The following is a 56,123-nucleotide window of genomic DNA, read 5'->3' as shown; positions in this document are numbered from 1 at the left end:
ACGGTCGCCGTAGACCCACACCCGCGAGTCCTCGTCGTACTCGATGTTGCTCTTGGTCCGCGTCGGGATGCTCATCGAGGGGACCTCGCCGTCGGCGAACTGGTCGTAGAACTCGGCGGCGAGCTCGATCAGCTGCTCGCGTGCGTCGGAGTCAGTAGCGTCTGTGTCGGTGCTCATTGTTCCTGGTCGATGGTGAGTTTCGCGGTCTCGACCCCGCTCACGTCGAGGTCGAACGATGCCTCCTCGTCGACGGCGTACTCGAGGATGGCCGTCTCGCCGCCGGGGATCGTCGGCGACCACTTCACGAACCACTCCCCGTCCATCTCGACGACGGTGGTCTCCTCGGAGAGGTCGGTCGGCTCGGTCGAGACGATCTCGGTGACGTCGAGCTCCTCCGAGCGGCTTGAGTGGTTCTCGACGCTCAGACGGACCGAACCGTTCTCGGCGACGCGGGAGACCTGCACGTTGTTCATGATGCGAGCGAGCGCCGCGTCGATGTTCGGCGGCTCTCGACCCGTGACCTCCGCGACCTTCTCGGCCATCTCGGGCAGGATCGTCGCCAGCACGTCCTGTTTCTTCCGACGTTGCGCGATCGAGCGCTGTTCGTTCAGATGGGACTTCAGCTGGCGGGCCGCCTCGCGGATCGCGAGCTCGATCTCGTCCTCGATCGCGGGGACGTTCGCGATGGCGTCTTTCGACTCGCTGGTGAACGGAACGTTCGTCGAGGCGACGTGGATCATGACGACGGCGGGACCGTTGGGAAGGCCGCTGTCGCCGGGCTGATCCAGCCCGTAGTTTCGCCAGCCGATCGACTTCACGACGTCGGTGGTCGCACACGCTCCGCGCTGGTAGACGAGGGGAACGCGGTTCGCGAAGCGCATCACCTCGATCGATCCTTCCGAGGGGATCTCCCCGCCGTAGGCGATGCCCGCCTCGACGATGAACGGGTCGCCGCCGTGTACCTCGGCATCGCGCGTCGCGGCGGCGTAGAAGTCGGCGTCGAACTCCTTGCGGAGCCCGGCCTCGACGAGTTCGGCGGTGATGGGTGCGAGACAGTTCGTCGGCGGCGCGATGATGTCGGTCGTGCGCATCGCCTCGACCAGCTCGCTCGCGGCGTCGCGGTCGTCCGCTACCTCCCGTACCGCCGGAAGGTCGTCGGGGACCGTCAGCATGACCGACCAGAGCTCCGAGGCGATGTTCTCGCGGGCGGTCTCGCCCACCGAGACGTCGTCGCGTTCCTGGGTCATCTCCGCCGCGCGGTCGACGTACTCGCGGAGGCCCTTTCGCGTGATCCGATCGCGGGGATCCTCGCCGAACTTCGCGGCGATTCGCTGTGCGAGCGCCTCGATCGTCGCCTCGTTCTTCCGGCTGCTCGTCGCGCCGTCGACGAGTTCGTAGCAGTCGGCCTCGCGTTCGGCCGTGATCGCTTCCCACGCCGCCCCGACGGCGTTCTCCCGGACGGTCGTCCCGAAGGTGCCGTGCTCCTCCGCGATCTCCGTCGCGACCTCATCGCCGATCGCCTCGAGCTGGTGGTGGGCGAGCCGGTCGCGGGCCGAGACGGCCGCTGCGATCCCCGTCGCGAAGGCGTCGGTCGCCTCGGGTCCCTTGTTGGCGGTCGACTCCCGGACGGCCGCCTCGATCTCGTCCTCGTCGGGGGGCCGCCACGCCATCTCGCGGCCGAAGTGCTCGTCGCGGAAGGCATCGAGCACCTTCTCCGCGGTCTTCTTCCCGACGCGGGTGAACTCCTCCTGGAGGAAGCCCGACAGCGAGTGTGAGTCGGTCGCGCCGAGCATCTTGATCACCGTCCCCAGTTCGACGCCGTGTGGATGGGGGCGGATCTCCTCGGTCTCGGCTGGGAGCTGGTCGGTGGCGCGTTCGGCCTTGAACGAGTCAGCGGGCTCGTGGAGCTCGACCCGAGCGTGAGGGTTCACCACGGCCGTGTGTTTGATGTAGTCGTGGAGCTGGCCGCGTGCACGCATGTTCGCCTCCATCTCCAGCTCGATGCGAGTGCCGTGGGGGCGGTCCCAGGAGGTGGTCTCCTCGCGGCGGATCTCCGGTTCGTTCGTGTCGGTGTCGATGATCAGCTCGAAGTACTGTGCCTCGTCGTTGCCCTGGGTTCGCGACGTGATCTTCGCGGGTTTGCCCGAGGTGAGCTGGCTGTAGAGCACCGCCGCCGAGATGCCGATCCCCTGCTGGCCCCGGGACTGTTCGCGAGCGTGAAACCGCGAGCCGTAGAGCAGCTTCCCGAACACCTTCGGGATCTGCTCCTTCGTGATGCCGGGCCCGTTGTCCTCGACGATCAGTCGGTAGTAGCCGCCGGCCTCCTCGACCTCGACGTAGATGTCCGGGAGGATGCCCGCCTCCTCGGTTGCGTCGAGGGCGTTGTCGACGGCCTCCTTGACTGCCGTCACGAGCCCCCGGGCTCCGCTGTCGAAGCCGAGCATATGCTTGTTCTTCTCGAAGAACTCGGCGATGGAGATCTCCCGTTGGTTCGCGGCGAGCTCGTCGGCGACACCCCCTTCATCCGCGAGTGTCGACTGGAACGACGTCATTCGTACGGTCTCTATCGCCGGCGTACGTAAAACCCGCTCGGTAGTTCGGTGGAAGTGAAACTGTACTCCTCAGACGGCCAGAACGGTGTCGACGACCGGCATGATCGCGAACGGGGCGAGAGACGACGCCGCTGCGCTGATGACCGGTCCCGGGAGCGAGGGTGATCCCCGTGACACAAGAGCTATGCCCCGTACCTGTCCCAGGGGCGATATGAACCGACCATGCGTCGGGGCCACGGAGCGACGTAACCGGCGTGGCAGTTTCTCACGCGCGGGCGCGCGTACGGGAAGCTTAATAACCGCGAAGGACGAAACTGCATACAGATTTTATGTCCGAGGAGAGTGAATACGGAGCCGGGCAGATCCAGGTGCTCGAGGGGCTCGAGGCCGTTCGCACCCGCCCGGCGATGTACATCGGTTCTACGGAGTCCCGCGGGTTACACCACCTCGTCTACGAGGTGGTCGACAACGCGATCGACGAGGCACTGGCCGGCTATTGTGACACCATCTCGGCCACGATCCACGAGGACGGATCGGTGAGCGTCACCGACGACGGGCGGGGGATCCCGGTCGACACCCACGCGGAGTACGACCGCCCCGCCGTCGAGGTGATCATGACCGTACTCCACGCCGGCGGGAAGTTCGACTCGAAGTCTTACCAGGTCTCCGGCGGGCTCCACGGCGTTGGGGTTTCGGTAGTGAACGCCCTCTCGAAGCGCCTCGAGGTCGAGGTCTGGCGCGACGACGCGGTCTGGCACCACCGGTTCGAGCACGGGAAACCGGTCGGCGACATCGAACGGGTTCGCGACCTCGAACCGGGCGAGGGGACCGGAACCGCGGTGCGGTTCTGGCCCGACGACGCGATCTTCGAGACCGTCGAGTTCGACGCCTCGACGCTCGAGAACCGCCTTCGAGAACTCGCCTTCCTCAACCCGGGAGTCGAGATCACCCTCACCGACGAGCGCGACGGCACCGAAGCGGAGTTCTACTACGAGGGCGGCATCCGCGAGTTCGTCGAGTACCTCAACGAGACGCGTACGCCGCTCCACGACGACGTGATCTACATGTCGGAGGAGGAGCGCGGCATCCAGATCGAGGTGGCGATGCAGGCCACCGACGAGCTCCAGGGGTCGGTCCACGCGTTCGCGAACAACATCAACACCCGCGAGGGCGGCACGCACCTGACGGGGTTCAAGACCGCGCTCACCCGTGTCGTGAACGACTACGCCAACGAGCAGGGGCTGCTCGACGAAATCGACGAGAACCTCCGCGGCGAGGACGTCCGCGAGGGGATGACGGCGGTGATCTCGGTCAAACACCCCGACCCGCAGTTCGAGGGCCAGACCAAGACCAAGCTCGGAAACAGCGACGTCCGCGGGATCGTCGAGAGCGCGATGCACCGCGGGCTCGGGACGTACTTCGAGGAACACCCCGACACCGCGCGGGCGATCATCCGGAAGGCCGTCGAGGCCGCGAAGGCCCGCAAGGCAGCCAAACAGGCCGAGGAGCTCACCCGCCGAAAGAGCGCGCTCGAGTCGACCGCGCTGCCGGGCAAGCTCGCGGACTGTCAGACCCGCGATCCGACCGAGGCTGAGCTGTTCGTCGTCGAGGGAGACTCCGCCGGCGGAAGCGCGAAACAGGGTCGCAACCGCGAGTTCCAGGCGATCCTTCCCCTCTCCGGAAAGATCCTCAACGTCGAGAAACACCGTCTCGATCGAGTGCTCGAGAACGACGAGATCCGCGACCTGATCACGGCGGTGGGCGCGGGCGTCGGCGAGGAGTTCGACGTCGAGGACGCGCGCTACGAGAAGATCATCATCATGACCGACGCCGACGTCGACGGCGCGCACATCCGGACGCTCCTACTTACGCTGTTCTACCGGCACATGCGCCCGCTGCTCGAGGCTGGCTACGTCTACGCGGCCCAGCCGCCGCTGTATCGGCTTCGCTACGGCGGCGAGACCTACGAGGCGATGACCGACGCCGAACGAGACGAGATCGTCGCCGAGAAGGGCAAGCCCACCCAGATCCAGCGTTTCAAGGGACTCGGCGAGATGAACCCCGACCAGCTCTGGGGAACGACGATGGACCCCGACAACCGGGTGCTCAAGCGCATCGCCGTCGAGGACGCCGCCGCCGCGGACCGGATGTTCTCGGTGCTGATGGGCGACGCCGTCGGGCCGCGAAAGCAGTTCATCCAGGAACACGCCGGGGAGGCCGAATGGGTCGACATCTAGAGAGTCCTCGAAACGGACTGGCGTCCGTTTCTCGCCCTTTGCATGTCCAAGAAAAGACCGCTCTGTGGTCTTTTCGGGCTGAGCGGCGACTTCGTCGCCGCGAGGTACGCAAGACCTCCGGTCTTGCGAGATCCCGAAAACCGGAGGTTTTCGGAGAGCGCCAGGCACCGCCGAGTCGCGCCGTGCGATCGCACGGCGCTTCCGAGACCAGCCCTTCCCCGCTCCGTTCGCGGAGCCGCCGAGAGTGGCGGCTCCGCTCACGCCGCTTACGGGACGTGAACCGTCCCGTTCGCCAGCGAGATCGCAAAGCGATCTCGCGCTGGTCACCGCGCCGCCAGCCGCGGCAGCCGTATCGCCAGCAGTATCGAAGACGACCACACCCTGAACCCCCCACGAAATGAGCTCGGACATTCCCGACCCCGACATCGACGCCGCACGAATCGACACCGTCCGCATCGAGGACGAGATGGAGCAGTCCTACATCGACTACGCGATGAGCGTCATCGCGGGTCGTGCACTTCCCGACGTCCGGGACGGGCTGAAACCCGTCCACCGGCGCATCCTCTACGCGATGCACGCCGAGGGCGTCACCTCCCGGGCGGGCCACCGCAAGTCCTCCTCGGTCGTCGGGGACACGATGGGAGACTACCACCCACACGGCGACAGTGCGATCTACGACGCGCTCGTTCGCATGGCCCAGGGCTTCTCGATGCGTTACCCGCTCGTCGACGGCCAGGGCAACTTCGGGAGCGTCGACGGCGACCCGCCGGCGGCGATGCGCTACACCGAGGCACGCATGAGCCCGATCTCCGAGGAGCTGCTCTCGGACATCGGGAAGGACACCGTCGACTTCAGCTCGAACTACGACGACCGCCTCGAGGAGCCCGACGTGCTGCCGTCAGCGATCCCCAATCTCCTCGTGAACGGCTCGTCGGGAATCGCCGTCGGGATGAGCACGAACGTCCCGCCGCATAATTTGAGAGAGGTGATCGACGCGACGATCCACCTGATCGACGATCCCGGCTGCTCGATCGCCGACCTGATGGAGCACGTAAAGGGACCGGACTTCCCGACGGGTGCGAACATCGTCGGCCGAGAGGCGATCCACTCCGCGTACACGACGGGCCGCGGCCGGATCCGCGTGCGCGCGGAGTTCGAACGCGAGGAGGCCGGCCGACGCGAGCGCATCGTCATCACCGAACTGCCCTACCAGCAGAACAAGGCCCGCCTGGTCGAGCGCATCGCCGACGACGTCAACGAGGGGAAGATCGAGGGGATCAGCGACCTCCGCGACGAGTCCGACCGTGACGGCATCCGAATCGCGATCGATCTCAAACGCGGAGCGAACGCCGACGTCGTCGAGAACCAGCTGCTCGAGCGCCACCTCGAGACCACCTTCGGCGTGATCAACCTCGCGCTGGTCGACGGCCAGCCCGAGGTGCTCGACCTGAAGGAGACGCTCGAACACTACGTCGCGCATCGAAAGGAGGTCGTCCGCCGGCGCAGCGAGTACGACCTCGCGGAGGCCGAGGACCGCGCCCACATCCTCGAGGGACGGCTTCGGGCGCTCGAGAACGCCGAGAGCGTGGTCGAACTGATCCGCAACGCGGAGAACCGCGATGCGGCCAAGGAGGCCCTCGGGGCGGAGTTCGAGTTCTCCGAGGCGCAGGCCGAACACATCGTTCGGATGCAGCTGGGCAGCCTCACCTCGCTCGAGCGCGAGGAGATTGAGGAGGAGTACGACGGACTCCTCGAGGAGATCGATCGACTGGAGACGATCCTCGCCGAGGAGTCCGAACTGTTGGGCGTCATCAAGGAGGAGCTCCGCGAGATGCGCGAGGAGTACGGCGACGAGCGACGAACCCGAATCATCGAGGGGACGAGCACCGTCGCCCACGAGGACCTCATTCCCGAGGAGGACGTGCTCGTGGTGATCACCGAGGACGACTACGTGAAGCGAATGCCGGTCTCGACGTTCGACCCCCAGGGTCGCGGCGGCAAGGGGATCATCGGCGCGAACCTGAAGGAGGGCGATCGCGTCTCGAAGGTGTTCCGCGCGAACACCCACGACTACCTGCTCTGCTTTACGAATCACGGGAAGGCCTACCAACTTCGGGGTTTCGAGATCCCCGAGATGGGCCGAACCGCCAGGGGGAAGTCCGCGGTGAACGTCCTCGACCTCGACGAGGGCGAGGAGCTCACCGCGGTCGTCGGTACCGACGAGTTCGAGGACGACGAGTACCTCACGATGGTGACCGAACGGGGCTACGTCAAGCGAACGGCGGCGAGCGCGTTCGAGCGGGTCCGCTCGTCGGGGCTGATCGCCGCCTCGCTCGAGGAGGGCGATCGGCTCGTCGACGTCACGGTGACGGACGGCTCGGCGGACCTCCTGCTCGCCACCCGAAACGGAATGGCGATCCGGTTTCCCGAGAGCGAGGCCCGCGCGATGGGCCGAACCGCCCGTGGAGTCAACGGAATCAGGCTCCAGGGTGACGACCGCGTGGTCGGACTCGTCGTCGCACAGGAGGGCCGCGACCTCCTGACGATAACGGAGAACGGCTACGGCAAACGGACGCCGTTCTCGGAGTACCGGGTCCAGTCGCGCTACGGTAAGGGACTGATCGACATCAAGACCGGCGAGCGAAACGGCCCCGTCGCCGCGGTCGAGTCCGTCGCCGAGAGCGACGACCTCGCGCTGATGAGCGACGACGCCCAGATCATGCGCATCCACGCCGCCGACATCTCCAGAGTCGGGCGCAACACGATGGGCGTCATCGTGATGCGTCTCGCGGCGGACGACACCGTCGCCAGCGTCGACGTCGTTCCGGACGTCACGTAGCCGTCTCGTCTCGACTCGTTCTCGCCGCGATCGGTTCGCAGAACGGACCGCGTCGCTCAGCGAACCCGCTCGCGGGTACGTTCGAGCGCGTCGAGACAGGCCGCGACCACGCGGAGCTGCGGTCCGGGCTCGACGATGCTCTCCTCGCGGTCGAAGGTGACGACGCCGTCGTCGACCAGCTTCGGGAGGTGGGTGTGATGGAGGGCGATCCGTACGGCCTCACGGTCGGCCTCGCCGGTTTCGGCAGCCTGCGTGGTCGCCAGGTCGTCGACGAGCCGTTCGAACGGGACGGGGGCGTCACGTTCGAACAACCGCCGAACGACACGGCGGCGGTGGGCGTTCGCGAGCGTATCGAGCAGCCGATCCGTCGTCAGCGACGCGGGAGGGCGTTCGGTCGGTGATCGGTTCTCGACCTCGTTCACGTTCAACACGGCACTGCGGTCCATTACGTCTACGAGGACGCGCCAGAGACGATTAAATTCATAGCCTAATACCTTTGGTGTTATATCACTCTCTTTCCAAACGCGCTTGCAGCCAGCTCCGTCGCGAGCGACGCGGTCTCGTTTCGTTCGTCAAGCACCGGGTTGACCTCGACGAGTTCGAGCGACCGCAGTGCGCCCTGATCGGCGACGATCTCCATGGCGGCGTGGGCCTCACGGTAGGTCACTCCGCCCCGAACCGGCGTCCCGACGCCGGGAGCCTCGTTGGGATCGAGCCAGTCGAGATCGAGGCTGACGTGAACGCCGGTCGTCCCGTCGGCCGCGACCTCGAGGGCCTCCTCGGTCACCGGACCGACGCCGCGTTCGTCGATGTCGGACATCGTGAACGCCGTCACGTCGCTCTCTCGAACGGCGACTCTCTCGGGTTCGTCCAGATCGCGCAGCCCGACGAGCGCGACGTTCGACGGATCGATCCCCGCCGAGGGGTTCCATCCCTCGCCGAACTCGCCGTAACCGAGCGCCGCGGCCAGCGGCATCCCGTGGACGTTGCCGCTCGGGGAGGTCTCTGGCGTGTTGAAGTCGGCGTGGGCGTCGAACCAGACCACGCCGGCGTCGGCGTCACGGTTCGCGCCGTTCATCGTCCCGATGGCGATCGAGTGGTCCCCGCCGAGCACCAGGGGAAACGCGCCGTCGGCGATGGTGGCCGCGACCTCCTCGGACAACCGCTCACAGACCTCGCGCACCTCTCGGAGGAACTTCGCGGAGCCGATGGTCGAGGCAGCGTCCGGATTACGCTCCTCGGCACGGGCGACCGTCAGATCGCCGTCGTCGGTACAGGTTCGCCCGAGCGAGTCGAGTTCGGCGGCGAGGCCGGCGTATCGAATCGCGGAGGGTCCCATGTCGACGCCGCGACGGTTCGCGCCGTAGTCGGTCGGTGCGCCGATGATCCGAACCTCTCGTCTCATGCACCCCTCTCCCCTTTCCTCAGGAATAACCCCCACGGTTTCGTCTCATTATTCGTAAGGATTACCGACCGATACTACCCCTGTCTACGGATACGAGAGTGTCTGCGCGGTTATTCGTCGGATTTAAGCGAGCTTGTCACGAATGACAGGCCATGTCATCGATCGAACTGACGCCGAGCCAGAAGACCATACTCACCGCGTTGATCAATCTCCATCGGGAAGCCGAGGACGCAGTCAAGGGCGAGGACATCGCCACGGAGGTCGATCGCAATCCCGGAACGATCCGCAACCAGATGCAGAGCCTGAAGGCGCTTCAGCTGGTCGAAGGGGTACCGGGTCCGAAGGGCGGCTACAAACCGACGGCGACCGCCTACGAGGCGCTCGACGTCCAGCAGATGGACGAGCCCGCCTCGGTTCCGCTCCAGCACAACGGCGAGTCCGTCGAGGACGTAAACGTCGTGGAGATCGACCTCTCGAGCGTCCACCATCCCGAACTCTGCCGTGCGGAGATCCACATCCAGGGGTCGGTCCGCGAGTACCACGAGGGCGACTCGGTGACCGTCGGCCCGACGCCGCTCTCGAAGCTCGTCATCGAGGGCACCGTCGACGGGAAGGACGACACGGGCAACATCCTCATCCTCCAGATCGACGACATGGAGGCGCCGGTCGGTGACGCCGAGCACTAGGCTGTCAACCGCTCACAGCCGCGCGGGGGTTTCAACACCTTTGTATCGGTGGCTACCTCAGAGCGAGGTATGACTACAGAGGTCGCCGTGCTCGGTGCCGGCTACGCGGGTGCCGGCGCAGTCCAGACCCTCGAGGACGAGCTAGAGGACGCCCGGATCACCTGGATCTCGGAGACGGACTACCACCTCGTGCTCCACGAGACCCACCGGGTCATCCGCAACCCGAGCGTCCAGGAGCACGTCAAGATCCCCGTCTCCGAGGTCAAGTCCCCCAGCACCCGCTTCCTCGAGGGTGAGGTGACGAACGTCGACACCGACGAGCGCGTCGTCTCGCTCGACGACGGCACCGACGTCGAGTACGACTACGTGGTCGTGGCGCTCGGCTCCTCAACGGCCTACTACGGTATCCCCGGCCTCGACGAGCACTCGCTAACGCTGAAGAGCCTCGACGACGCCCTCGAGATCCACCGCTCGGTCAAGGAGGCCGCCCGGGAGGCCACGCGCGAGGAGCCCGCACAGGTCGCCATCGGCGGCGCGGGGCTGTCGGGCATCCAGAGCGCCGGCGAGGTCGCGGAGTTCCGCGACAAGCACAACGCGCCGATCGAGGTGACGCTGATCGAAGCGCTGCCCGAGATCATGCCCGGTCAGGACCCCGAACTCCAGGGTGCGGTGAAGAAGCGCCTGAACGAGAAGGAGATCGAGATCCTCACCGACGATCCCATCACGGAGGCCGACGAGGAGGCCATCCACTTCGACGAGGGCGAACCTCTCGACTACGACGTCTTCGTCTGGACCGGCGGCATCACCGGCCGCGAGGCGCTCGAGGGTGCGAACGTCGAGAAGGAACACAACCGCGTCGTCACGGAGTCGACGTTCCAGACCAGCGACGAGCGCGTCTTCGCGCTTGGCGACTCGGCCGTGATCAACCAGGGCGAGGCGCCCGCCCCGCCGACCGCGCAGGCCGCCTGGCAGGCCGCCGAACTCGTCGGCGAGAACGTCGCGCGCGCGATCGAGGGTCGACCGCTGAAGACCTGGACGTACAAGGACAAGGGGACGCTCATCTCGATCGGCGACGAGGCGGTCGCGAACGACATCCAGGGGCTGCCGATCAACACGTTCGGCTGGATCGGCGCCGAGACGCTGAAGAAGGCCGTCGCCGCCCGCTGGATCGCCGACGTCTCCTCGCCGAAGCGTGCGAAGCGTGCCTGGAAGTACCTCTAAAACGCACCTTTTTCCGGCTCGGGATTCGGTCACTCTGTGACCGAACCACTCGCCGCAAAAATCTGCACCAAAAAGCGCGGCTCGCTCCTCCCGCAGAACGTTGCTCTCCCGTGCTCCCACTCGCTCGCCGCGTCCGCACACGGTATCAGATCAGTCGAGCGATAGCCCCGCGTGCCACTTCTCGACTCCCTCGCGCTCCTTCACCTCGTCCATCCGCGCGAGCAGCGCCACCGCGAGCGAGGCGGTTTCGGCGGCACGTGACTCGCCCTCGGTCCTGAATTCGCCGGTGATGCGGTTCGCGTAGACCGAGCAGACCGCACCCGCGCGCAGTCCGTAGACGTTCGCGATCGTGAGGATCGCGCTCGCCTCCATCTCGATGTTCTTCACGTTAGCCTCCCGGAGCGCCTCCACGAGGTCGTCGCTACCCGACGCCTCGAACCCCTCGAACCCGGGGCGTCCCTGGCCGGCGTAGAAGGAATCGGCGCTCATCGTGATCCCGGTGTGGTAGTCGTAGCCCAGCCGTTCGGCGGCGGCCACGAGCGCACACACGACCTCGTGATCGGCGCTCGCGGGGTAATCCTCGCGGACGTACTCCCCGCTCGTTCCCTCCTGGCGGACCGCGCCCGTGGTGATCACCAGGTCGCCAACCGCCATCCCCTCCTGGATCGCGCCGCAGGAGCCGACCCGGATGAACGTGTCGGCGCCGACCCTCGCTAGCTCCTCGACGGCGATCGCAGCCGAGGGACTGCCGATCCCCGTCGACGTGACCGAGATCGGTACCTCCTCGTAGCTACCCGTGACGGTGCGGTACTCTCGGTGACTGCCCTGCTCCTCGGCGTCCTTCCAGTGGGCGGTGATCTTCTCGACGCGCTCGGGGTTGCCCGGGAGCAGCACGGAGGAGGCGACGTCCTCGGGGCCGACGTCGATGTGGTACTGCGTCTCCTCGCTGGGATCCTCGCTGTCCTCGACCATGCCCCGCGGGTTCACGACGGACGGCCAAATAGCCTGCCGTTCGCCTCAGATCCCGAGTATCTCGCGGGCCTCGGCGGGCGTCGCGACCGGTCGACCGAGCAGTTCGGCGATCTCGCGGGTGCGCTCGACCAGCTGGGCGTTGCTCTCGGCGCGTTCGCCCCGGCGGTAGTGGAGGTTGTCCTCGAAGCCGACGCGGACGTGCCCGCCCAGCAGGATCCCCATCGTCGTCAACGGCAGCTGGTGGCGGCCCGTCGCGAGCGTGTTGAAGACTGCTCCGTCAGGGAGGTTCTCGACGAGGTTGAACAGGTTTCGCGGACGGGGAACGGTGAGCGTCCCGCCGCCGAGGAGGACGTTCACGTACGGTGGGTCGGCCACGTCGGCCCGCTCGAGGAAGGCGTGTACCTCGTTGAGGTGGCCGGGGTTGAACGCCTCCATCTCGGGTTTGATTCCTCGTACCTGCATCTCGTCGTGGAGCGCGTCGACCATTCCCCGCGGGTTCTCGCTCGTGAGGTGCTGGTACCGGTTGACCGGCCCCATGTCGAGACTCGCCATCTCCGGCGCCGGATCCGTCCGGAGGGGTTCGAGCCGCTTCTCCAGGGGGACGCCGGTCCCGCCCGTCGAGTGCTGGACGATGACGTCGTCGGTCGCCGCCCGTACCGCCTCGGTGAGCGCCTGGAACCGCTCGCGCGAGAACGCGCGCTCGCCGTTCCCGCGGCGGGCGTGGAGATGGACGATCGACGCGCCGGCCTCCTCGCAGGCGGCCGCGGCCTCGGCGACCTCTTCGGGCGTCTCCGGGAGGTTCGGATGGGCCTCCTTGCCGTGGACGCCGCCGGTCGGCGCGACGGTGACGATCAGCGGCTCACCGGCGAGGTAGTCGTGATAGTTCATCGCTCGTCCCCGTTTCGGTCGCTCTCCTCGCTTTCGTGGTTCAAATAGATCTCGCACTCGGCGTGTGAGAGGTCGTAGCGATCGTTACAGAGATCGGCGCGCATCGGCTGGACGAACCGACCCGCGGCGCTGCAGTAGGCGCGCGCCGTCTCGAACGAGCGGCCGTCACCCTCGGAACGGTACTCGAGGTACGGACAGGTCATACCGCCACGGGAACGGCCGTCGACTAAAAGCTATCCGGGCTACTCGAGGTGTTCCTGCGTGATCGTCTCCGGTAGCAGTTCCCCCAGCGTGTACTCTTTCCAGTCGTCGCCGCTGTCCGTGATCACGACGAACGACTCCTCACAGAACTCCGCGAGGGTCTGTCGGCACATCCCGCAGGGAGTGACCCCGTCGCGCCGGTCCGAACTCACCGCGATACGCGAGAAGTCGCGGTGGCCGGTGGCGACCGCCTGCGAGAGGGCCACCTCCTCGGCGTGGAGGCTGTTCGAGTAGTTCGCGTTCTCGATGTTGCAGCCGACGAAGACGGTGCCGTCGACGGTCTGGAGGGCTGCGCCGACGCGGTACTCGGAGTAGGGGACGTGTGCCTCCGACTGGATCTCGCGGGCGGCCTGGATGAGGTCCTCGACGTCCATGGTCGTCATACGTGGTTCGATCGTATAAACCGCCTACTCGCTCGCGACGGCCCGGCGGATCGCCTCGCTCGCCGCCTCGATCAGCGGGTCGATCTCCTCGCTCTCCGCGTACAGCCGGACGTAGGACTCGGTGCCGCTGGGCCGGACGAGGATCCACGAGCCGTCGGGCCACTCGAGACGCACGCCGTAGGAGGTGTCGACCGCAGCCTGGGGGAACCGCTCGGGGAGCGTTCGCTCGAGTCGCTGCATCGTCGCGTCCTTACGTTCGTCGGGGCAGTCGATCGCCACCTTCCGGTAGGGACGTTCCGAGACGGGCTCCCGGAGGGGGACGATCCCGCCGGCCTCCGCGACCAGTCGGGCGAGGACTGCGGCGCTCGCGACGCCGTCGATCCACCCGCCCAACGCGGGGTGGACGTGCTTCCAGGGTTCGGCGGCGAAGACGACGGCCGTCGCGTCATCGCCCTCGCGGCGAACCCGGGCGATCCCCTCGTGAAGCGCTCCCAGACGGACGCGTTCGGTCCGCCCGCCGGCGGCCTCGACGCGCTCGTCGATCCGTCCGGAGGCGTTCGGCGTCGTCACGACCACCGGATCGGCGGCGGCGCTCGCGGCGACGTAGCGCTCGGCGAGGATCGCGAGGATCGTGTCCTCGTGGACCACCTCGCCGCTCCCGTCGACGATCACGATCCGGTCGGCGTCGCCGTCGTGACCGATCCCGAAGTCGAACTCGCCGTCGGCGAGGAAGCCGCGCAGATCCGCGAGCGTCTCCGGCGTCGGCTTGCTGCCGCGGCCGGGAAAGTGGCCGTCGACGTTCGCGTTGAGTGCCGTTACGGAGGCGCCGAGATCCGAGAGCACCTGGGGCGTCGCCAGGCTCGCCATTCCGTTTCCACAGTCGACGGCGATCCGGAGTCCCTCGGTGGAGGTGCCGAAACGCTCGGCGTACTCTCGGACGGATCGGCGATACTCGTCCAGGACGTCCCGCTCGATCGAGTCCTCCCATCGGCCCCACTCGGCCGGTTCGGTACCGGTTTCGAGGCGCTCCTCGATCCGGCGTTCGGCCTCGCGGTCGTACTCGACGCCGTCGTCGAACAGTTTGATTCCGTTGTCGGCGGGCGGGTTGTGGCTGGCGGTGAGCATCACGCCCCGGCGACCCTGTGAGGCGAACGCGACCGCGGGGGTCGGAACGACCCCGATCCGGATCACCCGTGTGCCGGCGCTCTCGAGGCCGGCGGCTACGGCGTCGGCGAGCGCCGGACCGGTCTCGCGGCCGTCACGTCCGAGAACGAACTCCTCGCCATCCGCGGCGGCGGCCTGACCGACCGCGAGACAGCGCGCGGGCGTCACCTTCTCGCGGGCGGGTCCGCGGATCCCCGCGGTACCGAAACGAAGCATGGAAACGAGTTGCGACGGCAGCCATATAGACCTCGCCGTTTCGACCGGGGCGGACTAGAGTTCGATTCCGCTGGGGATCAGACTGTGCTGCCGAAGCAGGTTCCCATCCCGATCGTAGACGAGGAACGTCGATTTGTCGTAGGTAACCAGTTCCTCTCCGTCGACCTCGATGCGAACCCGGTAGCGACCCTCGTCGGCGTTCGCCTCCTTGCCGTAGGCGCGCGCCGCGCGGATGAACTGCAGGACGTTCTCCGCGTCCTCGTTCAGTTCGAGCACGAAGTCCCCGGTCTCACGGTTGGTGACGCTCACGACCCCCCTCGCCTCCTCGTCATCGAGGTCGGACTGGAGGCGCAGGGCGACGTCGGTCTCTGTGGCCCCGAGCAGATCGCCGTCAAAGCTGGTGAGACGCCGTTCGAACTCCTCCGGCGGTCCCTCGAAGTCGATAACGACGGTGGGCGTCGCCGGCTCGCCACCCCCTTCGACCCAGTCCACCCCCCCGACGTCGAGCGTGAAGTAATCGCGCCTCATTCAATCGTTGAAGCGTATGAACTGCGGGGGTAAGAACGTAACGGCAGCACCATCAGCCGACGTGACGTCCCGGTCGATCCCGATCGATCGTAGGCGTTTACCCGTCCGACGGCGACTCGCCGGTCATGGACGATCCGCGCGACCTTCGGCGGACGTACGATCGGATCGCGGGCCACTTCGCCGCCACCCGCGAGTACGCCTGGCCCGAGGTCGAGGCGTTCGTTCGCGACCGTCCGTCCGGAGGCGTCGGACTCGACATCGGCTGTGGCAACGGACGCCACGCCGAACTCCTCGCCGAGCGCGTCGATCACGTCGTGGGGGCGGATCTCAGCAGGGGGCTGCTGGAGGAGGCCCGCCGTCGGGCACGCGAACGCGCCGTTGCGGTCGAACTCCTGCAGGCCGACGCCGCCTCGCTGCCGATCCGCTCGTCGCGTATCGACGTCGGAGTCTACGTCGCGACGCTCCATCACCTCCCCGAACGGGAGACGCGGGTGGCGAGCCTCGACGAACTCGCGCGGGTGCTCGCACCCGGCGGGCGAGCGCTGGTGAGCGCGTGGAGCACCGCCCACGGCCGGTTCGCGGATCGAGGGTCGAACGGCGAAGGGTTCGACACCACCGTCGACTGGACGCTCCCCGACGGCGAGACGGTCCCTCGGTTCTACCACATCTACGCACCGGCGGAGTTCGAGGCCGACCTCGCGACCAGCGCGTTGGAGACGGTCTCGTTCGAGCTCTCGAGCGGGAACTGCTACGCGACGGTGCGGGCGGCGGACTGAGAGCGAGGGGACTGGGTTCAGGCCCAATCACGTCGATCGGGCCGGTACTCCTCGTAGGGGTGGTCATCCCTGAATGTCTCCGCGGCCTCGGCGAACCGCTCCTCGCCGGAGAGGTTCGCGAGCAGCTCGAACTGGTTGATGTGGGTGCTGTGGTAGTGGGCGTTGCCGCGAAAACCACGGCTCAGGGCGTACCAGCTGATCTCGCCGGGCTCGCGGTACGCCTCGATGTGGTCCTCGACGGTGGTGAGCGCCGCACACAGCGGGTCGTATCCGGCCTCGCGGTCGACGTGGAGCCAGTAATCGTAGAGCCCGAACAGCCCGACGCCGAACCCGTTCAACACGTGGTTCGGCGGCTCGGTCGGATACTCCTCGATCCAGAAGTGGCCGGGCCCGTCGTCCCCGGGATCGGTGAACTCCGTCGGCGTCCTGGTGACGACCGTCGTCCATATGTCGCCGGTCGTGCGCCGGACGTTCGTGAAGCTGCGGAACACCTGATCCGCGAGCCGGCGGTAGTGGTCGTCGCCGGTTGCCTCGTACAGGTGAGCATAGGCGGTGAGCACGGCCCCCTGCGACATCCCGCTGAACCACGGTGCCTGAAGCGGCTGGTCGCCGCCGGGGCTTCTCCAGTCGAACGTATAGGGAAAGTAGAGCGCGCCGTCCTGCTCGGTGGCGATCTCGACCATCGCCTCGGAGATCGATTCGGTCTTCTCGAGGTAGCGTTCGTCGTCGCTCTCGCGGTAGCAGTGGACCAGGCGCATCATCGTCCGGCCGGTCCGAAGCGGGTGATGGCCCTCGTCGTCCTCGACGTCGAACAGCGTCACCGTATTCGTCCGAAGGTCGGGAATCTCCTCGTCGACGACCGCGGCGTCGGGGTACTCGCAGTACGGCGGCAGGATCCGATCCTCGCCGTACTGGGGCCACTCCTCGATCGGGAGCTCCGCCAGCTCATACCTCCTTCTGTAAACTGGTATGCCATTTATCTCCTCTCGGTCGGGATACTCTGGCTCCTCGTGTTCCGTTTCGTTTCCTTCGTTTTCCGCTCTGACTTCGTCGGTCGTCTCGCTCTCCCTGGTGGGCCCCGTCTCGCCGGAACAGCCCGCCGTCAGCGGGACCCCAACGACGCCGAGCGATCGGAGGAGCCGTCGTCGTGTCGAATAGCCGTCTCTCATGCGACTCATGACAACGGACACGAATTAATAACTGGTTCATATATTCGTTCTTTTGACAACTAAATAAATGGTAGAGTGGACGAGACGGCCGGAGAGGATCCCCGGGTGGAACAGTAAGGCCCTTAACCGGGGCACGAGAAATGTGAGTGCGAACGAGAACGTCGTCCGCTGACGTTCCGTGTGATGCCGTGTGCCGGTGGTGAGCAAACCCTTCGGGTTTGCGAGTCTCGGCGCGAGCGAACGAAGTGAGCGAAGCGCCGGTGGTCTAGTGGCAGGACCTGAGCCTTCCAAGCTCATGGCCCGGGTTCAAATCCCGGCCGGCGCATTCTGCGAGGAACGGACGTGACGAGCGAATGCGTCACGCCGGCGGTTCTGAACCCGACGAGTCGCAACGTTCGAACGAAGGGAGGACGATCGTCTCGGCTCGGTTCAAATCCCGGCCGGCGCATTCTACGTTCGTCCGATGGCCAGCCGAGCGCCCAAACCATCCCGGTTTAATTCGGGAAATACAGTCGGTTAGGGATCCATCCCCGTTCTGAGATGGCGTGTACAGCTCTCACGAGTGAAATTCCAGTAAAAGGCGGTCGACGAAGGATCGCTGGCGTTCGATTCGTTGCGGGGCTACACTTGACCTGGTGTTCGTCGGCTATCTATCCGTCGAGAAAGGGGCGGTTTTGCGCGCCTTGTTCCCGGTTTTCACCGGTCTCGTCGGCATCGCCCGTCACGACCTCGAACGGACGCATCATATCGTGATCCTCATGTTCGAGAACGTGACAGTGCCAGGGAAACTGGCCGGAAAAGTCTCCGAACTGAACGGCGATTCGAACCGTCTCGTCAGGATTGACCCGCACGGTATCCTTTCCTACCCGCTCGTTCGGGTCCGGGTCGTGACTGCCGTCCGGGCCACGACCGAGTACGTCGAACGTCACCAGGTGGAGATGGATCGGGTGAGTGTGATGGGTGTCGTTTTCGAGCTCCCAGACCTCAGTTGTCCCGAGTTGCGGTTTGATAACCGTCTCCTCGTAGGAACGCCGGCCGTTCAGCAGATGCAGGCCTTCGTCCATCTGCATGTCCATTGTCAACCGCCGGGTCTCCTTCGCGGCGTGTTCGTCGATCTCAGAAGACGATGGTAGCCGCAGTTCCGTTGGATTCGTGCCAGTATCCTCTGACGCCTCGCTGGAGTCTGTGACCTGAATCTGCAGGAGTTCATCGAGAGATGGACCGGACTCCGAGTGCCCATCGGGATCGTCGTGCTCGTCATGGTCGTCACGATCATCGAGGCCCTTGAACGGGAATGGAGCATCGTTGGTTACGGTGAACGTCTCGCCTGCATGATCGGAAAAGTCGACGATGACGTCCCCTCGCTCAAACGCACCGAGCAACAGCGAGTCGAGATCGCCCTCCGGACCGATCGGTACCACCCGTTCCAAGAACCCATGACCGGCAGCGAACTGATACAGGACCGGGACGCTCGTCCCGGATTCCTTCTCCAACTGGAGATCGTACGTCCGGCCGTTCGATGCGTTTATGAACCGGAGACGGTACCGACGAGGTTCCACCTCTAGAGACGGCCAAACAGCGCCGTTGATAACGGCCGTGTCACCGGCGACGTTCGGTTCGAAGGACTCCGGATAGTGTAACGACCCGTCCTCGTTGAACGTCCGGTCCTGGAGCAGCAGGGGGATATCGTACTCGCCGTTCGGTAAGTCGAGCTGCTCCTCTACCTGACTCCGGATGAAGTAGAAACCGACCAGGCCGGCATAGACGTTGAGGCGACTGAGACCGAGCGTGTGATCGTGGTACGTCGATGTTAGCCGGGATTGACGGTTCGGGATGTCATGGACGTGCTTGACGAATCGGGGACCAGTAACTCCCTGAGGAGAGGTCCACATCTCGGCTTGACCGTCACTTTCGGGTTCGACGTTGAGTCCGTGGAAGTGCGTCACTGTTCGAACTTCTGGAAGCGATCCATCGTAATCGGGATTCGCTCCGCTGATCCGCTCGTCAACGGGCAGCAGGTGATCCGTAGGCAGATGACTGTTGTCGAAGCGCACCTTGATCCGCTCGTTTCGGCGAGCATGGATGATCGGTCCAGGGAACTGCCCATCGAACCCCCAGAGCGTAGTATCCGGAAGGTCTGGGTGGAGACTTTGCGTGAATTGGGTCACCGAGACGTCGTAATAGTCGGCACCGTCGCGTTTGCCGTCGGGTTCTCTCACGTCTGGAATCGGTAACGGCTGAACGAACTTCTCGAGATCCGGAGACGATCGTGCGAGTGCTGTTCCGGTATTGAACGGGAGAACGCCGGTGATTCCCAGAGCGGTGCCGACTTTGAGCACGCGTCGCCTGGATGGGTTGTTCATCGTTGACCTTCTGCGTTCGACGCCAGTGTGCCACTCATACTCTCGGGAGGGTTGCGTTCGACGTTAACATAAAACTTCGTGGAATCATGATATATATTATATAAGACGATACAAATATAGATCCAAGCAGTCTTCGGCGAGAAAACGAATGAGGGTAGTGGTATGTCCGTACTACGTTGCAGGTAATGCGGCATTCGATTCGGCGGCTACGAGGAGGGAGTCCCCTCCTTTGATCGGTTCTCATCGGAGACGGAACGGAATTGGATTTTCTGGCGGTTTCCGAGTAGTAGCCGAATATGAGTCGAGTCAGCGATTAGTACATCAGACTAGCTAAGATCTCATGGGAGGGATAGAGGCCGTTCCTACGACTGGTTCACGAAGCCTAGATCGGTTTTCGCTTCATCTCTTATATTTTCCAATATTAGTCAGGAGAAACGTATTTGATGGGGATCACATCGGTGAGCGAGATGACGGAATCCAACCCACAGTAGGAGCGACGGCGTCGAGCAGTTCTCGATGAACCGGACATGCCATCTCTGCGAGCACTCATGCGAGCAGAAACACGCTGCGTTGGATTCGAGCACGCGAGTCGTAGCGGCCGAGCGAAGCGGACCGACCGTCCCACGGAGTTCGAATCCCGGCCGACGCACCGTTCCGGGATCGTGGTATTCGCGCGGAAAACGCACTTAGAGACGCGAATTCCAGAACCATACCGGATCGAGGAACGGTCGGTTACGCCGTACTATTTCAACACCCTGCCTCTGAAAACAGAAGCCGATTGCCGCTACTGGCCCGATGAGCGTATAGCATGACCTCGTCCGCGGAGAAGCAGCTGAAGGCGCTCGAGAACCGGATCGAGCGTTATCGACAACGAATGCCCGGCCGGCCGTGCGCTCACTGTGAGGGGGGGTGGGTCCGAAAGGAGCGGGACGTCCTTCGCTGTGACGGCTGTGGATATCTCGGGTATCTCTGAGGAGTCTCGAACACCGGTGATCGCGTCGGTCAGTCGTCCTCGTCTCGCTCGAACCGCCACGCCGTCTCCAGCTCCGGGGACTCGACGAGCGTCCGGTAGACCACGCAGTAGCGTTCGGTGTACTCCTGGAGCGCCGCGGCCGTCTCCTCGTCGATCTCCCCGTCGACGGTCACGTCAAGCCTGATCTCCTCGAACCCGACCGGCACGTCCCGGTCGATCCCCATCGTCCCACGGAGGTCGAGGTCGCCGCTCACCTCCGTCCCGATCGAGACGTCGGCGTCGAACGCGTCCGCGACCGCCTGCGCCGTCAGCTGTGCACACGCGGCCAACGCCCCCAACAGCAGATCGCCCGAACAGGCACCCGTTCCCGGCCCCGCCGCGCCCTCGTGGAGTTCGGCCTCGTAGACCGCTCGTCCGATGTCGACGTTACAGGAGCGTACGTCGGCCTGTTCCTCGCCGGTCGCCGAGAGCGTGATCCGGGCCTCCTCGGGGTTCTCCTCGTATCGTTCCTTCAGCGGCGCCTGCTCCTCCTGTAAGTTACTCTCTGACATGCTCCTTATCCTATCACCTGCTGCTACTTACCGCTTAGCGTCGGGACGCCGATCCGCACCTCCGCGACCACCCGCCCAGGTCGTCGTCTCGTCCTCGGTCACGACCGTCCCGAGAATCGACGTCCGAACGCGGCCACGGCCTCGACGCGGATCGTACGCCTACGGGTCGAGATCGACCAGCCGCTCGACGACGTCGATGTCGCGCCGGCGGTACGTCACGGTCAGCCGGCGAACGCCGACGTAGCCGATCGCCGCGAGGACGGCGGCGAGCAGGACGTTGCCCACCAGCAGCCGGAGCGTGGCGTCAGTCGCCGTGCCGAGGCCGCCGTCGAAGAACCCGATCGACCCCGTTCCGAGGAGCCGATCGCCGATCCGGTAGCTCCCGAGATAGACGAAGGGCTTGAGCGCCGGATTCAACACCGCCACCGAGGCGAAGATGGCGACCTTGCTGATTCGGTCGAAGACGGCGACGAGAACGACGAACGCGACCAGCCCTAGTCCGAACGTCGGGAGCGCCGTGAGGAAGACGCCGATGCCGAAACTGGCGCCAACCTCGTGCGGGGTGTGGTCCTCCGCGAACGCCGCCTCGAACTCCGCTCGGATCCGCTCGCGGTAGGATCGCACCGCCTCGGCCACGCTGTCGGCCATGGTCCCGTTCTACGCTCCGATCCCCGAAGTACGTACCGGCTTCCGCTGCCGTCCCGTGTCCCGATCTCGCGGCCGCTGGCAGCGGACCGTAAACGACGCCGGACGAGGAGCAAGCCCCACCGTTTTCACGCTGGCGCGAGTCGGTACAGCCATGTCCGAATCGAACGGCGACCTCGACATGCCGGATCCGGAGCTCGGAAAGGCGACGATCGTCTTTGAGCGGCCCGACGGCGAGACCGAACACGCCACCGTCGACAACGAGTACATCATCTACTTTCAGGACCACTGGCAGGTGAAGTACGGCGAGGACGACGAGGGCAACGACGTCGTGCGACGCATCCCCAAGGAGCGCGTCCACTACGTCGAGCGTTCGGTCGAGGAGTTCCAGGACCGGATCGACGCGCTGCTCGATCGTGCGAAAGACCGGTTCGACTTCGAGAGCCTCGGCCTCGACTGATCCTCCGGAGACCGCCGAACTACGCAACCCGAGACCATAGGCCCCTCCCGCCCGACCACTACTCATGCAGCGTCGCGACGCTCTTCGATCGGCGATGGCCCTCCTCGGCGGAGCGTCGCTGGCCGGCTGTCTCGACGCGCTCGGGTCCGACTCGGCCTGGCGGGACCTCGTCGTCGACCGTCCCGACGAGATCTACGTCCCGCCGAAGACCGACGGGATGGCCGTCTGGGGGAGCGTGAGCACGGACGCGTACTCGGTCGTGCTGTCGGCGACCCGCCCGCATCGGTTCTGGACGGTCACGGGCACTGAGACGAACCAGATCGCGATGCGCGACGCCCACTCCGCCCACCTCATGGTCTCGGTCCGGGAGTCGGACACCCGCCGCCTCCTCCCCGCCGAGGTGTCGATCTCGATCGATCGTAGCGACGAGCGGTCGGTCGACCGGACGCTCTGGCCGATGCTCTCACAGCGCATGGGCGTCCACTACGGTGATAACGTCTCGCTTCCCGCGGCCGGGAGCTACCGCGCGACGATTCGAGTAGTGCCGCGGGACGTCGAGTACCGCGGCGGGTTCGAGGGAGGGTTCGAGCCGGCGTCGCTCGAAGTCGGGTTCGAGTACGATCCCGAAGAGATCGAGGCGCTCGATCGGACGATCCTCGAGGAGTCGCGCCGGGGCCGCCCCGGGGCCGTCGAGCCGATGGATCGCGACGATGACGATCACGGCGATTCGGACGACCATCCGCCGGTTCCGACGGCACCGTCGCCAGACGCCCTCCCGACGGTGATCGACGCCACGGTGGCGAACGACTACGCGATCGTCGTGGCGACGGCAAGCCACGAGTCGGGTCGGTACCTGGTCGTCTCGCCGCGGACGCGCTACAACGGGTATCCGCTCCCGTTCTGCTCGCTCTCGGCCGCGATCGATCGCGAGGGGACGGGGATCGAGTCGGTGACGCTCGACGAGGCGACCCACCCCGCGTTCGGCCACCACTACGGGGCGGTCGTCGATCCGTTCTCCCGCTCCGAACTGACGGTCGCCGTCGAGACGCCGCCACAGCTCACGCGCCACGAGGGGTACGAGACGGCGTTCTTCGACCGACCGGAGATCAGTCCGCGGGCTTCTCGGTAGCCGTGGCCCTGCCGCCGCGGCGCTCGGCCAGCCACAGGGTGGCCAGTCCCGCTCCGAGCATGAGCAGGCTGACGACGACCCAGTGGGGGTTGTACGCCTCGGTGCCGTGGACCACGTCGTGCAGGCCCAGCAGGTAGTGGTCGACGATCCCGTCGTAGACGTTGAAGACCCCGGCGCCGACGAGGCCCCCGCCGACGACGACGAGCGAGGGGAGGGGTCGGGTCGCGCGGTTCACCGTCCGCCAGAGCATCACCATCCCGACGCCCGCGATTCCGAGCATCGCCAGCGAGAACAGCCCGTCGAACATGACGTTCGTCCGCAGTCCGTCGTAGGTCATCGGGTCGTAGAAGCTCGACAACAGGTGATGGGTCTGGAAGACCTGATGGAAGACCATCACGTCGACCAGCGCGCCCAGACCGAAGCCGAGGACGCCACCCCACACCAGCAGCGATCGGCGGTGGTCGTCGACCGTATCGCTCATGAAGGCGGTTCGGCCGTCCTCGGCAAAAACCTGTGGCAGGCCCGTGCACGGCGAGGTTCGTTCGCCACGAACCACGGGGTTCGGTCAGTAGCCGAGCAGCGACCGGCGCTCCTCGTCGAGGCCGATATGCGCTTCGAAGATCCGCTCCATCGCTCCGCTCAGCTCGAGATCGAGGACGTCCCAGTTCTCCCGACGACGCTCGGGGAGGGCGGCCTTCGGGGGTAGTACTCGATCCGGTTCGTGAGCACGAGCGTTCGCGAGACCGCTATCGCCGCCGGTCATCGAGCGGTCACGAGTCGGGCCGGTACGGGCGGTGGTCGGGTCTCGAGCGAGTCAGGGGACGAGCGTCAACGGCAGGTCACTCTCCTCGACGAGCGTCTCGCTCGCGCTGCCGACGACGAACCGCTCGAGCCGGCCGCCCGACTCCCGACCCATCACGACGTGGTCGTAGTCCCGCTCGTCGGCGAGCGCGATGAGCCGTCGGCCGACCTTGCGTGCGGCCTCCGATTCGGTAACGACGTCGTCGATGACCGCCTCGGGCTCGCTATCGACGCCGACGTCCCGGAGGAGGGCTCGGGCGCGCTCGAACAGCTCCTCTGTGTCGGCGGTCCGTTCGTTGGTAACGTGGACGACGTCGAGGTCGGCCTCGAACTCCCGGGCGAACAGCGCGCCGAACTCCAGCGCGTTGAGGCTGCTCTCCGAGCCGTCGATCGGGACGAGCACGTGCATACGCGTCCCGACGCCCTCCGACGGTAAAAAGGGCGCCGGAGCGGAGTTTTAGTCCCGCGCCTTCGTTCCGTTATTGATATTGAACTCCGTGGGCGGTCGATCGAGACCACGATCCACCACCTCGTCCCGAAGAACCGAACGGAGAGTCCCACCGCGCAGCTGTGCAAGCCCTGTCATCAGCAGGTCCACGCGAGCTTCACCCACGCCGAGCTCAAACGGGAGTACGACACGATCGAGGCGCTTCGCAACGCGGATCGCCTCCGGCCGTTCGTCCGTTGGATCCGGACGACGGACGAGACCGGCGTCCGGGTGGACGAGACCGAGCACGTCCGACGCTGGCGACGATAGCTTCGCGTTCAGACGCCCCAGATGGCGGCGATGCCGAGCGTCGTGACGACCGCGAGTAGCAACTGAAGCGGCGCGCCGAGGCGAGCGAAGTCGCTGAAGCGGTAGCCGCCGGGACCGTAGACCATCAGGTTCGTCTGGTAGCCGATCGGCGTGATGAAGGCCGTCGAGGCGGCGAAGGTGACCGCGAGCACGAACGAGAACGCGTTCGCGCCGATCGCTGCCGCAGCGTCGACGGCGACGGGAATCATGAGGACGACGCTCGCGTTGTTGCTAACGACGTTCGTCAGAAGCGCGGTCAGCAGGTAGAACACGCCTAACACGGCGATCGCAGGAAGCGTCGACGAGCCCGAGACGACCAACGAGGCGATCCACTCGGCACCGCCGGTACGCTCCATCGCCACGCCCAGCGGGATGACGCCCGCGAGCAGGAAGATCACGTTCCAGTCGACGGCCTCGTACATCTCGGTCGGCCTGAGACAGCCGGTCGCGACCATCGCGACCACCCCGGCGAGCGCGGTGATGAGGATCGGGAACACCTCGAGCGCGGCGAGCGCGACCACCCCGGCGACGATGACGATGGCGATCGGCAGCTTTCCGGTCCGGAACTCCGGGCGAACGATCTCGTCGGCGACGACGAACGCCCGGTCGCGGTCGAGTCGAGTGATCGTCTCCTCGGGCGCCTGGATCAACAGGGTATCGCCGCCCCTGAGTGGCGTCTTGTCCATTCGCTGGCGGATGACCTCGCCGCCGCGACGGATCGCGAGCACCGTCGCGTCGTAGCGCTGGCGGAAGTTGAGGCTGTTGAGCGTCTCGCCGACCAGCGCCGTGTCCGGCAGGACCACCACCTCGACGAGGTTGCGCGCCTCCTCGGCCCGTTCGAGGTCCGCGTCGTGGAGCTGTACCTCGGGTAGCAGATCGACTTCCTCCGCGTCGATCAGATCGACCAGCGTCGCCCGGTCGGTCCGGAGCATCAGCACGTCGCCCTCGCGCAGCTCTTTTCGTGCGAGTGGCTCGATGAACGCCTCGCCGTGGCGGATCACCTGGACGATGTCGCCGTCGAACTCTAGCTCCTCGAGCGTCCTCTCGACGGTCATGCCCACCAGCGGCGAGTCCTCCCGAACGAGCACCTCCGTGAGGTAGTCGGCCATCTCGTACTCCTCGATGAGCTCCTCTTCGGGCTGGATCCGCTCGGGAATGAGTCGATCCGCGACCAGGAGGAGGTAGACGACGCCGGTGACGAGCACGAGCACGCCGAGCGCGGTGAACTCGAACATCGAGAACGGGCGATCGAGCAGCCGTGCGGAGACGTCGCTCGCGAGAATGTTCGTCGAGGTGCCGATCAGCGTCAAGGTCCCGCCCATCATCGAGGCGAAGGAGACGGGAAGGAGCAGCTTCGACGGCGAGGTTCGGGTCTGCTTTGCGATGTTCATCACCATCGGGATCATGATCGCGACGACCGGGGTGTTGTTGATGAACCCCGCCGATCCCCCCGAGAGCCCGATAACGGCCGCGAGCTGGCGTCGGGGATCGCCGCGGGTGGCCTCGACGATCCAGTCGCCGATCCGCTGGACGACGCCCGTCCGACGCACCCCCTCGCTGATGATGAACATCGCGAGGACGGTGACCGTCGCCGGACTGGAGAAGCCCGCGACGCCGTCCTCGGGGGAGATCGTCGTCCAGGGCTCGAGCGCGACCAGCACGACGATGATCCCGATCGCGGTGACGTCGATCGGCACCGGTTCGAGGACGAAGAACACCAGCGCGAGGAGGACGATCCCGAAGACGACGAGCATCCCCGGCGCCATCGGCCCCACCCCGATCTGCAGCGACACGACGTGCTCGAACACGTTCTGGACGGAGAGCTGCCGGTCGAAAATACATGCCGATCCTCAGAAACCGAAGAGGGGAACGAACCGGAAGGTGAGGTACGCGCCGACGGTCGCGAGCGCCGGAACGAAGTTCTGAAGTAGGATGACGCGCCCGGTCGTCGCCGGGTCGAACAGGTCCGAGGCGGCGGGGATCTCCCCGGGCTCCTCGTCGCCGATCTTCGGTAGCCGTTCGCCCTCCTGGTCGGCCGCCAGCGCGCCGACCGAGACGTTGGTCTCGCGCTGCCCTCGGACGCTGTCGGAGATGGTCGTCGTCCGGGTCGCCCGGCCCCAGCCGAGCCCGATGATGCTCATCGTGGCGACGACGACGAAGCTCGCGGGGATGCCCGCCGCCGAGAGCAGCGAGATGATCGTCGCGCTGACGATTGCGACGACGATCGCCGCCGTCAGCGGGAGGTCGGTGATGTCGTTACCGAGCGTCTCGAGGGTGCGACGGGCGATGGTAAAGGCGCCGAGCCCCGTCGCCGCGGCTGCGAGTAGGATCGCGGGGTTCATCGCCAGTTCGCCGCTACCCACCAGCGGCGCGACCGCGTTCGCGACGTTGCTGGCGCCGGCGCTGAACGCCATGTAACAGCCGATGACGATCAGAACGAGTGTGCCGACCGCCTCCCGGGTATCGGTCCCCTCGCTGGTGGTTATCTGCGGGATCGTACCGGAGCGATCGAGGACGAACGTCGGCTCCTCGGTCTGGGGGATCGCGACCATCCGGTTGATGGTGGAGTAGAAGTACCGCCCGATGACGCCGCTGACCCAGAAGGCGATCACGGGCGCGACGATCCACCACGAGACGATCACGCCCATCGTCTCCCAGTTGAGTTCGCCGGTCGCGATGCCGAGGCCGGCGATCGAGCCGACCGCGCTCATCGAGGTCGAGGCCGGGACGCCGAAGACGTTGCCCACGAACAGCGCACCGCCGATGAAGAAGAGGACGACGATGCTGACCTCGAGCGTGAACAGCGCACCGGGGACGATCTCACCGCCGAGCGTCAGGACGACCTCGCGGCCGATCGTCCAGCCACCGACGAAGAAGAAGACCGTCATCAGGGCCGCCGCGCCGACCTTCGAGATGGCGTTCGCGCCGACGGCGGGACCGAAGGCGGGGCCCGTCGATGAGCCGCCGATGTTGTAGCCGACGAACACCGCCACGACGAGACCGACGAGGAGAAGAACTCCGCTCATGGCTCGATCGACGGGTCGATATCGGATAAGGCGTGCCATCCGCACTCGCCGTCGGGGTGGTTCGACGGTTCGCCGTCCCGTGACTACAGTTCGATCCGGGCGACCAGTTCGTCCTGCTCGCTCGTGTTCAACGCGACGATCCGGACGTACTCCTCGAGCCCCGAGTCCCGGAGCTTCGACTTCAACAGCGTATCGACCTGGTAGACGCCGGCGGCGTCGGTCATCTCGATCTCGACGTGGACCGGGGTCGACTCTCCCTCCTGGAGCGAGACGCGCTCGATCGCCTGGCTGGAGACGGTGTTGATGCCGCGTCCGCCCTTCTCGTAGGGGATTCGCGAGCGTCCCCGCTCCATGTCGAGGCCGTCACAGACGCGGATCACGCCCGCCTCGAGCGTGAGCGGCGTCTCCTCGGTGTGGTGACAGAGGATGGCGTGGAGCACCTCGCCCTTCACGCGGACGCGCTCGGCGACGTCGTAGAAGCCGAACTCCGGCAGGATCCGATCGAGAACGTCCGCCGCCAGCGGGATCGAGTAGTAGGCGTGCTCGTCGCGGTGGACGACGTGACCAATGTCGTGGAGCACCGCCGCGAGCGCGACGATCACCGCCTCGTCGGCCTCGTCGAGTCCCTGCTGGGCTGCGCCGTTGAACTCGACGCCGCCGCGCTTGAGCAGGTCGTACAGACAGAGCGCCCGGTTGCGAACGATCTCGATGTGCTTCTCGCCGTGGTCGTTGTACTGTTTCCTCGCGACGGGATTGACGTTCTGGGCCTTCAGATACGTCCGGATCTCCTCGTCGTCGTCGACGTATTCGAGCACCTCGTTGACGCGTTCGTCCGGAAAGGCGTGCTCCGCGTCGGGGTCGTAGGTTCGGCCGTTGCCGGCCGTCTGCGCCGGGTCGTTCATACGGGTCGTCGGGGTGCCGGATAGAAAACCCTTCAGGTCGCTCGGACGGAGCTACGCGGCGGCGCTGGCGGCCTCGGCGACCTCGGCGTAGTCGGGTTCGACGCCGGGATCGTCGCTCTCCCACTTGTACGTGATCTCGCCGTCGCCGTCGAGGACGAAGATCGCCCGCTTGGCGACGCCCTCGTAGCCCATGTCGGCGAAGTCCATCCGAACGTCGTAGGCGTCGATGACCTCCTTGTTCGTGTCGCTGATCATCCCGTACTCGATCCCCTCCTGCTCGCGGAACTCGTTGAGCGAGAACGGCGAGTCGACGCTGATCCCGTAGACGGTCGCGCCGGCCTCCTCGAAGGCGTCGAGCTCCTCCTGGAACGTGGCCATCTCGGAGGTACAGACGCTCGTGAACGCCCCCGGGAAGAACGCGAGGACGACCGGGTCGTCCCCGAGGTTCTCCGAGAGCGTGAACGGTTCGACCCCGTCGTGGGCGAGCGGTGCGGTGAAGTCGGGCGCCTCGTCGCCTTCGTCGACCATATCGTCCGGTGTTACGGTCACCGCCCGGAAGTCGGTTGTGCTTCCCGATCGACGAACCACGAGTCGTCGACGGTGACGGGCTCCGGCCCATACGCGAACAGCTCCGCGGTTCGGCGGGCCTGCGGGCTCCTCGGGGCGAGGGGGAGCGCCGTCCGGAGCAGGGGTCGAGCGAGCCGCGCGGGCAGGCGAGGGCCGTAGAGCACGAGCGCCGTCAACGCCCTCTCGAGCCGGCGCTGAACCCTCACTACCCGCTCGACGGCGGGCCGCCGCCGCGTTTCGTAGTGCGCGAGCGCCCCAAGGGGGATCGGTCCGTCGCTCGCGTCGAGCGAGAGCGCGCGGGCGATCGTCGCGTGGGCGACGACTGCGTCCGCGATCGCCAGCCCGTTTCCCTGGCCGCCGATCGGCGAGGCGACGTGGGCGGCGTCGCCGAGCAGCAGGAGTCCGTCATCGACCCACCGCTCACTCAGCCCCGGCTCGATCCGGAGCAGGCTGCAGTCCTCGAACCCTCGAAGGGCGTTCGGGAGCACATCCGAGAGTGCGGGATCCACGGTCGAGATCCGCTCGCGGAACGCCTCGATACCCTGCTCGCGTAGATCGGGGTAGCTCCCGCGAGGGATGAACCAGCCGGCCTGGGCCTCGCCGCCGCCGAGCCCGAAGTACAACAGTAGGCCGGCGTCGCCGTAGTGGCCCCGTGCGGCGTTCTCGACGGCGGAGGCGGGGAGTTTGAGCCACAACAGATCGAGCTTCGACTCGAACCGGCCGGGATCGATCCCCGCGGCGGTCCTGACCGTGGAGTACCGGCCGTCCGCGCCGACGACGACTCGTGAGCGGATCCGGACCGCCTCGCCCGTCCGGCGGTTCGTCGCGAGCACGCCCGCGATGCGCCCCTCCTCGTACAGCAGATTCCGTACCGGGATCCGGTCGTGGTACTCGAAGCCCTCGTAGTCCGCGGCACGTTCGATCAGCAGACGCAACAGCGCCGGCTGCTCCATCAACAGCGCGTAGTCGTACGGACCCGACAGCGCCTCGAAGTCGATCGCCGCGTAGGAACGGCCGTAGATCGACACCTCGGGTCGGCGGACCCGTTCGTGCTCCAGTTCGAGGACCTCCTCGAGCAGTCCCATCCCCTCGAAGCACTCCAGCGCGAGCGGCTGGAACAGGTAGCCGCGAAACTCACGATCGAGCGTCGCGTGGCGCTCGAGCAACATCGTCTCGATGCCGCTTCGCGCGAGCAGGTAGCTCAGCACGCAACCGCCGGGCCCCGCCCCGACGACCACGACGTCCGTCTCGAGATCCGCCTCCATGGCAGTCGGTAACGCACCGCTCGTGCTTCAACGCGCCGCCTACTGGAGGGGAGCGAGCGCTTCGGGCGGCTCCCCGTCGAGCCGGTCACGATCGTGGGGTGCATCGAGATCCAGATCGGGTCCGCGTGCGACGATTCGCGAGGGGTTGACGTCCGGATGGGTCGTGTAGTAGTGCTCCTTGATGTGCTCCATGTCCACCGTCTCGGCGACGCCGGGGGTCTGATAGAGGTCCCGCAGGTACGGCCAGAGGTTCTCGTACTCGTGGATCGCTCGGACGTTGCACATGAAGTGGGTGTGGTACACCTGATCGAAGCGGATCAGCGTGGTGAACATGCAGACGTCGGCCTCGGTGAGCCGATCGCCCGCGAGATACCGCTGGTCTTCGAGAACCGAGTCCCAGTGATCGAGCGCCGAGAAGAGGTCGTCGATCGCCTCGTCGTAGGCCTCCTGGGAGCCCGCGAAGCCCGCGCGGTAGACGCCGTTGTTGATCGGCTCGTAGATCGCGTCGATGATCTCGTCGACCTCCTCTCGGTAGCCCTCCGGGTAGAGGTCGACGTCGCGGGTCGCGTACGCCTCGAAGGCGGTGTCGAGCATCCGGAGGATCTCGCTGGACTCGTTGTTGACGATGGTCCCTTCCCTCTTGTCCCAGAGGACGGGCACCGTCACCCGGCAGGTCGCGTCGGGATCCGCACGGACGTAGAGCTCGCGGAGGTAGTCCGCGCCGTGGACGTGATCGACGGTGCAGCCCTCCTTCTCGGGGGTGAACTGCCAGCCGTCCTCGTCCCGATAGGGATCGACGACCGAGACCGAGATCGCGTCCTCGAGCCCCTTCAGCGATCGAGCGATCAGGGTACGGTGGGCCCACGGGCAGGCGTACGAGACGTAGAGGTGGTATCGTCCGGCCTCGGCGGGGAACTCATCGTCGGACTCGTCGTCCTCGCGCGGACCTCGGCCGCTCTCGCCCTCGTCGGCTGGCGGCGCCTCGCCGATCCAGTCACGGAACGTCGACTCCTGGCGCTCGAACGCACCGTCGTCGTTCGTCGTCTCGTAGGCGTCGGTGCGCCACTCGCCGTCGACCAACTGGTTCATGTACGCCTTACGGCTTCAGCGGGGAAAAGTCGATCACCCGGCGTCGGGGACGGAGGTGATCACGTACCACTCGTCCCACTGCTCCTCGTTCTCGGGTCTCGAGCGTCGTTCGACGGTCACTCCCACCGCCTCGTCGGCGTGTTCCGGACAGACGGGTCGAAGCTCGTTCGAGTCGGTCTCGACGTAGATACCTCCGTCGGGGTCGATCGGTTTCCCACAGTTCAGACAGGCCAGCGACGGTGAAAGCGTCCGGCCGATCAGCTCCATAGCCGAGGTTCGTTCGCCGTCCGCATAAGTGGTGGCGACCCTCGTCGGTGCGTTACGTTCACCCGACCGCTTTCGGTCCGTTTCGACGATCCCGTACTCGACGTGTGAGGCGCTCGGAACGCGAAGCCAGGCGTGACCATCGAAACGCGTCGAGCCGGAACTCGAAGGTCGCCACCCACCTCTTTCCTCGTCGGGTTGGCTCGCTCCGCTCGCCACCGCTCCGAAGAAAAACCGGACCAAAAACGGCTCGCTTCGCTCGCGCTACCGCAGTGCGTCGAGTCGGAACTCGAAGGCCGCGACCGGGAGTTCGAGGTCGTGTTCGACCAACACCGCTGGGTGGACCTCGCCGACGATCCCCGCCGAGTCACCGTCGATCACGACGCTCGCTGCGCGCCCGTCGATGAACGAGGGATGCTCCGTCGCCGGCGTCTCGAGTTCGACACCGAAGTTCCGTGCGATCGCCTGCAGACGGGTCTTGGCGTCCTCGTAGGAGGCGTCGGTGCGGGCGAGCACGCCCGCGACCGTCCGGTGCTCGGCGACGCCGGTCTCCGTCGAGGGATCGACCTCGGCGGCGAGGCCGATCTCCGAGAGCTCCTGGGGGTAGCTCCGATGCGTGTTGTTCTCGAGAACCATCATAAGCGAGGGTAGCGCCCAGGTGCGGACCATCGTGTAGTCCTCGCTGTAGGGCTCGCGGATCGTCGTCGGTTCGCCCGCACCGAGGACGTCGTCGCCGATCGCTATCCCCATTCGTTCGAAGTTCTCCTCCTCGCTGATCATGTGGAAGTCGAGCATGTCCTCGAAGCCCAGTCCGACGAGGGCGTCGCGGGCGGCGTCCTCGAGACGGGTGCGCTCGTGGCGGGCTCCGACGGTGCTCACCTCGGGGTAGCGTGGGACCAGCGAGTTGAACCCGTAGGCCCGTCCTACGTCGTCGATCAGGTCGACGGGGTGGAGGACGTCGACGCGATACGGCGGGATCTCGACGTCGTAGCTCGTCTCCTCGCCGAGCACCTGCGTCGCGGAGAGCCCGGAACGCTCGAAGCAGTCGATCACCGTCTCGGGGTCGAGTTCCAGTCCGAGCATGCGCTCGATGCGCGCGTGGGTGACGCGCTTCTCGCGGGTCTCGAAGTCGGGTCTGCGGAGGGTCCGGTCGGGGTACTCGACCTCGACCTCCTCGACCGTGGCGCCGCGCGCGGAGAGCGCGTAGCAGATGATGGCGCACATCCGGTCGATCGTCCACTGATCGGTACCGGTGAGCTCGACGAACAGCTCCCGCGAGTCGGTCGACACCTCGGTGCGTCGGCCGTTGATCACCGGCGGGAACGAGAACAGCCCGAGGTCGTCGTAGATCGCCGGATAGCGCTCGTACTCGCTCACCAGCTCCGCGTACTCGCGGCCGGTGGGGTGTTCCTCGAGCACCTCGCCGGGCGTGAGCTCGTCGTTCGAGTCGAGGGGGACGAACCGGTCCCCGTCGGGTTCGACGCCCGTATAGCGGATCGTCGGCGACTCGGCGCCGGTCGCCGCCCCGTCTCGCGGGCTCCGCCCGCTCGACCCTTCCGAGGCGCGTAGCGCCTCGCGACCCTTCATCATCGTCAGGTCGTGGATGCCGATCGCACCCTTCGCGCGCTTTCGACCCATCGTCGCGTGAAGCTTCTCCTGAAGCTGTATCAGCGAGTCCAGCCCCTTCTCGTCGAGGTCCACTCCTCGTACTACCGCGCCCGTAACGTAGGGTCGCTCGGCGGGCACCGACTCCTCGACCTCGATCGTCCAGTCGGGGTCGTTCGTTTGCGGGACGTACACGCCGCGGTCCTCGCCGTACTGATACCGAAGGGAGCGGGCGACGCCCTCGACGCTGAGTCGGTCGAGCCGGTCGGGAGCGAACTCGAGCTGGAACTCGTCCTCCTCCGTTCGACCCTCGAACTCGAGGCCGAGCGCGAATAGGTCGTCCTTGAGCCGGTCGTCCTCCTTCTCGGTGCCGGTCAGCCGGCGCAGCTCGTCGGGATCGACGTCGACGACGGGCATCAGCGGATCACCTCCGTCTCGCGAAGCAGTTCGAGATCCGCGAGCGTCCCGTGGACGTCGCGGATGTCCTCGAAGCCGTACATCAACATGAGTAGCCGCTCGAGCGCGAGTCCCCAGGCCATCACGTCACACTCGACCCCGAGCGGTTCGAGCACCTCGGGACGGAACATCCCCGAGTTACCGATCTCGATCAGCTCGCCCGTCTCCGGATGGTGGCCGAACAGCTCGAAGCTCGGTTCGGTGTAGGGGTTGTAGTGGGGCTTGAACTGCAGGTCGGTGATGCCGAAGCGTTCGTAGAACTCGGTGAACGTCCCCATCAGGTCGCGCACCGAGAGCTCCTCGGCCATCACCCAGCCCTCGATCTGGAAGAACTCGAGCAGGTGGGTCGGGTCCAGCGTGTCGTTCCTGTAGACCTTCTCGACCGAGAAGTAGCGCTGGGGCGGCTCGAGCTCCCCCACCGCTTCGCCCGAGAGGTAGCGCATCGACAGCGAGGTGGTGTGTCCCCGGAGGTCGATCCCGCGGGCGACCTCCTCGGTCCACGGCGAGTGATAGCCGTCGCCGTACTCGCCGACGCCCTCGAGATGTGCCGCCTTGACGCGCTCGACGAGATCGTCGGGTAGCTCGTCGATCTCCTCGGGGTTCGAGAGGGCGAACTGGTCCCAGTGGGTCCTCGCGGGGTGGTCCTGGGGCATGAACAGACAGTCGTTGATCCAGAACTCCGCGTCGGCGTGGGGCCCTTCCATCTCCTCGAACCCCATTCCGACGAGGACGTCCTTCACACGGTTGGCGGTCTGTCGGAGGATGTGCTCCTTGCCCCCCGTGACCTCCGCGGCGTCGGCCTCGACGTTGTAGATCGCGAACTCGACGTCGCGCCACTCGCCGCTGGTGAGCATCTCGGGGGTGAGCTGTCCGACCGTCTCGCTCTCCTCGATGCCCTCCATCAGCGCGGTGACGCCCGCCTCCGTGAGCGTCGCCGAGCGAACCGCCGATTCGCGCCGGTCGATCAGCTCGCGCCGCGAGAGCGCGTCCAGAACGTCCTCGTCGGTCACGGGCTCTCCGGCCTCGATCAGCGCCAGCGCATCGGCCTCCCGGTCCTCCTCGTCTCCGGCGGTGGCCGAGAGCGCCCCCGAGTCGATCTCCCCGTAGCCCTTCCGAGCGTAGTTCGACAGCGCGACGTCGACCTCCTCGCCCTCGAGGCCGGAGCGACCGATCGCCTCCCCCATCGAAACCGGTTCCTCGTCGGCGCCGAGTTCGAGGGCGGTCTCGTGGAGCCGTCGTTCTGGAAGTCCCATCTCGACGTACCTCTCGCCCTCCTCGGTGAGCGAGATACCCTCGACGGTGCGCTCCGTGACCTCGAGCAGTCCCTCCTCCTCGAGGGCGAAGACCGCGCCGGCGACGGTCTCGGGTTTTTCGCCGACCTCCTCGGCGAGCCGTTCGATCGTGCGATCCTCGCTCGCGCTCGCGGCTTCGAGCACCGCCGCCTGTGTCGGTGGCAGTCGCATTCGTTACCAGGGTGGTCGAACGGGTGTCGCTTAGCGGTTCCGGACTCCGCGGCCGCGACCTCGCCTCGCTAACCCTTCGGGAGTACCGCTGAATCGGGTGAAGGTCGCCGCGACGACCACGCGAGCGGGAGCGTTCGACGGCTCAGCTCGTCGGGGCGGCCGCCGGCCGGTTTCGACGGACGGTGACGTACTGTCGGAGGAAGACGGCCGCGATGACGCCGAGACCGATCAGATCGGCGGTCGTCCCCGGGTAGATGAGCGCCACCGCGCCGACGACCAGCGCGACCCGCTCGATCGCGTGGGCGGGCGCGTAGAAGTAGCCCTGCGTGCCCGCCGAGAGGGCGACGACGCCGATCACGGCAGTGACGGCGCTCGTGACGATGGCGGTCGTCTCGCCGATCAGGAGCAGTTCGGGCCCCAGAACGAACAGATAGGGGACGAGAAAGCCCGCCGCGGCGAGGTTGACCGCCGTGAGACCCGTCTTCCAGGGATCGGACTCGGCGATGCTGCTCGCGGTGAACACCGCGAGCATGATCGGCGGGGTGATCGCGCTGATGATGCCGAAGTAGAAGATGAACAGGTGGGCGGCGAGCAGCTCGACGCCGAGCGCGGTTAGCGCGGGCGCGCCGAGCGCAGCCAGCACGACGTACGCCGCCGTCGTCGGCAGCCCCATACCGAGGATGATCGAGGTGATCATCGTCAGCACCAACGCGATGATGAGGACCCCGCCCGAGGCGGTGGTGATCAGCGAGCTGAACTTCAGTCCGAGCCCAGTGAGGGTAACGACGCCGACGACGAGCCCCGCGGTCGCACACGCCGTCGCGACGGTGACCGTCATCCGCATGCCCCGGTCGAGCGCGTTGACCGTCGTGATCCCCGCCGCGCGCCCGAGCCGCGAGAGGGTGTCGAGATCGCCCCGGGGGAGCGCGCCAGCGAGTTCGCGGACCGCAGAGAGCGGCGTGGCGACGACGGCCGTCAGCACGATGGCGACGAACGCCGCCAGCATCGCGGAGTAGCCCGCGACCAGCATCCAGACGAGCGCGATCAGCGGGATTGTGAAGTGGGCGCCGGTCCGAAGCAGCTCCCAGGGGTTCGGCAGCTCGCTCGCCGCGACGCCCTCGAGCCCCTGCTGTTTCGCGCGGAAGTGGACCGCGGCGCCGACGCCGAGGAAGTACAACAGCGCGGGGATGGCCGCCGCCGCGATGATGGTGACGTAGCTGATGCCGGTCCAGGCGGACATGATGAACGCGCCGGCGCCCATCACCGGCGGCATGATCTGTCCGCCGGAGGAGGCCGCGGACTCGACGGCGGCGGCGTAGCGGCTCTTGAATCCGCTTCGCTTCATCAGCGGGATCGTAAAGGCGCCGGTCGTCGCAGCGTTCGCGACCGCGCTACCGTTGAGGCTGGCCATGAAGCCGCTCGCGAGCACCGACGTCTTGGCCGGACCGCCGGTGGTTCGGCCGGTCGCCCCGTAGGCGAGGTCGATGAACCAGTCGCCGACGCCCGTCACCTCGAGGAAGGCGCCGAGGATGATGAACACGACGACGAACGTCGCGCTCACGCCCAACGGGATGCCGAAGATGCCCTCCGTGGTGAGGTAGGAGTGGGCGATGATGCGGTCGATGTCGTAGCCGCGATGGATCAGCGAACCCGGCATCTGACGGCCGTAGTAGGCGTACAGGAGGAACGCGAGACCGATGATCGGCAGTGCGCGCCCGGTCGCTCGTCGGGTGATCTCCAATACGAGGAGGATGGCGATCGCGCCGAAGATCAGGTCTCGGGGTAGTGGCGATCCCGAACGCTGGGCGAGCGTCCCGAACCGGACGACGTACGCGAGATACAGCGTGCTCGGTACGCCGACCACGAGCAGCAGCCAGTCGTACCACGGGACGCGATCGGCGTCGGCGGCCCGTGCCGGGAAGTACAACAGCGCGAGTATCAACACCGCGGTCAGGTGGATCGAGCGGTTGATGAAGGCGCCCGGAGTGCCGAAGCCGGCGATGGCGATGTGGTACAGCCCCGCGAGCACCGCCACCGTCAGCGCGAGCAGCCGCGTCTTCCCGCGGAGGTTCCGCCCCCGTTTCTCGTCCGCTTCGGTCAGTCCGCCGGTCGCGTTCTCGTCGGTGGTCGTGGTCATAGACGTGTCTCGAGCATGAGTCGGAGGTACCGAAGATAGCTCACTCGTTCGACCGAGAACCGGATCGATCCCCACCGCTCGGTGTACGACGAGAGGGGTCGACTCTCCCCGTCAACGACGAGCGACTGGTCGGTGGACTTCGCCACGCGAACCGTGAACGAGTCGAACCGCCGCTCCATGTGCAACACGGTGAACTCGCCCTCGCGCGTCTGGTTGGCCTCGGTGTACTCGAGACCGATCGCGTGGTACTCGAACTCCTCTCGGATCTGGACGATCCCGCCGTCACGGATCTCGTAGACCTCGCGGATCGGGGTCTCGTCGAACGAGTGGACGTAGTGGATCGCGAACCGGTCGCCCTCCTCGACGCGGAAGACGACGAGGCTCTCGTCGCTGCGTGGATCCCCCAGCTGCAACACCGTCAGGTCTGCGACGGCGAGGGGGGTCGCAGCGAGTCCGAGCATCGCGGAGAGCAGCCGGCGCCGGCGCATCTCACAGCCCGGCGTCGTCGAAGTACTGCTCGGCGCCCGGGTGCAGGTCGATCGGCGCGTCGCGCGCCGTCTCCTCGAACTGCTCGGCGGCGGGGTGGACCTCCGCGAGCTGGTCAAGGTTCTCGTAGATCGCCTGGACGATGTCGTGAACGGAGTCCTCGTTCATCTCCTCGCGGACGATCATGGTGTTGGTCACGCCGGGGACCTGTACGTCCTCCTCGACCCCCTCGTAGGTGCCACCGGGGACGGTCGCGGCGTTGTAGTAGTCGAACTCGCTCGTGATCCCCTCCATCTCCTCGTCCGGGAAATCGATCAGCCGGATGTCCCGCTGGCTCGCGAGGTCCTGGATCGAGGAGGCCGGATAGGCGACGCTCCAGAAGCCGGCGTCGATCTGGCCGTCCTGCAGCGCGCTCGCCGTCTCCGAGAAGGAGAGGCGTTGTTCGTCGATGTCGTCGTACGTGAGGTCGTAGAAGTTCAACAGTTCCTCAGCGATGACCTCGGTGCCGCTGCCCGGCGCGCCGACGCTCACGGTCAGCCCCTCCATGTCCGCGAGGGTCTCGACGGGCGAGTCGGCCGGCACGACGACCTGGGTCGCGTTCTGGTAGGCGCCGAACGCCGCCGACAGCGGGAGTGCCTCATCGAAGTCACCCTCGCCGTTGACCGCCAGCAGCACGGAGTTCCCGAGCGCGAGCGCCATCGTCATCTCATCGTTCGCCACCAGCCGGCAGTTCTCTACGCTCGCACCGGTCGACTCGGCTGAGGCCTCGACGCCCTCGAGGTTCTGGTTGAGGATGTCGGCCATCCCGCCGCCCAGTGGGTAGTACACGCCGCCGGTGCCGCCGGTGCCGATGGTAACGAACTGCGTCTCGCCGCCGTCTTCCCCGTCTCCACCACCGCCACCGCTGCCTCCGCCGCCACAGCCGGCGAGTCCTACGAACGCCGCCGCACCCGCCGTCGTCAGGAACCGTCTCCGATCCACGCCGCTCGCCTGATCACGAACCATGCTCCCATAAGCGCGGTCACCCGGTATTAAACATAAGGGATCGCCGTCGCGTCTCGGCGACAGCTGACCGGCGGCCGGTGTCGCCCCGTCCGGCGTCCGTGAGGGCAGCCCGGCTCAGAACCGACTCCGACCGGCCGAGATCGAATCGCAGAACGATCCCCCCGTTCCACAGACGTCGTCCGACGGCCGACGTGTGAACCCGTTCGCGGGTCGACCGGCCCTTACTCGAGGAGGTCGGGTTCGAGACGTTTCTGGCCGACCTCGCTCCCGAGGTGGTCACGGACGGTGACGACGTCGACGTCGCCCTGCTCGCGCTCGGCCTCGCCTCCGGGGTCGGCTCAGTAGTGGATCTCGACGTCGTCCGCGTCGAACGGCACGTAGATGAACGGCTGGCCGGCGGGAACGTCGAGCATGTCGTAAACCAACTCCCCGTTCTCGGTTCGCCTCTCCGGGGAGAGCATTACGTCGATCCGAGTCTGCTGGCCGCCGTAGGGACCGAGAAGGGGTAGTCACTATCTGATATGGTTCCGTTCAGTGAGTCACCCGAAACGGTCCTCGGGTGGCGTGGAACCCATCCCCGATACACGATCGAACCGGCTTTGTGATCGGAGGAAGGGAGCACGTCGGACCCCTGAATACAGGTGCGTGGCAGTGGACGTTCCCGTGTGCCACACCTACAGTTCGAACTCACGGATCGAATCGACGCGGACTCGAAGACGGCGTTCGCGACCTGGGCGACCGAACGCTACGCCGACGTGATGGACACCGGGACCGGCCACGTCGGGGTGACGATCCGCGATGGGGCTGCCCTGGCGCTCGGACGCGTCCCGTCCGACGAGCCCGTCGCCTTTCTCAACGCCGACGTCCGTGCGGGTCGGTCGCCCGAGCAGCGTCGAACGCTCGCCGTCGCCGTCATCGAGGAGATCGCGGACCGGTGGGACGTGCCGGCCGAGAACCAGTACGTGATCTACACCGAGCATCCCGGTGAGGACTTCCACCTTCGCGAGGGGGCGCTCGACTCGTGGACCGCAGAGGAACGACGCGCGGCGTCCGAAGGGGACTGACCGCCGGATTCGGAATCGCGGCTCCGCTGCCTACTCGAGGAGGTCGGGTTCGAGACGTTTCTGGCCGACCTCGCTCGCGAGATGGTCACGGACGGTGACGACGTCGACGTCGCCCTGCTCGCGCTCGAAGCGATCACGGACGGAGACGGTGTTGGCCTCCTCCTCGTTCCCGCCGACGATCAGCATGTAGGGGACGCGGTCGTCGTGTGCGGCCTGGATCTTCTTGCCGATGGTCCACGATCGGTCCTCGATCCCGACGCGGAACTCGCCGAGTTCGCGCTTGACCTCTTCCGCGTACGCGAGGTTGTCGTCGCTGATCGGCAGGATCCGTACCTGCTCGGGTGCGAGCCACGTCGGAAAGTCCCCGTCGAAGTGCTCGATGGCCACGCCCATGAACCGCTCGAAGCTCCCCAGCAGCGCGCGATGGACCATCACGGGGCGGTGCTCCTCGTTGTCCTCTCCGGTGTAGCTCAGGTCGAGACGCTCGGGGATGTTGAAGTCGAGCTGGACGGTGCCGATCGTCCACTCGCGTCCCAGCGCGTCGCGGGCGTCGAGGCCGATCTTCGGGCCGTAGAAGGCGGCCTCGCCCTCCTCGACCTCGTAGTCGAGGTCGGCGGTCTCGAGGGCCTCGCGCAGCGACTCGGTGGCCTCCTCCCAGACCTCGTCGCTCCCGACGGCGGTCTCGCCCTTCGTCTCGAGCTTATACAACACCTCGAGGCCGAACTGGCCGTAGATGTCCTCGATGATGCCGAGCGTCCGGGTGATCTCGCCCTCGATCTGGTCGCGACGGATGAACGCGTGGCCGTCGTCCTGGGTCATGCCCCGAACCCGGAGGAGCCCCGAGAGCTCGCCCGACTGCTCGTTGCGGTAGACGTTGCCGAACTCCGAGAACCGAACGGGGAGATCGCGGTAGGAGCGGACCTGCCGGTCGTAGATGTAGGCGTGGTTCGCGCAGTTCATCGGCTTCAGGCCGTACTCCGTGTCGTCCTGCTCCCAGGCGAACATCTCGCCCTGCTCGGTGAACGTCTCGTAGTGGCCGGTGGGCTTCCAGAGCTCGGCCTTGTTGAGCTCGGGAGTTCGGACCTCCTCGTAGCCGAGTTCGTCGTTCTTCGTGCGGATGTACTCCTCGAGTTCACGGTGGATCGCCATCCCGTTGGGGTGGTAGTGGACGCAGCCCGGGGAGTGCTCGGGGACCGAGAAGAGATCCATCTCCCGGCCGATCTTCCGGTGGTCGCGCTCCTTCGCCTGCTCGCGCCGGTCGAGGAACGCCTCGAGTTCGTCCTCGCTGGGGAAGGCGGTACCGTAGACTCGGGTGAGCATCTCGTTGTCCTCGCTTCCGCGCCAGTAGGCCCCCGAGATCTCGAGCAGGGCGAAGCCGCCGATCTCGCCGGTCGACTCGACGTGTGGACCGCGACAGAGGTCGCAGAACTCGCCCTGTTCGTAGAAGGAGACGGGGTCCTCGCCGGCCACCTCCTCCTCGAGGATCTCGCGTTTGAACCGGTTGTCGTCGTAGTAGTCGAACGCCTCCTCTCGACCCATCTCGACGCGTTCGATCGGGAGGTCCGCCTCGATGATCTCCTGGGCCTCGGCGCTGATCTCCTCGAGGTCGGCCTCGTCGAGATCGACGCCCGTCACGTCGTAGTAGAACCCCTGGTCGGTCCACGGGCCGATGGTCAGTTTCGCCTCCGGGTGGAGCCGCTGGAGCGCCTGGGCGAAGACGTGGGCCGCCGAGTGGCGAAGCGCCTCGAGATACTCGTCGCTGTCGGGGGTGACGATCTCGAGGGAGACGTCCTCCTCGATCGGGTGTTCTTTGGCGACGAACTCGCCATCGACGACGCCGGCGACGGTGTCGCGTCCGAGGCCGGGACCGATCTCGTAGGCGACGTCCCGGACCGTCGACCCCGCCTCGACGGAGAGCTCGGAGCCGTCAGGCAGCGTTACGGTGATGCTCATACCTATCCTGAACCGGCAAAGCGTAAATAAGGCTTTATACACCACCGGGTATGGGCGCCTTTCGGCGAAACGCCGCGTTTCTCCGGACTTCACGTAGCAAAAAGCCTATAACCGCGACCCGGTAAGCGAGGGGTAGGAATGACAGTAACATTTGCCCCCCTGTTCCCCGGATTCCCGGGGGGGATCGAACTGGCGGTGATCGTGCTCATCGCGATCCTGCTGTTCGGTGCGAACAAGATCCCGAAACTCGCCCGCTCGACCGGTCAGGCGATGGGCGAGTTCCAGAAAGGCCGCGAAGAGATCGACCAGGAGCTGAAGGAGATGCGCGAGGGCGCCACCAAGACCGAGGACGAGCCCGAACCCGAGATCGGCGACGACGCCGGGACGACGACGACCGGCGCCGACACCGAGACGACGACCGACACCGACCTCGAGGCCGAGATGGAGACCGAGGGCGGGTCCGACGCCGACGAGAACCGATAGTACGAGTCGCAGCCGTTTTGCGTTCGCGCCTCGATTCACCAGCGGGGCGTGTGGCCTAGCGGATAGGGCGGAAGGTTCCTAACCTTCAGACCGCGGGTTCGAATCCCGTCACGCCCGTTATCGTGCTGAGCGGAGCGAAGCCGATAACGGACCGTAAGGGATTCGAATTACGGAACGAGCGAGTACCTGCGAGCGAAGTTCAGGTGGTTCGAATCCCGTCACGCCCGTTCACTCGCTTCGCTCGTTCGTGGGCGTTCCTGAGTCTCTCTCGCTCCCGATGGTCGCTCGCGGGACTCCCGTCACGCCCGTTGCTGGTCGCTCACATTCGTTCGCGACCAGCAACGGACACGAGGGGTTCTCGCGTGTAGTTCGAAGCTCGACGTTACAATAGACGGCCAACGATGGAGTTGACCCGTTCTGAGCACGTCCTCTGCCGTCCCCACCTCGAGCCATCGATCGAGGAATCCCGTACGCCCGACCGTGCTAGAGGAGGACCGAAATCCGCTCGCACCGAACCGGTCGCGAAGCGTCCGCTGCTCGTGTCCTGTACCGGTAGAAGCGGCCTCCCGTCTCGAAGGGTACGCGTTCGAGTTGGGGTGTAAAACGGCCGTCTCCAAAATCGGATGCTCCGTCCGGAGTCGGCGGCTGCCAGTCCTCGATTACTTCCCGAAGATCTGCGCGACGAGGTCGCGGAACCGAGTTCCCTTCTCGATCTTCGTTCCGTGTCCGTCCATCGCTGCGCCCGCGTTCTCGATGTGCTGTGATCGGGTCATCTTTACTCATACTATAGTAACTCTCTCGGATACTTAACAGTTTCCGCGGAGAATAATCATCCGAGATGCCTGTCCTTGACACGCCTACGCCCCGTGCGAACGGTTTTCGGAGAATCCTCTTACCTCCGAGGAAACTATCGCACGTATGAACGAACCGACCCGTTCACCGACGCTCGAAAGGACCTTCGAGAACCCCGAACTGACGATCGCGGCCGGCCTCCTCACGCTCGGAGTCGCAGCCTACGTGGTCGAGGCCTACCTCGCGCCTTCGCTGCTCCTCGACGGCGGGGACCCCGCCGCGCTGGCCGCGGTCTTCGGCGCGTTCTCGCTCATCTATCTCGCGGTCTTCACCCTTCTCCGCCACGTGCCCTCGCTCGTGAGGGAGACGCTGTAGCGTCCGAGTACGTTCCACCGCTTCGTCACGACGGCCACAGGTTCGAGACTCCCTCCCGTCCACCGGCTCGATCCGATGTTCCTCGTGTAGTATCAGTCCGCTTTCGAGACGAACTACTCTCTCTGGTTACGCCCCTCGTAATTCGCCGAGAAACCCTAGAATTATTGGTAGGAATCGCAGAACCGTATCAGCGGGCATCGGTGCCGGATCGGTCGCCGTCGCGCTCGGCACCTTCGTCATCGTCGGCGCGGACCAGCACGAAACCGACGACGAATCGGACGAAACGAGCGACGACAACGGCGGAGAGGAGGAGACCGGACGCGTACGCGTCGCACCTCCCTCACCCGACGCGCTGGCGGTCGACGTCGTCCCCTCCGAATCCGACGACGCGCTCATCGAGGATCTAAGTTCGGCGACCGGGAGTACGTCGAGGTTCCTGCGGACTTCTACCGGCTCTGTATCTTCGCGGCCGGCGACCGTGAGGGTGCCGTCTTCAACGTCGACGTCGAGGTCGCGGGCGAAACGGTCTCCTCCGCGTTCGCCGTGGGCTACCTCACACCCGAGGACGTACCGACCGACGAGCCGTTCGACGTCCTCCTCACGTTCGACTCGAAGGACGGCGACGACCCCGAAGACGCCGGCACGAACGACACCGAGGACGTGAACGACGGCGACGGCAACGACGACGGTTGCTGATCCGACCCGTTCTCGTCGACTCGCTTTTCCCCTTTTTGCTGATCGAATCGGAGACGTCCGGCCCGAAAGTATTTTTGTTCATAAGTATTACCTAAACATCAAATGTCGCCCGACGACGCCGGCGAGAGAGTAGGAGCGCCGGGTCACGACGAGGGGGGGACGCCTGAGACGACACCCTCCTCAGGGGTCGTCGAACGGCTCCTCGAGGCGTCGGAAACGGCGAGTCACCTCGACGCGTATCTCGATCCGGACGCGCTCGTGATCAAGGACCTCTACACCTGGGAGCACGTCAAACGACGCTACTACTACGAGGAGGACGGCTCGCCGCCGCGCGACACGGACGGCGAGGTAGTCGAGTTCGAACCCGGAGAATGGCTGGGGTTCGATCCGACCGACGTCGAAGAGCGGTTCTCCCGGGGCGCCAGTACGGCAGCCGTGCTCGCCGACGTCGTCGCGGAACGGACCGTGAACGTGAACCCGGACCTCGACGAGGACGCCTTCTTCTCGACGGCCGACGGCGAGTCGACGGTGACCGACCGGTACGACCTCGAGAAGGCGGTGCCCATGGGGAAGAAGACCCACTTCCGCGAGCGCGAGCGATACTGGGTGAACGAGCCCTACGCCTTCGTGATCGTCTTCCGATCCGATCGGGACAACGAGACGAAGTACTACCTGATCGAGCCGTATCGCAACGCCATCGAGACCGACCTCACGGCGTTCCTCGTCGAGAAGCTCCGTGCCGCGATCAAGTACACCGACGACGCGCTCGTCGAGACCGACGACGACCGGCGCAGGGTGATCGATCGCGAGACCCGACGATTGCTCGATCGGTACGACCTCCACGAACGCTCCAGTGGGAGCCTCCGCGACCGGCTCCTGAAACTGCTCGGCCGAGGCGAACCCGAGGAGCCGCCCGCGACCGTCGCGCCCGTCCGACCCGAACCCGCGATACTCGAGGAGGACGCCGACACCGTGAGCGAGGCCCAGATCGTCAGGCTGCTCTACTACCTCAAGCGCGACTTCATTGGATACGAGAGAATAGATGGAATAAAGAAGGACATCAACGTAGAGGACATCTCGTGTGATGGCTACGACTCACCGGTGTTCGTCTACCATTCCGGGTACGAACAGATCATCACGAACGTCACCCACGGCAAGCGGAGTCTCGACGACTTCGTGGTCAAGCTCGCCCAGCGCTCGGGGAAGGGGATCTCGAAACGGAACCCGCAGGTCGACGCCACGCTGCCCGACGGCTCGCGCGCCCAGCTCACGCTCGGGCGCGAGGTCTCCGATCACGGGACCAACTACACGATCCGGCAGTTCAAGGACGTCCCGTTCACGCCGCTCGACCTGATCAACTGGCATACGTTCAGCTTAGAGGAGATGGCCTTTCTCTGGCTCTGTATCGAGAACCACAAATCACTCATTTTCGCCGGCGGCACCGCGAGCGGGAAGACCACGAGCCTGAACGCCGTCTCGCTGTTCATCCCCTCGAACACGAAGATCGTCTCGATCGAGGACACCCGCGAGGTGGAGCTCCCACAACGAAACTGGATCGCGAGCGTCACCCGCCCCTCCTTCTCGGACGGCGACGACGGCGACGTCGACGAGTTCGACCTGCTCGAGGCGGCGCTACGCCAACGACCCGACTACATCGTGATGGGCGAGATCCGCGGCGAGGAGGGGCGCACCCTCTTCCAGGTGATGTCGACGGGCCACACCACCTACACCACGTTCCACGCCGACTCGGTCGGCGAGGTGCTCAAGCGCTTTACCACCGATCCGATCAACGTCTCGAAGACGATGTTCACGGCGCTGGATCTCGTCTCGATCCAGACCTCGACGCGGGTGCAGGGCGCGAAGGTTCGTCGGAACAAGTCGCTCACGGAGATCAACCACTACGACGCCGAACACGACGAGATCAACGTCCGCGACGTCTACCAGTGGCAGGCCGAGTCCGACGAGTTCCTCGAGGTCGGCGGCTCGAACACACTCGAGGAGATCCGCTTCGACCGCGGCTGGTCGCACGAGGAACTCGACGAACAGCTGTTCCTTCGACGGGTCGTCCTCGCCTACCTGATCGAGAACGGTCTCAACGAGTACCGGCAGGTCGCCGCCACGCTGCAGGCGTTCATCAACGATCCCGAGACGATCACGGCGCTGATCGCGAACGACGAGCTGGCGGCGAGCCTCGAGGACCTTCGCCAGATGGAGAGCGTGCTGATCGACGTGGATCCGGAGAAGGAGGCGCTCGTCCCCCGCCCCGGACCGGACGAGGAGACGAGCGAGACGGCGAGAACGATCCTCGAAGCGGCCGAGAGGCGGATCTTCGAGGATCACCGTGGTCCCGTGACCGCCGGCGTCGAGGACGCACTGGTCGCCGAGTCGTCCGCGGACGTCGCCACACCGGCCGTTCCCGACGGGGACGATCTCCGGTTCGATGAGGACGATGCCGACCGTGCCGCCTCGGACGGCGGCGAGCCGGTCGACGACGGACGAGACGGGCCTCTCGACGGTGCTCGCGACCGGTACGAATCGTCCGACGATGAGCGTGCGGAGCACTCGGAGTCGGAGTCAGCGGTCCGTGACCTGGGCGAGGAGACCGGATGAGCCTCGGTTCCGGCGGGACGAGCGGTGAGGACGCGCTCGGTGACGCGTTCTACCCGCTCTATCGGGTGCTGTTCGACGAGGAGAGCGGCTTCGCAGCCGACCTCGAACGGAAGCTCACCCAGGCGCGGATGGCGGACACGGTCGAGCTCTATCTCTCGCGGTCGCTGGCCTACGGTGTGCTCGCGGGCGGGCTGCTGTGGCTCGTGGGGACGCTGCTCGGCTACGGGCTGTTCGCGACCGGACTGATCCCGGTCGACACCCTCATCGGCATGCGGATTCCGAACGAGACGCTGCTCGAGTTCGCCATCGCCGCCCGGATCCCCTTCCTCGTTCTCTCGACCGGGCTGTTCTTCGGCTCGATCGGCTTCGGGCTCGCCTTCGGCACGCTCGTCGTGATCCCCTACTCGCGCGCCTCTGCACGCAAGCGCGAGATCAACATGCTGCTCTCTGACTCGGTCGCGTTCATGTACGCGCTGTCGGTCGGCGGGCTGAACCAGCTCGAGATCATCGAGGCGATGGCGAAGGCCGAGGACACCTACGGCGAGGTCAGTCGCGAATTTCAAACGATCGTCCAGGAGACCGAGTACTTCGATACGGACTACCGGACCGCGATCAGGAACCAGTCGATGGAGACGCCGTCGGACGACTTGAGCCAGTTCCTCACCGACATGCTCTCGATCGTCAACTCGGGCGGCGACATGACTCGCTTTCTCGACGATAAGAAGGAGAAGCACATGCGCACCGCGAAACAGCAACAGGAGCTCACGCTCGAGACCCTCGAACTGTTCGGCGAGATGTACATGACGCTCTCGCTCTTCCCCCTCCTGTTGATCATCCTGTTGGTCATCATGAGCATGCTCGGGAACGCCTCCGACTTCATGTTGTACGCCGCCGTCTACGGGCTGATCCCGCTCACGGGCGTCGGCTTTCTCGTGCTGGTCTCGACCGTCAAGCAGGACGAACCCGGCGACGGCTACCTCTCCGCGGAGGACGGTCAGGTGGCCACCGACGGCGGCAATCCGCTGTTCGACCGCGGGATCGTCGAGCGCTACACGGGGGAGTACGGCGTGTTCGACCGGATCGGAAGCCGCGAGGGCACCTACAGGACGATGGAGATCCTGCGCCGACCGCATCTCTTCTTCCGGGACTATCCGCTATATACGCTCGCACTGACGATCCCGGCGGCGATCGTTCTCGTCGGAGCCGCCGTCGGGGCGGGTTCGGCGCCGCTGTCCTGGCAGGGGTTCATCGACGCGCCGGTCTGGGGGACGTTCGTCTGGGTCTACCTCCCGCTGTACGTCGTCTGCGTGCCGCTCGCGATCTTTCGCGAATGGAACGTCCTGTCGCGGATGGCGATCGTTGATGACCTCTCGGACGACCTCCGGAAGCTCTCCAGCGCCAACGACACCGGAATGACGCTGCTCGAGTCGATCCGGGTTGTCGCCGACACCTCCTCGGGGAAGCTTTCGAAGGAGTTCGGGGTGATGTACGCGAAGGTGGACTACGGGACCGGCCTTCGCGACGCCCTCGTCGAGTTCAACAACCAGTATCACATCCCCCGGCTGGCGCGGACGGTCAAGCTGATCAGCAAGGCCCAGGAGGCCTCGAGCCAGATCACCGCCGTCCTGACGACCGCCGCGCGGGCAAGCGAGAACCAGGACGACATCGACCGCGAGCGCGTCTCGCGGACGCGAATGCAGATCGTCATCATCGTCATGACCTACCTCACGCTGCTCGCGGTGATGGCGATCCTCAAGACCCAGTTCCTCGACGTGATGAGCGGGCTGACCGACCAGGCGGGCGGCGACAGCGGGGCGGACGTCGGCGGCGGAGGGATGGACTTCGGCGGCGGGATCGACACCGGGCTGCTCTCACTGCTGTTCTTCCACGCGGTGACGATGCAGGCGATCCTCTCGGGAATGATCAGCGGCTACATGCGCGACGCTGACATCCTGAGCGGGATCAAGTACGTGGTGGTACTCGCGACGATCGCGCTCGTCGTCTGGATGGTGGTGGGATGAGGGAACGAGGGGAGAGAGCCCAGACAGGGATCGACTTCCTCGTCGGCGCGACGGTCTTCCTGATCGCCGTCGGGTTCGTGTTCGCGTTCGTCCCGTCGATGTTCGCTCCGTTCGGCGGATCGGGGGTGAACGACGCCCTGATCGCGGATCGGAGCGCGGCGTATCTCGCCGAGTACGCCCTCGTCGAGGATCCCGCGAATCCGGGCGTGCTGAGTACGGCCTGTACGGCAGCGTTCTTCGACGAGGACGAGGTACGGGCCGAGAACCACGGCTGTGGTTTCGATCACGCGCAGATCGACGATCTGACCGCACTGCTCGGACTGCAGGAGTGGAAAAACGCTCAGATCACGATCGGAGAGCCCGACGAGGTGCCTACTGAGAACATCACTATGCAGCGTGGTGATGACCCGCCATCGGCCGGTTCGGACACCGTTTCACAGCGCGTCGTCTCGATCGAGGGGGAAACGTACGAACTCAGGGTGAGGGTGTGGTGACCGTGGATCGCGCCCAGGCCCATACGCTCGAGGCGTTCGTCGCCGCACTGATCCTCGTCGCAGGGCTCGTCTTCGCCGCGCAGGCGACGGCCGTGACGCCGCTCTCGGCGAGCACGTCCAACCAACACATCGAGAACCAACACCGGACGCTCGCGCAGAATCTGCTCTCGACGACCGCTGAGGACGGCTCGCTCCATGCTGCGGTCGTCTACTGGGAGGACGAGGAGAACGGCTTCGTTGGGACTCATACCGATCGGAGGTATTACACCGAGACGCCGACCGGAGCAGAACACCCGCTCGCTTCCGTTCTGGAGGTCTTCAATGATAATCACCTCGCATACAACATCGACCTCACCTATCGGGACGGTAAATCCGGAACGGAGGAGATCCGAATGGTGGAGATGGGATCGCCGAGCGACAACGCCGTCGCCGCGACTCGGTCGGTCGCCCTCTACGATTCGACCGGGGTCAGCGGTGGCACGAACGCGGGGACGACGCTCGATGAACTCGACGATGGCGCGTTCTACGCTGCCGACGTCGATCCGGACGGTCAGCTGTACAACGTCGTGGAGGTGCGCATCGTCGTATGGCGGTTGTGACCCAATCTCGCGACCGCGGACAGCTCATCCTCGTCGCCGGACTGACCGTTGCGGTGATTCTGGTCGTGCTCGTCCTCCTGCTCAACACCGTCATCTACACCGAGAACCTGGCGACGCGCGGGATCGATTCGGGAGCCGGCGACGCGATCGAGTACCGATCGACCGTGGTCGGCAGCGTCGAGGAGTTGATCGAACGGGAGAACGAGCACTACGACGAGGGACGTCCGCCGGCTGATGGGGTCGAGACGGGTATCGAGGAGATCGACGGGACGTTATCGGAACGACACCTCGAGCGCGGCACGATAGCGGAGATACGATCCTCTCAAATCCAGACCGATGAGTCGTCGCCTCGTATCTGGCAGAACGACTCAGGAGCGTTCACCGACGCCGCAGGAGGCGCCGGCTGGACGGTCATGACGGAGGTGACCGAGTTCGAACGGTTCGTAATGACCGCCACTCCCGACGAGTACACGGAGAATAGCGAGCCATTCCGAATCGACATCGGCGGCTGGTCGATGGAGATCGAGGTAATCGAGGTCGAAGTCCAGAACGAGGAAGGGGATACGGTAATCGAAGAACGGATCGTGGTGACGGTCGAGGGAGAGGAGCTATCGATCTACGAGTACGGTTACGAGGAGGCACCCCTCCGAATCGACCTCGTCGAGGGATCGATCGAGACCGACGGCGGATCGGAGGACAACGACATCGAGACTCCTACGCCGGGCGGGGGCGAGCTTCGATACACGAACGGAGACCGAGTCGTCGGCACGTTCGAACTCCACGCCACCGGGACGGCGAGCGAGAGCGACCTGACCGAGTACGACGGCGGGTCCGGCGGGGATCCGTACTACACCTATCCCGTCGCGAGCGTCGACCTCGGGATCCACTACGAGACGTCGGAGCTGCGGTTCGCCACCGAGGAGACGATCGTTCCGGAGGGGGAGCCATGACCGACCGAGCGGTCTCAGTGGCCGTCAACTACGTGCTGACGCTCACGATCGCGACGCTACTGCTCTCGGGGCTGGCCGTCTCGGCTGGCGGGCTCATCGAGACACAGTCCGAGGAGGCGATCCGCTCGGAGCTCGACGTTCTCGGCCAGCAGCTCGCCGCGAACATCGAGAGCGCGGATCGGCTGGCGACGGTCGCCAAGGGAAACACCGCTGAGGTTCGAATCGAGTCGGCGCTTCCCACTCGGGTCGCAGGGACCGGATACACGATCGACGTTGCCGGTGATACGATCGTGTTGCGGACGACCGATCCAGTGGTGTCCGTCTCCGTTCAGTTCACGGTCTCGGACGGTACGGCCGTCGAAACCGAGCGAACGGTTCGAGGTGGGAACGTACTGATCGAGCGGAACGGAGACGATAGGTTGGTGGTCGAGAGCGCATGATGGACGATCGCGGGGTCAGCGAGGTGATCGGATTCGTGCTCGTCTTCTCGCTGATCACGATGACGATCGCAATCGTCTTCACCGCCGGATTCGGCGGTCTGCAGGACGCACAACGGATCGAGCAGATCAACAACGTCGAACGCGCGTTCGACGTCCTCGATACCAACGTCCAGGAGGTCCAACGCCATGGCGCGCCGAGCCGAGCGACGGAGGTACGATTGAGCGGCGGGCGGCTGGGATTCGGAGAACCGACGTCGGTCACGATCGATGTGGGTGGCGCGGTATCGACGATCGAAACCCGACCTCTGGTCTACGGTAACGGCGATACCGAGATCGCGTACGAACTGGGTGCGATCGTCCGAACCAGCGACGGCGGAAGCGTGATGCTCACCGATCCCGGCTACGTCCTGAACGACGATCGGTCGTCAGTTCCACTGCTCGTCACGACGAAACCGAGCGATCAGACCTCGATCAGCGGACACCGGACCGTGCTCGTTCGCGGGTCGCATCAGCACACGGAGATCCTCCACGCTCGAACGACGACCGACCTGACGCTCACGGTTGAGTCACCACGGGCGGACGCCTGGGAACGGTACTTCGAACGGGCAGCCGACCAACAGGGGGGTTCCGTTGCTCGGACGGGCAACACGGTCGAATACACCGTCACCGGAGGCGAGACGTACGTCCCGGTGACGTGGGTGCGCCTTCGTCTCGTCTGAGGTTATCGGAGTTCGACTTCGACTTCGTTCTCCGTGACGTGTAGATACGTGATCGTATCAGGAGAATTCGTGATCTCGATGTCGAACGCCGAGAGCGAGGGATCATATGTGAAGGTCCCTGCGTTCCCGTTGATGTGTAGCGAGTCCGCGATGAGTGCTCCCTCGAAATCCGTGGTCCCGCCCAGCGTGAGGTCCGTGTTCGGGGCGTAGATGACGCCGGTGAACGACGGCGTCCCTTGTTGACTACTGCTCGCGCTCGAATGTATGTAGACGAACAGCTGTGACGGATCGCCTCCCTCGTTGATCGCGTCGTTCCCCTGAAGGTTGAACTCGCCGTTGACGTAGAGCGAGACGGTGCCGCCGCCGTTGATGACGATATCGGCCGGTTCGAAACTCCCATCGATCACGACGTTAACCGGTTGTCCACCGGTGTTCACCGTCAGCGTTTCCGGAATCCCCTCGCCGGACGCGTAGTAGTTTCCCCTGGCTGACGGATAGTTGACCCCCTCTCGATGCGGATTCGGTTTGTCCGCCCCGTTCGTGGTGATACCGTCGGGTGACGTGGTCGTTACTGCGTTTTCGATGCTCGTTTGGAACGGGATATCCAGTTCAACGGTAACGGTTCGATTCGTGTCGTCGATCTCGACCGTACCCTCGGTCCGAGCCTCGAAGAAGTCGTACCAGCCCTGGTAGTACTCGCTTTGGATCTCTATGACCACCTTCCCGTCCTCTAGGGGATTCGCCCGCTCTACGGTGCCGTCGGGATAGATCGAACCGGTGCCTCCGGCTCCGGTCAGCCGTCCCCGTACCGGGCCGTTGGCATGCCCGTCACCGACGACGCGGACGATCGGGAAGGTGAGCGTTCGTTGCTGGTAGTGGTACTCGGGCGGGGATACCATGACGCTTCTGTCGTCGTCCTTCCTCCAGACGCCGCCACCCTGGTAGGCGATCTCCGTATCGCCGACCGTCGCGACGACTGCCCCGTATGATCCTCGGTGCAGTTCCTCTCTGTTGTTCGCCTCATCGACGTGACTCACCGTCACCGTGCCGGCGTCCTTACGAACGTCGACCGTTCCGTCGCCGAGGTTCCCGAGGTCGAACGCACGCGTTCCCGACTGACCGAGCGCGACGAGCCCGGCTTTCGAACTCATCTGGGACATCGAGTTCTCCGTCTGCGCTATCCGAGAGTCAGTCTGTGCATCACCGAGCACTGCAGCACCGCTTGCGACGACCGCCGTGACCCCGATCACCGTGACCGACAACAGGAGCACCACCCCGATGACCTCCGACTGACCGCGGCGATCGGATCCGTCCCTAACCAACCCAGACAAAAACATAGGATATATTATGTTTTCTGGCATATATCGTTGGTGGCCGTCGGCCCTATGTAGGGCGGAGACGTACGGAGGTCAATGGCGAAGTGGAAATGCGACCACTGTGGGACCGTCCACCGACGCAACCCGAGCAAGTGCCGGTCGTGCGGTAACACCGTCCTGAGTCCGTATCACGGCGACGAGGGCGGACTCCTCGACGACGACCGGATCAAGTACACCATCGCCGCGGCCGCCGTGCTCCTCGTTCTCCTCGTGATCGTCGCGCTCTGATTCCCGTCGCTCCGATCGTCAATCGCTACCGGGAGCGGCGTCCGGCCGGTACTCCCGGCTGATCGCCTTCCACTCGCCGCTCGCGAAGCGATAGTAGTTCACGCCGGCGGGGACGACCATCTCCGTGATGATCGCAAGTACCAGCCCGGCGAGCCCCAACGGCGTCACCGCGCCGGCGTACGCGAGCGGGATGGCGAAGACGTACATCCCCAGCATCTGGGCGTAGAACGGCCATCGGGTGTCGCCGCTGGCGCGAAGCGGGCCGGTCGCCGCACGGGAGATCCCGCGGAAGACGATGCCGATACAGGCGGCGTACATCAGCGTCACCGCGATCGGCACCGCCGGGTCGGCGGGATCGCCGACGAACGCGATCGCGATCGGCTCGGCGAGAACGAAGACGACCACGCCCGAGACGACGTAGACGGCGGCCGCGAAGCGGATGATCTCGCGGCCGTAGGCCTCCGCGGTGCGTTCGTCGTCGATACCCAGCTCCTGGCCGACGAGGCTCGAGGAGGCAAGCCCGAAGCCCCAGCCGGGCGTGTTCATCAGCCCGCGGACGCGCTGGGTGACGACGAACGCCGCGACCACCGCCGTCCCGAAGACGTCGACGATCGCGAGCAGGGGGAACTCGCCGACCCGCCAGGCGAGGTTCGTCCCGACCAGGGGTGCGCCGATCTCGACGAGTTGGCGCAGCGTCCCGACGTCGGCGTACGTTCCGACGGGGTCGACCGTCACCGGAAAGACACCGACCCCGGGAACGCGCCCGGTCGTCAGTCCGAGCGCGAACGCCGACGCGACGGCGACGTTGGCGAGGACGGTCCCGATCGCCGCGCCCACGACCCCCATGCCGAGTCCGAAGATCAACACCGCGTTGAGCGCGACGTTCACGACCGCTCCGCCCGCGCGAAGCACCATCGGCGTCCAGGCGTCGTCCGCGCCGACGAGGGTTCGGCTTCCGATCAGGTTCAGCCCCGCGAAGGGAACTCCGAGCGCGACGACCTCGAGATACGAAGCGCCGAGCGCGATCGCCTCGGGATCGCCGCTGATCAGTCCGATCAGCGCGGTCGGGAGGGTCCAGAACGCCGCCGCGATCGGCAGCGTGATCGCGAGCACGAGCACGACGCTCGAGCGGACCGCCTGTGCGAGTTCGTCGTCGGCGTCGGCGCCGTAGCGCTGGGAGACCAGCGAGATCGTCCCGCCGGCGACCCCGCCCCCGAGCGCGAACGCGAGCCCCCAGAACGGCGAGGCGAAGCCGACGCCCGCGATCGCGGTCGAGCCGACGGCGATCCCCACCATCGCCACGTCGACGGCGTTCTTCGACATGCGTGCCAGTCCCGTGACGATCCGCGGCCAGGCGAGATCCGTCGTCCGGCGCGCCCGCTCGCGCTGGATGAGGCCGACGCGCGCGAGGGCGAAGCCGATCCAGAGGATCAGCAGCCTGAACGGGTTCGGAACGCGAGACACGGAGCTCGGATGACTCTAGCCGGCTCAGTCAAAAAGGACTTCTTCAGGCGGCAGTCGGGGCCGGTTTCAGGGTGGTCAGCACACCCACGCCGGCCGGACGCGTTCGGCCGCGCTCGGGCGAACGGACGCGAAACGGGGAGTCGGTAACGGCGTGGTAGTCGGCGTCGATCCCGTTCCGGAAACGGCCCGCTCGCTTATCCCCGACGAACGCCACCTGAAACGGGAAATGGTGCCCGCAGTCTCCGGATCGATGAACGAAGGGGACGTCACCGTCCTCTACGTCGATGAGTCCGGCCTCGCGGAGACGGCCGGCGTACGTCTCGAACGCGAGGAGGACGCGCTGACCGTCGTTCCCGAGACCAGCCCGATGGCTCGCTCGAACGGTTCGGTACCGGGGAGATCGACTGCGTCGTCTGGCGATACGGGACGCAGGATCGCGACGGCCTCGAGCCGCTCCAGGTCGTCCGTGATCGTCACGGGGACCTCCCGTTCAACGCGCCGGGACCGACTGCCGTGTTCGTCCCTAACGGTGCCCAGAAAGCCTATTACCGGATGAGCGAAGGACGGAGTAGAACCCGA

General features: G+C 65.8%; 55 protein-coding genes and 2 tRNA genes (1 of these 57 only partly in view). 22 read left to right on the top strand and 35 right to left on the bottom strand.

The window, feature by feature from the left end; translation table 11 throughout:
- Both V0Z78_RS12050 and V0Z78_RS12045 read right to left on the bottom strand, forming a co-directional pair.
- Positions 1-177 carry the start of a DNA topoisomerase IV subunit A gene (locus V0Z78_RS12050; protein WP_336344879.1) on the bottom strand. The gene continues 924 nt to the left of window position 1, outside the view, so 177 of the gene's 1,101 nt are visible here — the first part of the coding sequence; the start codon lies at positions 175-177; the stop codon falls past the left edge of the window.
- Positions 174-2,552, bottom strand: coding sequence for a DNA topoisomerase VI subunit B (locus V0Z78_RS12045; RefSeq protein WP_336344878.1), 2,379 nt, complete (start codon positions 2,550-2,552; stop codon positions 174-176). Before V0Z78_RS12045 ends, V0Z78_RS12050 begins: the two co-directional genes overlap by 4 nt.
- Before the next feature lie 329 nt (positions 2,553-2,881).
- On the opposite strand from V0Z78_RS12045, the gene gyrB reads away from it, so the two are divergent.
- Entirely contained in the window at positions 2,882-4,789 is a 1,908-nt protein-coding gene (gene gyrB / locus V0Z78_RS12040; RefSeq protein WP_336344877.1) for a DNA topoisomerase (ATP-hydrolyzing) subunit B, read from the top strand.
- Between the two features lie 397 nt (positions 4,790-5,186).
- Complete coding sequence (gene gyrA / locus V0Z78_RS12035) at positions 5,187-7,628, top strand: DNA gyrase subunit A (protein ID WP_336344876.1); 2,442 nt, start codon at positions 5,187-5,189, stop codon at positions 7,626-7,628.
- A gap of 56 nt (positions 7,629-7,684) precedes the next feature.
- Here gyrA and V0Z78_RS12030 read toward each other — a convergent pair whose 3' ends face one another.
- Both V0Z78_RS12030 and rocF read right to left on the bottom strand, forming a co-directional pair.
- On the bottom strand, positions 7,685-8,074 hold the full coding sequence (locus V0Z78_RS12030) for a DUF7344 domain-containing protein (RefSeq protein ID WP_336344875.1): 390 nt from the start codon (positions 8,072-8,074) through the stop codon (positions 7,685-7,687).
- Between the two features lie 56 nt (positions 8,075-8,130).
- Positions 8,131-9,033 (bottom strand): arginase, encoded by a 903-nt coding sequence (gene rocF, locus V0Z78_RS12025; protein ID WP_336344874.1) that lies wholly within the window; start codon positions 9,031-9,033, stop codon positions 8,131-8,133.
- 152 nt (positions 9,034-9,185) lie between these two features.
- Between rocF and V0Z78_RS12020 the strand changes: the two genes are divergently transcribed.
- A complete protein-coding gene (locus V0Z78_RS12020) occupies positions 9,186-9,719 on the top strand; it encodes an Rrf2 family transcriptional regulator (RefSeq protein WP_336344873.1) in 534 nt (177 codons plus the stop codon).
- Between the two features lie 69 nt (positions 9,720-9,788).
- Positions 9,789-10,940, top strand: a complete 1,152-nt coding sequence (locus V0Z78_RS12015) for an NAD(P)/FAD-dependent oxidoreductase (protein ID WP_336344872.1) — start codon at positions 9,789-9,791, stop codon at positions 10,938-10,940.
- A gap of 150 nt (positions 10,941-11,090) precedes the next feature.
- On the opposite strand, the gene V0Z78_RS12010 is transcribed toward V0Z78_RS12015, so the two are convergent.
- Genes V0Z78_RS12010 through V0Z78_RS11985 form a run of 6 tightly spaced genes read right to left on the bottom strand, consistent with a single transcriptional unit; the run spans position 11,091 to position 15,352 of the window.
- Positions 11,091-11,912 carry a nucleoside phosphorylase gene (locus tag V0Z78_RS12010; protein ID WP_336344871.1) on the bottom strand — a complete coding sequence of 274 codons (822 nt, stop codon included), beginning with the start codon at positions 11,910-11,912 and terminating at the stop codon, positions 11,091-11,093.
- 45 nt (positions 11,913-11,957) lie between these two features.
- A complete protein-coding gene (locus tag V0Z78_RS12005; RefSeq protein ID WP_336344870.1) occupies positions 11,958-12,800 on the bottom strand; it encodes a BKACE family enzyme in 843 nt (280 codons plus the stop codon).
- Positions 12,797-13,003: a hypothetical protein gene (locus tag V0Z78_RS12000; RefSeq protein WP_336344869.1), complete on the bottom strand. Its 207-nt coding sequence runs from the start codon at positions 13,001-13,003 to the stop codon at positions 12,797-12,799. Before V0Z78_RS12000 ends, V0Z78_RS12005 begins: the two co-directional genes overlap by 4 nt.
- A gap of 39 nt (positions 13,004-13,042) precedes the next feature.
- Positions 13,043-13,435, bottom strand: a complete 393-nt coding sequence (gene cdd, locus V0Z78_RS11995; protein WP_336344868.1) for a cytidine deaminase — start codon at positions 13,433-13,435, stop codon at positions 13,043-13,045.
- 33 nt (positions 13,436-13,468) lie between these two features.
- Entirely contained in the window at positions 13,469-14,824 is a 1,356-nt protein-coding gene (locus V0Z78_RS11990; protein WP_336344867.1) for a phosphohexomutase domain-containing protein, read from the bottom strand.
- Positions 14,825-14,878: 54 nt separating this feature from the next.
- On the bottom strand, positions 14,879-15,352 hold the full coding sequence (locus V0Z78_RS11985) for a DUF5793 family protein (protein ID WP_336344866.1): 474 nt from the start codon (positions 15,350-15,352) through the stop codon (positions 14,879-14,881).
- Between the two features lie 125 nt (positions 15,353-15,477).
- Here V0Z78_RS11985 and V0Z78_RS11980 point away from each other — a divergent pair, with 125 nt between their 5' ends.
- Entirely contained in the window at positions 15,478-16,128 is a 651-nt protein-coding gene (locus V0Z78_RS11980) for a class I SAM-dependent methyltransferase (RefSeq protein ID WP_336344865.1), read from the top strand.
- A 17-nt stretch (positions 16,129-16,145) separates the two neighbouring features.
- Here V0Z78_RS11980 and V0Z78_RS11975 read toward each other — a convergent pair whose 3' ends face one another.
- A complete protein-coding gene (locus V0Z78_RS11975) occupies positions 16,146-17,297 on the bottom strand; it encodes a D-glucuronyl C5-epimerase family protein (RefSeq protein ID WP_336344864.1) in 1,152 nt (383 codons plus the stop codon).
- Between the two features lie 254 nt (positions 17,298-17,551).
- Here V0Z78_RS11975 and V0Z78_RS11970 point away from each other — a divergent pair.
- Positions 17,552-17,622, top strand: a tRNA-Gly gene (locus V0Z78_RS11970).
- A 325-nt stretch (positions 17,623-17,947) separates the two neighbouring features.
- Here the strand turns inward: V0Z78_RS11970 and V0Z78_RS11965 are convergent.
- Positions 17,948-19,660, bottom strand: coding sequence for a multicopper oxidase family protein (locus tag V0Z78_RS11965; protein ID WP_336344863.1), 1,713 nt, complete (start codon positions 19,658-19,660; stop codon positions 17,948-17,950).
- A gap of 808 nt (positions 19,661-20,468) precedes the next feature.
- Here V0Z78_RS11965 and V0Z78_RS11960 point away from each other — a divergent pair.
- On the top strand, positions 20,469-20,633 hold the full coding sequence (locus V0Z78_RS11960; RefSeq protein WP_336344862.1) for a hypothetical protein: 165 nt from the start codon (positions 20,469-20,471) through the stop codon (positions 20,631-20,633).
- Between the two features lie 29 nt (positions 20,634-20,662).
- On the opposite strand, the gene V0Z78_RS11955 is transcribed toward V0Z78_RS11960, so the two are convergent.
- Entirely contained in the window at positions 20,663-21,184 is a 522-nt protein-coding gene (locus V0Z78_RS11955) for an OsmC family protein (RefSeq protein ID WP_336344861.1), read from the bottom strand.
- Between the two features lie 159 nt (positions 21,185-21,343).
- Complete coding sequence (locus V0Z78_RS11950) at positions 21,344-21,832, bottom strand: DUF2062 domain-containing protein (RefSeq protein ID WP_336344860.1); 489 nt, start codon at positions 21,830-21,832, stop codon at positions 21,344-21,346.
- Between the two features lie 151 nt (positions 21,833-21,983).
- On the opposite strand from V0Z78_RS11950, the gene V0Z78_RS11945 reads away from it, so the two are divergent.
- Both V0Z78_RS11945 and V0Z78_RS11940 read left to right on the top strand, forming a co-directional pair.
- Complete coding sequence (locus V0Z78_RS11945) at positions 21,984-22,289, top strand: hypothetical protein (RefSeq protein WP_336344859.1); 306 nt, start codon at positions 21,984-21,986, stop codon at positions 22,287-22,289.
- 64 nt (positions 22,290-22,353) lie between these two features.
- On the top strand, positions 22,354-23,418 hold the full coding sequence (locus V0Z78_RS11940) for an iron transporter (RefSeq protein WP_336344858.1): 1,065 nt from the start codon (positions 22,354-22,356) through the stop codon (positions 23,416-23,418).
- On the opposite strand, the gene V0Z78_RS11935 is transcribed toward V0Z78_RS11940, so the two are convergent.
- From V0Z78_RS11935 to V0Z78_RS11855, 17 genes are all read right to left on the bottom strand, one after another.
- Positions 23,396-23,899 carry a DUF2243 domain-containing protein gene (locus V0Z78_RS11935; RefSeq protein WP_336344857.1) on the bottom strand — a complete coding sequence of 168 codons (504 nt, stop codon included), beginning with the start codon at positions 23,897-23,899 and terminating at the stop codon, positions 23,396-23,398. The two genes, V0Z78_RS11940 and V0Z78_RS11935, sit on opposite strands and share 23 nt — an antisense overlap.
- An 84-nt stretch (positions 23,900-23,983) precedes the next feature.
- Positions 23,984-24,181 carry a hypothetical protein gene (locus V0Z78_RS11930; protein WP_336344856.1) on the bottom strand — a complete coding sequence of 66 codons (198 nt, stop codon included), beginning with the start codon at positions 24,179-24,181 and terminating at the stop codon, positions 23,984-23,986.
- 51 nt (positions 24,182-24,232) lie between these two features.
- Positions 24,233-24,628 carry a universal stress protein gene (locus V0Z78_RS11925; RefSeq protein ID WP_336344855.1) on the bottom strand — a complete coding sequence of 132 codons (396 nt, stop codon included), beginning with the start codon at positions 24,626-24,628 and terminating at the stop codon, positions 24,233-24,235.
- A 48-nt stretch (positions 24,629-24,676) separates the two neighbouring features.
- Entirely contained in the window at positions 24,677-24,955 is a 279-nt protein-coding gene (locus V0Z78_RS11920) for a hypothetical protein (protein ID WP_336344854.1), read from the bottom strand.
- Between the two features lie 29 nt (positions 24,956-24,984).
- Positions 24,985-26,769 carry an SLC13 family permease gene (locus V0Z78_RS11915; RefSeq protein WP_336345184.1) on the bottom strand — a complete coding sequence of 595 codons (1,785 nt, stop codon included), beginning with the start codon at positions 26,767-26,769 and terminating at the stop codon, positions 24,985-24,987.
- A 96-nt stretch (positions 26,770-26,865) separates the two neighbouring features.
- Positions 26,866-28,041 carry an inorganic phosphate transporter gene (locus V0Z78_RS11910; protein WP_336344853.1) on the bottom strand — a complete coding sequence of 392 codons (1,176 nt, stop codon included), beginning with the start codon at positions 28,039-28,041 and terminating at the stop codon, positions 26,866-26,868.
- An 83-nt stretch (positions 28,042-28,124) separates the two neighbouring features.
- Positions 28,125-28,943 carry an HD domain-containing protein gene (locus V0Z78_RS11905; RefSeq protein ID WP_336344852.1) on the bottom strand — a complete coding sequence of 273 codons (819 nt, stop codon included), beginning with the start codon at positions 28,941-28,943 and terminating at the stop codon, positions 28,125-28,127.
- Between the two features lie 51 nt (positions 28,944-28,994).
- The gene (locus tag V0Z78_RS11900; RefSeq protein WP_336344851.1) at positions 28,995-29,471 is read right to left on the bottom strand and encodes a redoxin domain-containing protein; all 477 of its coding nucleotides are present in this window, start codon (positions 29,469-29,471) and stop codon (positions 28,995-28,997) included.
- A gap of 17 nt (positions 29,472-29,488) precedes the next feature.
- A complete protein-coding gene (locus tag V0Z78_RS11895) occupies positions 29,489-30,775 on the bottom strand; it encodes an FAD-dependent monooxygenase (protein ID WP_336344850.1) in 1,287 nt (428 codons plus the stop codon).
- 39 nt (positions 30,776-30,814) lie between these two features.
- Positions 30,815-31,864 (bottom strand): glutathione S-transferase family protein, encoded by a 1,050-nt coding sequence (locus V0Z78_RS11890; RefSeq protein ID WP_336344849.1) that lies wholly within the window; start codon positions 31,862-31,864, stop codon positions 30,815-30,817.
- 33 nt (positions 31,865-31,897) lie between these two features.
- Complete coding sequence (locus V0Z78_RS11885) at positions 31,898-32,131, bottom strand: hypothetical protein (protein WP_336344848.1); 234 nt, start codon at positions 32,129-32,131, stop codon at positions 31,898-31,900.
- A gap of 261 nt (positions 32,132-32,392) precedes the next feature.
- Positions 32,393-34,150 (bottom strand): phenylalanine--tRNA ligase subunit beta, encoded by a 1,758-nt coding sequence (pheT, locus tag V0Z78_RS11880; protein WP_336344847.1) that lies wholly within the window; start codon positions 34,148-34,150, stop codon positions 32,393-32,395.
- A complete protein-coding gene (pheS, locus tag V0Z78_RS11875) occupies positions 34,150-35,652 on the bottom strand; it encodes a phenylalanine--tRNA ligase subunit alpha (RefSeq protein WP_336344846.1) in 1,503 nt (500 codons plus the stop codon). Before pheS ends, pheT begins: the two co-directional genes overlap by 1 nt.
- Positions 35,653-35,794: 142 nt before the next feature.
- Complete coding sequence (locus tag V0Z78_RS11870; protein WP_336344845.1) at positions 35,795-37,789, bottom strand: TRAP transporter permease; 1,995 nt, start codon at positions 37,787-37,789, stop codon at positions 35,795-35,797.
- Entirely contained in the window at positions 37,786-38,277 is a 492-nt protein-coding gene (locus V0Z78_RS11865; protein WP_336344844.1) for a DUF1850 domain-containing protein, read from the bottom strand. Before V0Z78_RS11865 ends, V0Z78_RS11870 begins: the two co-directional genes overlap by 4 nt.
- 1 nt (position 38,278) lies before the next feature.
- The gene (locus V0Z78_RS11860) at positions 38,279-39,280 is read right to left on the bottom strand and encodes a TAXI family TRAP transporter solute-binding subunit (RefSeq protein ID WP_336344843.1); all 1,002 of its coding nucleotides are present in this window, start codon (positions 39,278-39,280) and stop codon (positions 38,279-38,281) included.
- 338 nt (positions 39,281-39,618) lie between these two features.
- Positions 39,619-39,741 carry a hypothetical protein gene (locus tag V0Z78_RS11855; protein WP_336344842.1) on the bottom strand — a complete coding sequence of 41 codons (123 nt, stop codon included), beginning with the start codon at positions 39,739-39,741 and terminating at the stop codon, positions 39,619-39,621.
- Between the two features lie 204 nt (positions 39,742-39,945).
- Between V0Z78_RS11855 and V0Z78_RS11850 the strand changes: the two genes are divergently transcribed.
- Positions 39,946-40,344, top strand: coding sequence for a tautomerase family protein (locus V0Z78_RS11850; RefSeq protein WP_336344841.1), 399 nt, complete (start codon positions 39,946-39,948; stop codon positions 40,342-40,344).
- Between the two features lie 30 nt (positions 40,345-40,374).
- On the opposite strand, the gene thrS is transcribed toward V0Z78_RS11850, so the two are convergent.
- Positions 40,375-42,297 carry a threonine--tRNA ligase gene (thrS, locus tag V0Z78_RS11845; RefSeq protein WP_336344840.1) on the bottom strand — a complete coding sequence of 641 codons (1,923 nt, stop codon included), beginning with the start codon at positions 42,295-42,297 and terminating at the stop codon, positions 40,375-40,377.
- Between the two features lie 138 nt (positions 42,298-42,435).
- On the opposite strand from thrS, the gene V0Z78_RS11840 reads away from it, so the two are divergent.
- The 11 genes from V0Z78_RS11840 (at position 42,436) to V0Z78_RS11790 (ending at position 52,476) form a co-directional block, all read left to right on the top strand.
- A complete protein-coding gene (locus V0Z78_RS11840; protein ID WP_336344839.1) occupies positions 42,436-42,780 on the top strand; it encodes a Sec-independent protein translocase subunit TatA/TatB in 345 nt (114 codons plus the stop codon).
- Positions 42,781-42,824: 44 nt separating this feature from the next.
- Positions 42,825-42,897, top strand: a tRNA-Arg gene (locus tag V0Z78_RS11835).
- A gap of 801 nt (positions 42,898-43,698) precedes the next feature.
- Positions 43,699-43,947, top strand: a complete 249-nt coding sequence (locus V0Z78_RS11830; RefSeq protein WP_336344838.1) for a hypothetical protein — start codon at positions 43,699-43,701, stop codon at positions 43,945-43,947.
- A gap of 543 nt (positions 43,948-44,490) precedes the next feature.
- Positions 44,491-44,643, top strand: coding sequence for a hypothetical protein (locus V0Z78_RS11825; protein ID WP_336344837.1), 153 nt, complete (start codon positions 44,491-44,493; stop codon positions 44,641-44,643).
- Between the two features lie 102 nt (positions 44,644-44,745).
- Positions 44,746-47,253 carry a type II/IV secretion system ATPase subunit gene (locus tag V0Z78_RS11820; RefSeq protein ID WP_336344836.1) on the top strand — a complete coding sequence of 836 codons (2,508 nt, stop codon included), beginning with the start codon at positions 44,746-44,748 and terminating at the stop codon, positions 47,251-47,253.
- Complete coding sequence (locus tag V0Z78_RS11815; protein WP_336344835.1) at positions 47,250-49,274, top strand: type II secretion system F family protein; 2,025 nt, start codon at positions 47,250-47,252, stop codon at positions 49,272-49,274. Before V0Z78_RS11820 ends, V0Z78_RS11815 begins: the two co-directional genes overlap by 4 nt.
- Positions 49,271-49,768 carry a DUF7287 family protein gene (locus tag V0Z78_RS11810; RefSeq protein ID WP_336344834.1) on the top strand — a complete coding sequence of 166 codons (498 nt, stop codon included), beginning with the start codon at positions 49,271-49,273 and terminating at the stop codon, positions 49,766-49,768. Before V0Z78_RS11815 ends, V0Z78_RS11810 begins: the two co-directional genes overlap by 4 nt.
- Entirely contained in the window at positions 49,762-50,367 is a 606-nt protein-coding gene (locus tag V0Z78_RS11805) for a DUF7288 family protein (RefSeq protein WP_409338700.1), read from the top strand. The genes V0Z78_RS11810 and V0Z78_RS11805 overlap by 7 nt, the downstream gene beginning before the upstream one ends.
- A complete protein-coding gene (locus V0Z78_RS11800; protein WP_336344832.1) occupies positions 50,355-51,317 on the top strand; it encodes a DUF7261 family protein in 963 nt (320 codons plus the stop codon). The genes V0Z78_RS11805 and V0Z78_RS11800 overlap by 13 nt, the downstream gene beginning before the upstream one ends.
- Positions 51,314-51,757, top strand: coding sequence for a DUF7266 family protein (locus tag V0Z78_RS11795; protein WP_336344831.1), 444 nt, complete (start codon positions 51,314-51,316; stop codon positions 51,755-51,757). Before V0Z78_RS11800 ends, V0Z78_RS11795 begins: the two co-directional genes overlap by 4 nt.
- Positions 51,754-52,476: a DUF7289 family protein gene (locus V0Z78_RS11790; protein ID WP_336344830.1), complete on the top strand. Its 723-nt coding sequence runs from the start codon at positions 51,754-51,756 to the stop codon at positions 52,474-52,476. The genes V0Z78_RS11795 and V0Z78_RS11790 overlap by 4 nt, the downstream gene beginning before the upstream one ends.
- 2 nt (positions 52,477-52,478) lie before the next feature.
- Here V0Z78_RS11790 and V0Z78_RS11785 read toward each other — a convergent pair whose 3' ends face one another.
- Complete coding sequence (locus V0Z78_RS11785; protein WP_336344829.1) at positions 52,479-53,813, bottom strand: type IV pilin N-terminal domain-containing protein; 1,335 nt, start codon at positions 53,811-53,813, stop codon at positions 52,479-52,481.
- Between the two features lie 75 nt (positions 53,814-53,888).
- On the opposite strand from V0Z78_RS11785, the gene V0Z78_RS11780 reads away from it, so the two are divergent.
- Positions 53,889-54,080, top strand: coding sequence for a hypothetical protein (locus tag V0Z78_RS11780; RefSeq protein ID WP_336344828.1), 192 nt, complete (start codon positions 53,889-53,891; stop codon positions 54,078-54,080).
- 18 nt (positions 54,081-54,098) lie between these two features.
- Here V0Z78_RS11780 and V0Z78_RS11775 read toward each other — a convergent pair whose 3' ends face one another.
- Together V0Z78_RS11775 and V0Z78_RS11770 are read right to left on the bottom strand one after the other, a co-directional pair.
- On the bottom strand, positions 54,099-55,544 hold the full coding sequence (locus tag V0Z78_RS11775; RefSeq protein ID WP_336344827.1) for an MATE family efflux transporter: 1,446 nt from the start codon (positions 55,542-55,544) through the stop codon (positions 54,099-54,101).
- Positions 55,545-55,820: 276 nt separating this feature from the next.
- The gene (locus tag V0Z78_RS11770) at positions 55,821-56,021 is read right to left on the bottom strand and encodes a hypothetical protein (protein ID WP_336344826.1); all 201 of its coding nucleotides are present in this window, start codon (positions 56,019-56,021) and stop codon (positions 55,821-55,823) included.
- Positions 56,022-56,123: the final 102 nt, after the last annotated feature.

This window comes from Halalkalicoccus sp. CG83 (genome assembly GCF_037081715.1).
Classification (GTDB): Archaea; Halobacteriota; Halobacteria; order Halobacteriales; family Halalkalicoccaceae; genus Halalkalicoccus; species Halalkalicoccus ordinarius.
The sequence above is the reverse complement of the archived record's forward strand: the minus strand, read 5'-3'. Positions and strand labels throughout refer to the sequence as shown.

Bases quoted from the DNA above. Each gene is read 5' to 3' on its own strand.
- V0Z78_RS11815 (WP_336344835.1), top strand. From the start codon at position 47,250: ATGAGCCTCGGTTCCGGCGGGACGAGCGGTGAGGACGCGCTCGGTGAC.
- V0Z78_RS11950 (WP_336344860.1), bottom strand. From the start codon at position 21,832: ATGGCCGACAGCGTGGCCGAGGCGGTGCGATCCTACCGCGAGCGGATC.
- V0Z78_RS11830 (WP_336344838.1), top strand. From the start codon at position 43,699: ATGAACGAACCGACCCGTTCACCGACGCTCGAAAGGACCTTCGAGAAC.
- V0Z78_RS11975 (WP_336344864.1), bottom strand. From the start codon at position 17,297: ATGAGAGACGGCTATTCGACACGACGACGGCTCCTCCGATCGCTCGGC.
- V0Z78_RS11895 (WP_336344850.1), bottom strand. From the start codon at position 30,775: ATGGAGGCGGATCTCGAGACGGACGTCGTGGTCGTCGGGGCGGGGCCC.
- gyrA (WP_336344876.1), top strand. From the start codon at position 5,187: ATGAGCTCGGACATTCCCGACCCCGACATCGACGCCGCACGAATCGAC.
- rocF (WP_336344874.1), bottom strand. From the start codon at position 9,033: ATGAGACGAGAGGTTCGGATCATCGGCGCACCGACCGACTACGGCGCG.
- V0Z78_RS11930 (WP_336344856.1), bottom strand. From the start codon at position 24,181: ATGACCGGCGGCGATAGCGGTCTCGCGAACGCTCGTGCTCACGAACCG.
- V0Z78_RS11810 (WP_336344834.1), top strand. From the start codon at position 49,271: ATGAGGGAACGAGGGGAGAGAGCCCAGACAGGGATCGACTTCCTCGTC.
- V0Z78_RS12010 (WP_336344871.1), bottom strand. From the start codon at position 11,912: ATGGTCGAGGACAGCGAGGATCCCAGCGAGGAGACGCAGTACCACATC.
- V0Z78_RS11915 (WP_336345184.1), bottom strand. From the start codon at position 26,769: ATGCTCGTCGTCTTCGGGATCGTCCTCCTCGCGCTGGTGTTCTTCGTC.
- V0Z78_RS11960 (WP_336344862.1), top strand. From the start codon at position 20,469: ATGACCTCGTCCGCGGAGAAGCAGCTGAAGGCGCTCGAGAACCGGATC.
- V0Z78_RS11905 (WP_336344852.1), bottom strand. From the start codon at position 28,943: ATGAACGACCCGGCGCAGACGGCCGGCAACGGCCGAACCTACGACCCC.
- V0Z78_RS11855 (WP_336344842.1), bottom strand. From the start codon at position 39,741: ATGCTCTCCCCGGAGAGGCGAACCGAGAACGGGGAGTTGGTTTACGAC.
- V0Z78_RS11910 (WP_336344853.1), bottom strand. From the start codon at position 28,041: ATGAGCGGAGTTCTTCTCCTCGTCGGTCTCGTCGTGGCGGTGTTCGTC.
- V0Z78_RS11860 (WP_336344843.1), bottom strand. From the start codon at position 39,280: ATGGTTCGTGATCAGGCGAGCGGCGTGGATCGGAGACGGTTCCTGACG.
- V0Z78_RS11840 (WP_336344839.1), top strand. From the start codon at position 42,436: ATGACAGTAACATTTGCCCCCCTGTTCCCCGGATTCCCGGGGGGGATC.
- V0Z78_RS12045 (WP_336344878.1), bottom strand. From the start codon at position 2,552: ATGACGTCGTTCCAGTCGACACTCGCGGATGAAGGGGGTGTCGCCGAC.
- V0Z78_RS11865 (WP_336344844.1), bottom strand. From the start codon at position 38,277: ATGCGCCGGCGCCGGCTGCTCTCCGCGATGCTCGGACTCGCTGCGACC.
- V0Z78_RS11885 (WP_336344848.1), bottom strand. From the start codon at position 32,131: ATGGAGCTGATCGGCCGGACGCTTTCACCGTCGCTGGCCTGTCTGAAC.
- V0Z78_RS12005 (WP_336344870.1), bottom strand. From the start codon at position 12,800: ATGAACTATCACGACTACCTCGCCGGTGAGCCGCTGATCGTCACCGTC.
- pheT (WP_336344847.1), bottom strand. From the start codon at position 34,150: ATGCCCGTCGTCGACGTCGATCCCGACGAGCTGCGCCGGCTGACCGGC.
- V0Z78_RS11985 (WP_336344866.1), bottom strand. From the start codon at position 15,352: ATGAGGCGCGATTACTTCACGCTCGACGTCGGGGGGGTGGACTGGGTC.
- V0Z78_RS11935 (WP_336344857.1), bottom strand. From the start codon at position 23,899: ATGAGCGATACGGTCGACGACCACCGCCGATCGCTGCTGGTGTGGGGT.
- V0Z78_RS11870 (WP_336344845.1), bottom strand. From the start codon at position 37,789: ATGACCACGACCACCGACGAGAACGCGACCGGCGGACTGACCGAAGCG.
- V0Z78_RS11900 (WP_336344851.1), bottom strand. From the start codon at position 29,471: ATGGTCGACGAAGGCGACGAGGCGCCCGACTTCACCGCACCGCTCGCC.
- V0Z78_RS11890 (WP_336344849.1), bottom strand. From the start codon at position 31,864: ATGAACCAGTTGGTCGACGGCGAGTGGCGCACCGACGCCTACGAGACG.
- V0Z78_RS11990 (WP_336344867.1), bottom strand. From the start codon at position 14,824: ATGCTTCGTTTCGGTACCGCGGGGATCCGCGGACCCGCCCGCGAGAAG.
- V0Z78_RS11820 (WP_336344836.1), top strand. From the start codon at position 44,746: ATGTCGCCCGACGACGCCGGCGAGAGAGTAGGAGCGCCGGGTCACGAC.
- cdd (WP_336344868.1), bottom strand. From the start codon at position 13,435: ATGGACGTCGAGGACCTCATCCAGGCCGCCCGCGAGATCCAGTCGGAG.
- V0Z78_RS11925 (WP_336344855.1), bottom strand. From the start codon at position 24,628: ATGCACGTGCTCGTCCCGATCGACGGCTCGGAGAGCAGCCTCAACGCG.
- V0Z78_RS12020 (WP_336344873.1), top strand. From the start codon at position 9,186: ATGTCATCGATCGAACTGACGCCGAGCCAGAAGACCATACTCACCGCG.
- V0Z78_RS11945 (WP_336344859.1), top strand. From the start codon at position 21,984: ATGTCCGAATCGAACGGCGACCTCGACATGCCGGATCCGGAGCTCGGA.
- V0Z78_RS11785 (WP_336344829.1), bottom strand. From the start codon at position 53,813: ATGTTTTTGTCTGGGTTGGTTAGGGACGGATCCGATCGCCGCGGTCAG.
- V0Z78_RS11965 (WP_336344863.1), bottom strand. From the start codon at position 19,660: ATGAACAACCCATCCAGGCGACGCGTGCTCAAAGTCGGCACCGCTCTG.
- V0Z78_RS11800 (WP_336344832.1), top strand. From the start codon at position 50,355: ATGGCGGTTGTGACCCAATCTCGCGACCGCGGACAGCTCATCCTCGTC.
- V0Z78_RS11980 (WP_336344865.1), top strand. From the start codon at position 15,478: ATGGACGATCCGCGCGACCTTCGGCGGACGTACGATCGGATCGCGGGC.
- V0Z78_RS11790 (WP_336344830.1), top strand. From the start codon at position 51,754: ATGATGGACGATCGCGGGGTCAGCGAGGTGATCGGATTCGTGCTCGTC.
- V0Z78_RS12015 (WP_336344872.1), top strand. From the start codon at position 9,789: ATGACTACAGAGGTCGCCGTGCTCGGTGCCGGCTACGCGGGTGCCGGC.
- V0Z78_RS11780 (WP_336344828.1), top strand. From the start codon at position 53,889: ATGGCGAAGTGGAAATGCGACCACTGTGGGACCGTCCACCGACGCAAC.
- V0Z78_RS12030 (WP_336344875.1), bottom strand. From the start codon at position 8,074: ATGGACCGCAGTGCCGTGTTGAACGTGAACGAGGTCGAGAACCGATCA.
- V0Z78_RS11795 (WP_336344831.1), top strand. From the start codon at position 51,314: ATGACCGACCGAGCGGTCTCAGTGGCCGTCAACTACGTGCTGACGCTC.
- V0Z78_RS12000 (WP_336344869.1), bottom strand. From the start codon at position 13,003: ATGACCTGTCCGTACCTCGAGTACCGTTCCGAGGGTGACGGCCGCTCG.
- V0Z78_RS11940 (WP_336344858.1), top strand. From the start codon at position 22,354: ATGCAGCGTCGCGACGCTCTTCGATCGGCGATGGCCCTCCTCGGCGGA.
- V0Z78_RS11955 (WP_336344861.1), bottom strand. From the start codon at position 21,184: ATGTCAGAGAGTAACTTACAGGAGGAGCAGGCGCCGCTGAAGGAACGA.
- thrS (WP_336344840.1), bottom strand. From the start codon at position 42,297: ATGAGCATCACCGTAACGCTGCCTGACGGCTCCGAGCTCTCCGTCGAG.
- pheS (WP_336344846.1), bottom strand. From the start codon at position 35,652: ATGCGACTGCCACCGACACAGGCGGCGGTGCTCGAAGCCGCGAGCGCG.
- gyrB (WP_336344877.1), top strand. From the start codon at position 2,882: ATGTCCGAGGAGAGTGAATACGGAGCCGGGCAGATCCAGGTGCTCGAG.